This window comes from Microbacterium sp. 4-7 (assembly GCF_014332665.1).
Classification (GTDB): Bacteria; Actinomycetota; Actinomycetes; order Actinomycetales; family Microbacteriaceae; genus Microbacterium.
The window spans coordinates 505460-562443 of the sequence record NZ_MCRH01000004.1 but is presented as its reverse complement, the minus strand read 5'-3'; the positions used below and the strand labels follow the sequence as shown (position 1 = coordinate 562443).

The following is a 56984-nucleotide window of genomic DNA, read 5'->3' as shown; positions in this document are numbered from 1 at the left end:
AGCTGGGTATTCCGCACGTAGTAGCCGAGGACGAGCCAACCTCGGGGCGGCCAATTTCGCAGAAGGTCCGTGACACCATGGAACTGTGCGGCGCGGCCATCTTGATCTTTAGCGCTGACGTCGAGTACTTCGACAAGGACGGTAACCCCGTCTGGAGGCCGAGCGAGAACGTAGACCATGAGCTCGGTGCCGCCGCGGTGATGTACGACGACCGCGTCATCCTTTTCAAGGAGGAATCGATCTCGCTCGCCAGCAACTTCAGCGGCATCGGTTACATCCCTTTCGAGAAGGACAAGCTCGACGCCAAGACCAACGAGCTTCTCCGGGAACTCATCGGCCTCAAGATTCTTAAGGTCTCGGTAGACGACTAGCCCCGATCGCGCGGACGAGAGCGGGCGTCGCGCTCTGCTGCGCGAGGAAGGCGGAAAACGCCGCGCGCTTGGCGCTGTGGTCCCGCTTGCGGAGGTGCGCGTACACCTTGTTCGTAGAACTGGCGGTGACCGGAAGAATCGGCGTCGTCGGCCATGAACAGGAGACGCTCGATGCGGATGCCGAGTTCCCAGTGTCGGCGGACCCGGTCGATTTTGTCCGCACTCATTCGCGCTGCCGATTGTGGGGCTCGCTCGTCGTGGCCCGGAATCCGCGGCGTCACAACTTCACGCACGAGGAGGCGGCCACAGGCATCGGGGCGGGCAGTACGGTGCCCCGACCGGTTCTGGGGTACCTATCGGGACACCTAGCCGGCTTCGCTGGGGAACTCCACCGGCTCGGGGCCGCGTCTGTGTGGCCACGGCCAACGTAACCCCAATGCAGCGCTGTATCTAGGGGTTGCGGATGCGCCTCAGTCCGATCGTGTGGACGGCGATCGGCGGATCTCCGTTCATGCTCAGCGGCATCGAGATCCCGAGGCCCAGCCGCGTTTCGTGCAGAAGAGAGTACGCCCGCGCGCCGTCGTCCACCACGCCATGTGACGTGGCTCCTATCGGGCGTATCCTTCGCTCGAGAGCCTGCCCCGACCACGGTCTGGGGACCCCGGCGGGGCCGCTCCGGTCGAGGGACTCTTCCTTCACATGATCACTCGTGATCCGGAGAGAGAGTCCCTCCGCTGTGCGATCCCTCGTCCTTCCGTCCGATTCCTCCTCACGTCAACCCCCTCCTCGTGTGCGCGGTCGACCGCATACCGTCGCCTCAACCGACAGAGGAGATGCAATGAGCGATCTGCAGAACACGCACGGAACTCCCGGTGGCGACGAAGAGGCGGACACCGCCTCGGGCGGTGCGCCCGACGAGTCGTCGTCGAAGAGCACCGACGAGATCATCGAGGACGAGACCACCGACGAAGACGGTGCGCCCCTCGAGAACCCGTCCGGCGGCTGACCTCGACGACGTCCACACAGAGAAGACCCCCACCGGCACTGAGTCCTGTGGGGGTCTTCGTCGTCGGCGGGTCGCTGCACCTAGGCCGTGCGCACCGTCAGCATGCGCCACCCCTCGGGCACCTTCGCCTCGAGCGACGCCATGTCGTCGGCCTCGATCTCGCGCACGCCGTCGACACGGGTGAACGTGCCCGTGGCCTCCATCTTCGCTTCGCCCTTCAGCATCCGCACGGGCGCCGACGTCAGATAGAAGCCCGGCTTGCGGTGCTGTTCGAGCTCGACGAGCACCTCGGCCAGCGTCGTGCCGATGACGTCTGCAGTGCTGGTCTCGATGGGACGAATCAGAGCGATGAGCATCAGGCCAGCCTATGGCGCGGCCCTTGGGATTCGACGTACCGCTCCGCGCAGCGCATCAACTGACCGTCGTCGCGAGCGGAGGAAGGTGCGGGATCGTGACCGGCGACGTCGATCGGCTCGGCGGGTTGTGGAACCGCTGCAGGTCGCTGAGCACCTCTTCCGCCGACATGTACGAGCTCGCCAGGGGAAGGTTGCGCAGCCAGAGCACGTCGACCTCGACGGCGTCGACCTGATAGATGCAGGCGACAGTCTGGCGCGCATCGTGCGGCTCGTACCTGTGGTCGACGATCAGCCACTCGGTTTCCGTGACCCTTCGGAGCTCGAACCTCGGATCGGGCATCGCGGACATCTCAACACTCCAATCAGTCGTTGTCACCATCGGCTGACAGAGGGAGCGCTCCGCGCCCGGGCGGGAAGACACCACCGCCTGGTCGACGGGCGCCCTCTGCCCGCCAGAGTTCACCAGAATTATAAGAACTCACCGGTATATCGCTCAAGTGAGCCGTGAGGGATGCGGCGGACAGCGCGCCTCAGGCTTCGTGCGCGGTCTTCCCGGCGATCACGGTGCGCAGGACTCGCGCTGTGAGCAGAGACGCGCTGCCCTCCGAGAACGGATCGACGTCGAGAACGGCGAAGTCTGCGACCTGGCCCACCGCGATCCGGCCCCGCCAGTCGCCATCTCCGATCGAGAGCGCCGCGTCACGAGTCGCATGCACGACCGCGCGTTCGAGGGGAAGAGCGAACTGCGGATGCACCGCCGGCACATCCGGGTCGAGAGCGGACGCCCGCGTTGTGGCGACGTACATGTTCGCGAGCGCCGCGTGCGGTGCGGTGGGGGCGTCGGTCGAGAAGGCGAGCAGTGCACCGGCATCCTCATACTCGGGCCACGCGAAGGCCCGATCCGCCCGGTCGTCGCCCAGCTGTGCTGCCCAGTTGGCGAAGATGGCGGGGTCGGCGTGGACCGGCTGCATGGAGGCCGTCACGCCGAGCCGTGCCATGCGCTCGGCCGTGCCGGGTGCTGCGTACTCGAGATGCTCGATCCGGTGGCGACGGGGGCGATCGCCATTGACGGTGATGGCGTGCTCGATGGCATCCAGCGCGAGGGCGCTCGCCTCGTCGCCGATGGCATGCAGCGCGACCTGCAGTCCGGCGGCATCCGCGGCCGCCACCACAGGGAGCAGCCGATCAGCGGGCCAGATCGGCGCGGCGTGGGAGCCATCCGCATACGGTGCGCGCATCGCCGCCGTGCACGCGTCGATCGTGCCGTCGAGCACGAGCTTGATCCCGATCACGCGAACGGTTCCGGAGTCGGCGCCGGCACGCTCGGCCGCCTCGGCGACCTGAGCCAGGTTCTGGGCATCGTCACCCGTGTTGGCGACGAACCAGTGGGCGGCGATCCGCAACGGCAGCGCGCCACGTCGTTCCGCGCGCTCGAGCGCTTCGAGCGCGAGCGCGTCGAACGCCATGTCGACGGCGCCGGTCACACCGGCCGCGAGGTACGCCTCGACGACGCGCTGCACCGCCGCATCCCGCTGCTCGTCGGTGGTGGTGGCATCGCGGTGCGCCCACGCGAACTGCTGCGCGGCCGTCTCGTAGAGCATCCCGGTCGGCTCGCCGTCGGCATCCCTCTCGATCCGACCGCCGATCGGGTCAGGGGTGTCGCGGGTGATGCCGAGCTCGCCGAGCGCCGCGGAGTTCACCCAGCACGAGTGGTAGTCGTTCGCATCGAGGTAGACGGGGACGTCAGCGACGACGGCGTCGATCATCGCCGCCGTCGGCGCGCCGCCGGGGATCGCATCGAAGAGCCATCCGCGTCCGCGGACGACGCCGGAAGAGGTCTCGCGTGCCGCTGTCACTCTGCGCTGGATCTCGTCGAGCGACCCGGCATCGGTGAGACCGATCTGACCGAGCGCCTCGCCCATCATGAGCAGGTGCGTGTGCGCGTCGATGAAGCCGGGAAGGACGACCCGTCCCTCGAGATCGACCACCGAGTCCGAGGAAGGGGCGTCGGATTCGGTCCCCACGAAGACGAACTCCGCGCCGTCGACGACTACTGCGTCGGCCCAGGCGGTGTCGTCGGCCGTGAAGAACCGGGCATTGCGATACAGGGTGCGGGTCATCGGAGCGTCTCCTCGTGGGCGGCGGCACGCTCGAGGCGTGTCGAGAGCAGGGCGATCGCGCTTGCGGGCACGGCGAGAACGAAGCTGGCGATACCCAGTGCGACGGCGAATCCCTCGAAGCCGAGCACGCCGACCAATGCCGCACCGATCACCGGTGTGAGTGCCGAGCCGACGAGGTAGACGGCCAGGAGGGGGCCCGACCAGCGGCCGTCGGCATCGAGGGCGGCTGAGGTCGAGACGAAGTACATGAAGGCGATCGCGTAGACGGTGTTCCACGCGATGAACACGATGATGAACGCGGTCGGATCTGAGGTGAACCCCTCGACGATCTTCAGGACGCCTCCGGCCACCAGCAGCACCGCGAGCGGCAGTGCTCTTCCGAGCCGAGATCCGACGACCATGAGCAGCACAGATCCGATCAAGCCGCCCGCCGTCGCGCCGCTGAGCGCGAGGCCCAGGCCTTCGGGGGTCAGCCCGGTCTGCTCAGCACCCATGATGCCTGCCATGGCCCAGAGCGAGTCCTCACTCGCCGCCCACAGGGCGAACACGACGAGAAGGCCGAAACCGGCGATGGTGACAGTACGCGAGCGCGCGGGGGAGAGCCGCACCGTGCCGGTCGGTGGCACATCGATCGGCATCGCCTCGGCGACCGCGGCGCCGGCCTGCGGGTCGAGCACAGGCGCCGCGGGCAACCAGGCCGAGACGAGCAGGCCCACGATGCTGAAGAGCGCCAGCGCCCCGAAGACATCGATCGGGGCGAGCCCGATGAGGGGGATCACGGCCAGCACGATCGTGATCACGCCGCGATTCGCGAGACCGTTGAATCCGGCGACCCTGTCGGGGTTGCGGAACGCGGCGAGAGCGGCGCCCGAGGCGGCGACGGCCCCACCGGCTCCCGCACCGCCGACGAGCAGCCCCGGAAGGATGAGAGCGGGGACCGCAGCGGCGGTGGCGAAGCCGACCGCGGCGATGGCGAGTCCGGTTCTGGCTACGACCCGCCGGTGACTGCCGGCGCAGAGGGGGGCGATGGCCAGCCCGGTGACAGCCGTGAGCAGAAGAGTCGCGGTGACGAGCCAGCTGGCCGCGAGCACGTCCATGCCGAGACCCGTCTGAGCGGCGGTGATCATGTAGGGCGACAGGTTCACGCCCAGATAGCCGGCGATTCCGATCGCGAACGTGGCGGTGGCGGTGGGCAACCGGAGCGGAACCCGGGTGCTGAGGTCGATGGCGGTCATGGTTCTCCCACTGAGAGGGCACGGCGGTGTGCGCGAGGTGATGACGACGCGCATCGGGTGGGGCGCGGATCTCATAAACGAATGGTGTTCGTCAACGAATGGTGTTCACTATTATGCACAGGAGGGATGCCGGCGGGAAGAGATTTCTTCGTCGCCCGTCACAGAGAGCGAGGATGCGATGCCCAGGCCGTCGAGCCCCCTGCTGTCCCCCGACATCATCGGCGCGGCAGGCCTCGCGCTGTCGAGGGCCGGAGAGCCGTTCGGGGTGAACGCGATCGCGCGCAGGCTCGGTGTCCGGCCCTCTTCGCTGTACAACCATGTCGACGGCATGGACGGCATCATCGAGCTGATGCGCGGCCGTCTGGTCGAGGACTACCGGGTGAGGCCCGAGGAGAAGCAGTGGGACGACTTCCTGGTCGATCTGCTCAGACAGCAGCGCCAGATGTATGCCGATCACCCGCAGCTCGTACCGCTGCTGATCGGCAAGACGATCACTCATCCGGCGGTCATCGCCGCCTACGACGACCTGGCGACCGCTCTCGTCGACGGCGGTTTCCCCGAGGACGAGGTGCTCACGGTGATCGCGATCATCGACGCGTTCGCGATCGGCTTCGGCCTCGATCTGGCATCGCCGGACGAGGTCTGGGAGCCCGGGGAGGGGACGCGGACGCTCGGGCGCGTGATGGAGGGCGCCGAGCGCGGGACAGCCCGCGCGGATCGGACCTTCGAACTCGGCGTCGGGTTGCTGGTCGATTCGCTCCGTGCTCGCCTCACCCGATGACCCGGGAGCCGGTGGAGCGGCGGTGGCTGCTCAGGATCCGGTGCGTGCGGTGACGAGCGCCTGAAGCGCTGCCGCATCGTGCGGTGCGTGCCCGCGCGCGTCGTTGTCGAAGTAGACGTACACGTCGCGCGGTCGGCCGTCGCCGGCGCCCGTGCCGTCCGACCAGGCGCAGAGCAGGTCGGCCCATTCGTCGAGCTCGCGGCGGTGTAGGCGCTGTGATAGAGCATCTGTGCGCCATGAAGCCGGACATAGACGACCTCGCTCGTCAGTGCGTCGAAACGTGGCCATCTGCCGGCGGTGTCGGCGATGACGAGCGAAGCGCCGTGGTGACTGAGGATGCGCAGTGCCTCAGGATCGTCGAATGTCTGCGACCTCGGCTCGATCGCGTAACGGATCGGCTGGTCGCTCTCGAGCTCCGTCCAGGCTCGTCCGTCGAGACGCGAATCGTGCGTCATCGCCAGCTTCTGAGCATCGCCCGTCGTGCGGGGGAGTGAATCGAGGAATCGTTCCAGGACCTCGGCGTCGAACTTCTCACGCTCCGGCAGCTGCCAGAGGATCGGTCCGAGTTGGGTTCCGAGGGCGAGGATGCCGGAGGCGAAGAAGTTGGCGAGTGCCTGTTCCGTGTCGCGGAGCCGCAGCATGTGCGTCACATAGCGGGATCCCTTGATGGCGAAGCTGAAGTCGTCCGGCACCTCGCTGCGCCAGCGACGGTAGCTATCCGGGCGTTGCAGCGAGTAGAACGATCCGTTGAGCTCGACGGTGGGGAAGTGCTGTCCGATGTGCTCGAGCTCCCGGCGTTGAGGCAGACCCCGGGGATAGAAGTCACCGCGCCAGCTCGCGTACCGCCAGCCCGACACGCCTATCCTCACCTGCGCAGCGCGTGCGGCGGTCATCGACTGATCCTCCTCCGCTGCCGCCGTGATTCGGGCGGCGTGAGGCGACGATAGGTGCGATGCCGCAGATGGGGGAGCGGGGTTGACGCCCGTGGGCCACGTTGGTAGCGGCGTGCTCTTTCGCTCGGATGTACGTGAAGACGAGGATCGCGCGTGGTGCGAGGACTGGTTGCCCTCTCGAGTCGTCCAACCCCATTTGGATCACTCGAGAGGGCTCACCGTCCTTCCCGGACGGTAGGGGAGGCGGCGAAGATTTTCGCTGCTCTCTCGACTGATATCCCCAGATGTTCAGCCGGTAGCCCCCGCTACTCCTTGCAGAATATCGCTTAATAGCTCTGTCCGCCATTTGGGGGACAAAGAAATCTACGAATGTTTCTTCCAAGACTGGGGCTTGCCGCGAGAACGTGCACTCATAGAGTGGGTTCATGGACAGAAAGCTCGTGCTGAACGCGCACCTCGCCATCGCCCACGGGCACCGCGTCGAGGTGACGGAGCGCATCGACGAGCTGACCGGAGAGTCGCTGATCCTGTCGGTCAGAGACCTCGACACGGGCATCCGGTATCGCCGCGTCGAAGAGCCGCGGGGTGAGTTCCTCCGGTGGCTCGGCCGTGTCGTCGACTGCACCGTGACCATCGGCGGCCACTCCTCGCAGACGACTCTCACCGTCGACGCCGACAGAGACGGATCAGGGGCGACGAGCGCCAGGGCTGCTCTGAACGGGGCGGATGCGGCGGTCGACGCCGCGAAGGCTGAAGCCGATCGCTGGGGCGGCGGAGACCGCGTCCCCGAGCCCGAGCCCGAACGCTTCTGGTGAGCCGCTCACCGGAAGTCCCTCGAACGATGCGTCACCCCCGTTCGGAGATCTTCGAACGCGTCGGCGAGGACGTTCACGACGCCCTCCGCTGAACGCTCGAGGATGCCGCGGATGATCAGCGCAGGAGAATCGCGCGCCACCCGGTGGTAACGACCCCACACCCCAGTCGAGCAGATGACGTTGACGAGACCGGTCTCATCCTCGAGGTTGAGGAAGGTGACACCGGCTGCGGTCGCCGGACGTTGACGGTGGGTCACAAGACCGGCGACCTCGATGCGTCGCCCCGTCTCGTGGCTCTGCAGATCTGCTGAGGTGAGCACGCCCCGTTCGCGCAGGAGCCCGCGGAAATGCGCCATCGGATGGTCGTCGGTCGAGACGCCGGTCGCCCAGAGATCTGCGGAGAGCCGCTCATAGCTGGACTGATCGCTGAACAGCGGCGGTTGCACGGCGATCGTCGTGCCGGGAAGGAACCGGGATCGGTCTTCAGCGGCTGCCCCGGACAGCCAGATCGCCTCTCTGCGCTGGAGGCCGAGGCACTCGAACGCGCCGGCGGTCGCCAGGGACTCCAGCTGCGCAGCGGTGGCATCCGTGCGCCTCACCAGATCGTTCAGATCGCGGAAAGGTCCGGCTGCCTCGCGCTCGGCGACGATCTTCTCCGCCAGTTGAGTGCCGATGCCGCGCACACCGCTGAGACCCATGCGCACCGCATAGGCGCCATCTCGACGGTGTGCCGCCGACTCGTCCGGAGAGGAGCGATCGAAGCGCGGCACCCGGGGCTGCAGAGGGTCGCTGCAGGTGTCCCGCCCCGTCGGCATCCGCAGCGGTGAGCCCTCGAGGGGTTCGAGAGTCTCGGTGGCTCCCGAGGCGTGCAGATCGGGTCGACGCACCTCGACCCCGTGTCGTCGTGCATCCGCGGTGAGTGTCGACGCGGAGTAGAAGCCCATCGGCTGCGACCGGAGGAGCCCCGCGAGGAACGCCGCGGGATAGTGCAGCTTGAGCCAGGAGCTCGCATAGACCAGGAGCGCGAAGGACAACGAGTGGGACTCTGCGAATCCGAAGTTCGCGAAGGCCTGGATCTGCGCGTAGATGCGATCCGACTGCTCGGCGGAGAGTCCGCGTCTGGTCATCCCCGCGTAGAGCTTGTCTCGCACCTTGTCGATCTTCTCGAGCCCGCGCTTGGACCCCATCGCGCGTCTGAGTAGATCGGCCTCGTCGGCGGTGCAGTCGCCGATGGCCGTCGCCATCTGGATCAGCTGCTCCTGGAAGATCGGGATGCCCAGTGTCCGCTCGAGGATCGGCTTGAGGTCATCGTGCGGATACGGGATCTCGAGCACCACGGGCTCTTCGCCACGGGCGGCTCTGGCGAGATTCTCCTCGTCGAGCGCATCCTTCGCCATCTTGCGGCGGACGAAGGGATGCACGGCCCCGCCCTGGATGGGCCCGGGGCGGATCAGCGCGATCTGGATGGCGAGGTCGTAGAAGGCCCGAGGCTGCAGGCGGGGGAGAAGGCCGATCTGCGCACGGGATTCGACCTGGAACACCCCGATAGAGTCGGCGCGGCAGAGCATGTCGTAGACGGCCGGCTCTTCTTTCGGAAGGGTCTCGAGCGTCCACCGCTCACCCGTGGCGTCGTGGATCAGGTCGAAGCAGTGCTGGAGCGCAGCCAGCATCCCGAGCCCGAGGAGATCGAACTTCACCAGCCCCATCCAGGCCGCGTCGTCCTTGTCCCACTGGATCACCGTGCGGTTCTCCATGCGTGCATGCTCGACGGGAACGACCTCGCCGACAGGGCGCGCGGTGAGCACCATGCCGCCGGAGTGGATGCCGAGATGCCGGGGAGCCTTCAGCAGTTCGCCCGCGTAGTCGAGCACGTTCGCCGGGATGTCGTGCTCGTCGGCCACCTCGAGCCCGGCGCTCCACCCATCGACCTGCCTGGACCAGGCATCCTGCTGTCCCGGAGAGTAGCCGAGAGCTCTCGCCATGTCGCGCACCGCGTTCTTCGGACGGTACTGGATGACGTTCGCCACCTGTGCCGCACGTTCGCGTCCGTACTCGCGGTACACCCACTGGATGATCTCCTCGCGGCGATCGGAGTCGAAATCGACATCGATGTCCGGTTCTTCCTGTCGGGTCGTCGCGAGGAAGCGCTCGAAGGGCAGACGGTAGAGGATCGGGTCGACGGCGGTGATGCCGAGCAGATAGCAGACGGCGCTCGCTGCGGCCGAGCCGCGCCCCTGGCACAGGATGCCGCGACGGCGCGCCTCGGCGACGATGCCGTGCACGATGAGGAAGTAGCCGGGGAAGTCCTTCTCCTCGATCACATCGAGCTCGCGTCCGATCCTGCGACGGCCGTCGGCATCCAGGCGCGGATACTTCGTCGGCACGGCCTCCCACACCAGGTGGCGCAGCCAGCTCATCGGCGTGTGTCCGTCAGGGACCTCCTGCTTCGGGAGGGCAGGTCGTGCACGGCGGAGGGAGAAGGCCGACGCTGCGGCGAGTTCGAGGCCGTAGGAGATCGCACCGGGGTGGCGCCGGAAGCGCGCTGCCATCTCCGCGCCGCTGCGCAGATGCGCTCCTCCGTGAGTCGGAAGCCACCCGTCGAGCTCGTCCATGCTGCGCACGGCGCGCACGGCGGCGACCGCTTCGGCCAGTGATGCACGCTCGGGCGCTGCATAGTGCACGTTGTTCGTCGCCACCACCGGCAGTCGCATCCGTCTGGCGAGATCGGCGAGAGCGTCGTTGCGTCGTGTGTCCAGCGGGTCGCCGTGGTCAAAGAGCTCGACGGCGACGTGATCCTGGCCGAACAGATCCACCAGTCGGCGCAGCGGCGTCTGAGCATCTCCCGCCTCTAGGCCACGGCGGACCCCGCCCTTCCGGCATCCGGTGAGGATCGTCCAGTGCCCGTCTGAGGCGGCTGCCAGCTCCTCGAGGTCGTAGACGGGGCGCCCCTTCTCGCCACCGCGCAGGTGGGCGGCCGTCATCGCGCCGGAGAGACGGTGGTAGCCCTCCAGCCCGTCGGCGAGCACCAGCAGATGGTCGCCGACGGGATCGGGGGCGCCCCGCTGCGGTGCGTCGAGGCCGAGCGAGAGCTCTGCGCCGAACACGGTCTGGACGCTCACATCCATCAGCTCTGCGACCTCGGCGAAGCGGGCAGCACCGTAGAAGCCGTCGTGGTCGGTGAGCGCCAGTGCAGTGAGTCCGAGACGCTCGGCCTCGGCGAGCAGGTCCTCCGGTGAGGAGGCGCCGTCGAGGAAGGAATAGGACGAATGCGCATGCAGCTCGGCGTACGGGACGGCGTCCTCTGGCCTGCTGACGGACGTCGGTGGGTTCCGTGTGCGCTTGGTGCTGACGGGGCCGGGGTCGGGTCGGCTGCCGGGCGGGATGCCTCCCGTCGGGTAGGGCGATTCCTCGCCGCTGAGAGTGCGCTCCAGCTCGTTCCAGGACAGGGGAGGGTTGTGCCAGCCCATCAGCGGTACCTCCCCTCAGCCCACCACCGGCCTCCGGTGCAGAAGACGAGCCAGGCCCGATCATGATCGTCGACGATCTGCAGGCGGTGCCCTCTCTTGCCGCCGGAGTCCTCCCATCGGCGTTCATGGATCGGCCACGGACCGGCCCACGCCTGAACGTCGTCGCCGTCGATGCGAGCGGGCGCCGCCGAGAGCGCACCCCGTTCGTCGACGAGGACTGTCTCGCCGTCAGGGGAGAGCACTCCGATGGGGCGAGGAGGGCGGAACACCTCGGCGGGGAGAGGGTCGGGAAGGCTCCCCGGCCAGGGCTGCGCTGGGTCTCTGGGGGCGACGGCGCGTTCGCCCCACGGAGTGAGCACCTGACGATCGGCGAGCCAGCGCCCGCCGGAGAGGGCAGCGGTGACGACGCCCTCGTGGCCGAGCATCGTCTGCACGCGCGAGATGGCGTGATGCAGGCGTTCATCAGTGCCGGACCCGAAGAGGCCGGGCTGGTGATGGGCGGCATCGTCGACCGCCACGGGGACGATCCGCACCAGAGAGATTCCGCCGAAGGCACGAGCCTCATCGACCGGCTCCTTCGCGGATTCGGCTCCCAGTGCTTCGAGCTGCCAGCGCACCCGGTCGACGAGATCAGCGGCATCGAAGCAGGTGGGATGCAGCCAGGGGCGCGAGAACACCTTGCCGTCGTCGTCGGTGAGGTCGATGCGGACCTCGGTGCACACCACCGAGGCCTCACCGAGGGCGAGCATGACCGCATCGGCCGTCTGCCGCACGGCGAAGGCCACCTGATCGGCTCCGGCGAGTGGCGAGTCGAACTCGATGGAGCGAACGAGCTCGGGGTCAGGAGGTCGTGCCACCACCGCGCGGGAATCGGCGCCGGCGGCGAGGGCGTGCAGACGCGCGCCGCGCTCGCCGAAGCGATCGCGCACCTCGATCTCGTCGAGGGCCGCGAAGTCGCCGAGCGTGCGCACACCGAGCCGGACGAGCAGACCGGTGAGCTGCTCGTCTCTCAGAACGTTCACCGGGAGTGGGGCGAGGAAGTCCTTCGCGAGGCCTGCAGGTACGACGGTGCACGGTGCGCTCCCTCGCGCGGCGAGCTCGGCGGTGAAGGGGCCGTCGGCGATGCCCACGCGCACCTCGGGGAACCCGGCGTCGGTGAGGATGTCGATCAGGGCACGCCCCGCCTCGGCCTCGCCGTCGTGATAGCGCGCGATGCCCCGTGCCCGCACCGCCGCCAGCCCTGGACGCAGCAGTGCCGCACCGGGCGCGTGCTTCTCGATGAGCTGCAGCACGGGGAGGAACGCTCTCTCGTCGCGGGCGGGGTCGTGGGGCATCACGCGCAGTGACGAGATATGGCCCTGAGCGACGCGGCGACGTTGGCCGGCGCGCACGCCGTGCTCCCTCGCCGATGCGGTGCACGCCACGACGGTGTTCGCATGCACCAGAGCGGTCGGCGGATGAGGCGGTGGGCCGCCGAGAGCTGCTCTCAGCGGCCAATCGGGAAGCCACAGGACGAGGACGCGAAGTGGAGCGGCGGTCATCCGGCCACCGCCAGACGCGGGTACTCGAGCGGAGCGGCCTCGCCGCCGCGCAGGCCGGTCAGCCCTGTGATCTCGGCCATGGTCTCGGTGGCGACGTGCTCCGCCGGCAGCTCTTCCACTGCGCCGTGGGAGCCGGGAAGACGCACGCGTACGCTCGACGTCAGCGGACTGTGCCTCGTCCGCGCCGACACCGTCGCCGTGGAGCCTTCGATGAGCCCCCACCCCTCGCCGATGCCGAGCCAGTGCTGGTCGTGCAGCCGGATGGACCCCTCGCTCTGCGGCCAGGCGCCGGACTCCGCGGACTCGGTGACGAGCAGGGTGCTCCCGCGGTCTCGCAGTCGTGCGCTCAGTCGGGACACATCCGCATCGCGGGCCCTCCCTCCGGGCTGCACGGCGATCAGCGGAACCACCTCGGCGAGCGCAGAGGCCACGGCGAGCCAGCGGTCTCCTGGTTCGGGGACGAGGATCAGGCGAGGAAGCGCGATTCCGAACGCCGCTGCGGCTTCGACACCCAGTGTGGGCATGCCCACGACCGCGCACCAGTGGCCCTTGCCCGAGGCCGCGGCGAGCAGTGCGAGGACGAGACTGGGGGAGGGAGAGACGGTGTACGTCGCCCCCGTCTGCAGCCCCTCTTCGGGGAGCAGCGAGGAGAAGGCCGGATCGAGAGGGAGAAGCGGGTGCTCGCTGCGTCTGCGCTGCATGCGGCTGATCTCCCGGCGCAGCCGAAGAACCTCTCCGGCGCGGGAGTCGCCAGCCGGAGAGAGCGCGGTCACCGCATCGAGCCCGATCCCCATGAATCCATCCTCGAAGATATGTACTAATAAAGCAACTGGAGTAGATGACGATAGTTCGAACCTCCGACATCGCGGCGTGACGTTATCCACACGCGGTCATCGCCGCCGTCCGAGTTCTCCTAACCTGCGGGCATGGATCTCCGTACTGTGGCCGTCGTGACCGTTCATCTGGCCCTGTTCGCGATCGCCTGCCGACTCGTCGCCGTCGACATCCGCACGCATCGGCTGCCGAACCGGATCGTGCTCCCCACCCTCGCGGCGCTCATCGTCCTCGGAGTCGTCGACGCCATCACGGTCGGCCAGAGCGCCCCGTTGATCAGGGCCGTATCCGGGTTGCTGATCCTCGGCGGCTTCTACGCGACGCTCCGTCTGCTCAGCCGGGACGGCATGGGCGGAGGCGATGTCAAGCTCGCCGCCGTCATCGGTCTGGTCCTCGGATGGCACAGCTGGCAGGCGCTCGCCGTGGGAGCAGCATCCGCCTTCGTGCTCGGCGCCGTGTTCTCCCTCTCGCTGATGATGCTCCGCAGGGCGGACGGCTCCACGCGGATCGCCTTCGGACCGTGGATGATCATCGGCGCGCTCCTCGGCATCCTGATGGAGTGAGGCGCCGTGCAGGGTGCCGTCGGCGATAGGGTGAGGACATGGCACTCGCACGACTTCACGGCGGCCCGCTCGACGGGCAGATCATTCCTCTCGGCGACGCGGACGACAAGCTGATCGTCCCCTACAGCGAGACCCAGGTGGTGTACAACCGGCGCGGTGACGCGCAGAACACCGGCGACACCGACGGTCCCACCGAGATCGACTACTGGTACGACGAATCCCTCGAGGACATCAGCCCGTCGGATGACTGAGCACCCCAGCGAGTCGCCGTCTGGCTCCGAGCCCTCCAGGGTCGTCGAGGTCGAGCGCAAGTACGACGTCGATGACTCCACGCCCCTTCCGGTGTGGGTGGGGATCCCCGGAGTGGATGCCGTGTCGTCCGGAGAGGTGCGCGAGCTCGACGCTCGCTACTTCGACACCGTCGATGCACGGCTCTCCCGTGCAGGGGTAGCCCTTCGTCGCCGCACCGGCGGCCCCGATGCCGGATGGCACATCAAGGGACCGCGAGAAGGTGACGGGCGCCTCGAGATCGGCTGGCCCCTGGGCGAAGACGACAGCATCCCGGATGCCGTGACCGAGACCATCTCGCGATGGGCGACGGCGCCGCTCACGCCCCTCGCGCGGATCGAGAACACCCGCACGGCGTACCTGCTCACCGGGCCGGCCGGAGTCGTCGCCGAGTTCGTCGATGACCGCGTTCGCGCGACCGATCTCCGACACGACGTGCAGCGGGAATGGCGGGAGTGGGAGTTCGAGCTCGGCCCCGCCGCGCCTGCCGATGCGGCGGGGCGAGCAGCCCTTTTCGACGCCGTGGAGCGGGTCGTCTCCGATGCCGGGGGTCGCGACGCGTCATCCGGCTCGAAGCTCGCGCGTGCTCTGGGTTTCTGACGCCCGATGCAAGCCCCTTCCGTGCTGGCGCGCGGTCATGCTTGAGTGACAGACATGACCCGCGCTGCCGTGCTCCGCTCATTGCGGACGATCGTTCCCGACACCGTCATCGAGCAGCACGAGGTGCGCGACATCTTCGCCTCGCAGCCCGATGTCGGACGCCTCGCCCAGCGGATCATCGGCGCGTCGTTCAACGGCTCGGGCATCGACACCCGCCACACCGTCATCCGAGAGCTCTCGCCCGCGGCCGGCACGGACGACAAGATGTTCTTCGACCGTGAGACGGGCCGCCTGCAGTCGCCGGGCACCGCAGCCCGCAACGACCTCTATACGCGCGAGGCGTCGCGTCTCTTCGTGGAGGTGGCGCGCAGCGCCTTGGACGCAGACCCCGACATCGTCGCCGCAGACGTCACGCACGTCATCACCGCATCCTGCACGGGCTTCCATGCGCCGGGCCCCGAGTACGAGATCGTGCGCGGACTGGGGCTGTCCGACAGCGTGCAGCGCTATCACCTCGGATTCATGGGCTGCTACGCCTCGCTGCCGGCGCTCCGTGCGGCGAGCCAGTTCTGCGCAGCCGACCCCACGGCCGTGGTGCTCGTGGTCAGCGTCGAGCTGTGCACCGTGCACCTTCGCTCGTCGGAGGACCCGGATCTCATCGTCGCCAACTCGCTCTTCGCCGACGGGGCGGCTGCCGGCATCGTCACCGCACGCGACCTCGCCACTCCTGTTCCTGCGGTGCGTCTCGACGGCTTCCACACGGCGATAGCCGCGGAGGGCGAGAAGGACATGGCCTGGACCATCGGCGACCACGGCTTCGAGATGATCCTGTCGACGAAGGTGCCGCAGATCATCGGGGAGACCATCATCGGTGCGATCCGTCCGCTGTACGCGCGCGAGGGCGAGCTCGCAGCCGCGTTCGACGAGGGGCGCGTGGGGGAGCGGGTGGAGCACTGGGCCATCCACCCCGGTGGACGCAGCATCCTCGACCGCGTGCAGGAGCGACTGAATCTCAGCGACGATCAGCTCTTCCCGGCCCGGGAGACGCTGCGCGAGAACGGCAACATGTCGAGCGCCACTGTGCTCTTCGTCATCAAGCGGATCCTCGACGACGGCGCGAGGGACGGGTCGCGCGTCGCCGCGATGGCCTTCGGCCCTGGGCTGACCGCCGAGAGCGCACTGATGACGGTCACCACCGGCATCTCGTGAGACACGACCTCTCGACACGCGCCACCGAGGCGCGCGAGCTCATGGACGACCCGCATGCGGACATCGGGATGCTGGAGCGCACCTACCGGCGCTTCCGTCTCGTGAACGCGCTCGTCTCCCGACCCCGACTGCTCTATCGCCAGGACATCCTGCCGCGCGCCCGCCGCGGCCCGATCCGCATCCTCGACATCGGCGCGGGTGGCGGAGACGTATGCCGGATGATCGCGGCGCGAGCGCGGCGAGCGGGTCTCGAGGTGGAGATCACGGCGCTGGACGCCGACGAGCGGGCGATCCGCTGGGCGGCGGAGCACGATGGAGGAGCCGGCATCGCATATCGCTGCGCCTTCTCGTCAGACCTCGTGGAGGAGGGCGAGCAGTTCGACGTGGTCTTCTCGAATCACGTGCTGCACCACCTCACCAGGGCGGAGCTCGACGGCCTGCTGCGCGACTCCGAGGCGCTCGTCGGCAGCGGCGGTGTCGTGGTGCACCGCGACATCGCCCGCACTCGACTCGCCTACGTGCTGTACGACGTCGCGACGTGGATCCTCGCGGGCACGCTGTTCCGGGGCTCGTTCATCCGAGAGGACGGCCTCATCAGCATCCGTCGCTCGTACACGAGGGGAGAACTCGCCGCGCTCGTGCCGTCCGGGTGGACCGTGCACTTCGGACTCCCCTCCCGGCTGGAGCTGCGCAGGCGAGCCGACGCGGTCTCATGACGCACGAAGGCCCGGCCACGCGTGAGCGTGCCGGGCCTTCGAGTCGATCGCGGTGATCAGAAGTTGATCATGTGACCTGCGAGGCCGTGGAAGCCCTCCTGCAGCGCCTCCGAGAGCGTCGGGTGCGTGTGCACGTTGCGAGCCAGCTCGAGGGCCGTGAGGTCCCACTTCTGGGCCAGCGTCAGCTCGGGCAGGAGTTCCGACACGTCGGGGCCGATCATGTGGGCGCCGATGAGCTCGAGGTGCTCGGCGTCGGCGATCAGCTTGACGAATCCGACGGGTTCGCCGAGTCCGTGCGCCTTGCCGTTGGCCATGAACGGGAACGTCGCGACCTTGATCTCGCGTCCCTCGTCCTTCGCCTGCTGCTCGGTGAGACCGAACGAGGCGACCTGCGGCGAGCAGAACGTCGCGCGCGGCATCATGCGGTAGTCGCCCAGCGTCTGGGTCTCCGCGCCGCCGATGGTCTCTGCGGCCACGACGCCCTGCGCCTCGGCCACATGGGCGAGCTGCAGCTTGGCGGTGACATCGCCGATCGCGTAGATGCCCTCGACGTTCGTGCGCATGTGGTCGTCGATGTCGATCGCGCCGCGCTCGGTGAGCTTCACGCCGGTGGCCTCGAGACCGAAGCCCTCGATGTTGGGGGCGAAGCCGACCGACATGAGCACCTTGTCGGCCTCGATCGAACTCTGCTGACCGTCCTTGCCGGTGTAGGAGACGGTGACGGACGAGCCGTTGTCCACGACGGACTCGACCTTGGTGGAGGTCAGGATGTCGACGCCGTAGTTCTTGTACTGCTTGGCGATCTCCTTCGACACGTCGGCATCCTCGTTCGGGAGGGCACGGTCGAGGAACTCGATGATGGTGACCTTGACGCCGTAGTTCGTCATCACGTACGCGAACTCCATGCCGATGGCGCCGGCGCCCACGATGACGATGGACTTCGGCAGCTCGCGCGAGAGGATCTGCTCTTCGTACGTCACGACGTTGTCGCTGAGCTGGACGCCCGGAAGAAGTCGGACCTTCGAGCCTGTCGCGATGATCGCGTTGTCGAAGGTGACCTCTTCGGTCGAGCCGTCGGACTTCGCGACCGAGATCGCCTTCGGGCCCGTGAAGGTGCCGCGACCGTCGTACTCGGTCACCTTGTTCTTCTTCATCAGGAAGTGGATGCCCTTGACGCGACCGTCGGCGACGACGCGGCTGCGGTCGAACGCCTTGCCGTAGTCGATCGTGAACTCACCCGAGATGCCGAAGAAGTCGGCCTTGTGGTTGAGCGTGTGCGCGAGCTCCGCGTTCTTCAGAAGAGCCTTGGAGGGGATGCAGCCCACGTTGAGGCAGACACCGCCCCAGTACTTCTCTTCGATGATGGCGGTGGACAGACCGAGCTGCGCGCTGCGAACCGCAGCGACGTATCCGCCAGGACCTGCACCGAGGATGACGACATCGTAATGTGGCATGCCTTAAGCCTATCGCCCCGAGGAGAGGTCGGAATCGGCGGATGCCGGGTCGCGACGACCGCGGACGACGAGCCAGACGACGATGCCGACGATCACGAGGACGCCGACGATCGAGAGCACCCAGATCATCGTCGTCGGCGCCGCTGAGTCGTCGCTCTCGGGGGCCGGGGTGGCGTCCGTACCGGGGCCCGCGGTCGCGGCCGGCTCGGGTGCTGCGGTGGCACTGGCAGAGGGCTCGGAGCCGGGCTCCGAGGTGGGCGCGGCCTCCGTGCTGTTCGTGACCGTGAAGTCGAACTCTCCCGAGGTCGGATGGCCGTCGCTCGACACGACCTTCCAGATCACGTGATAGCCGCCGGCTGGGGCCTCGGCGGCGAGCGGCTGAGTGACGATCGCCCCCTCGACCGTGGCGGTTCCGTCGGTGACCGAGTTGCCGGACGGATCCGTCACGACGACCTCGGTCGCGCCGGTCTCGTCGATGAGCTTCGCGCTGAAGGTGAGCGTCAATTCGGTGGGAAGCGTGTCGACCGTGCTGTCGGCCTCGGGGGAGGAGGCGAGCAGGCTGTCGTGGGCCGAGGCGGAGAGAGGTGCGAACAGCACGAGGAATGCGGTCAGGAGGGCGGCCGCAAGGGCGATCGGAGCTGCGGGGAGGCGACGGGCTGTGGTTTTCACGTGATCAGCCTATGAAGTGTCGGTATGCGGTGCCTGATAGTGACGCGAGCTCCCGCGAGCGCCGTCCGATCAGTTAGTCTGGAGGACTAGGAGGGCATAGTGACAGACAGCCAGAATCGATCGGGCGGAGACGCCGCGATCCACCGTCCCGGCGAGCAGAGGCACGACGTGACGCAGACGTTCGGGCATGACTCGGACCTCTCCTTCGTGCCTTTCGGCGTGGAGCTCACCGACGTGGAGCAGGGCGCCATCGCGGCCCTTCCCTCCGGTTCCGCACTGCTTCTCGTGCGCTCCGGAGCTCTCGCGGGGGCCCGCTACCTTCTCGACACCGATGTGACGACCGTGGGCCGCCACCCCGAAGCCGACATCTTCTTCGACGACGTGACCGTCTCGCGCCGCCATGCGGAAGTGACTCGCAACGGATCGACGTTCGAGATCATCGACCAGCGTTCGCTCAACGGCACGTATGTGAACGGTGAGCGCGTCGACCGCAGTCCGCTGGTCGACGGCACCGAGCTTCGCGTCGGCAAGTTCCGGTTGAACTTCTTCGCCTCTCCCGTCGATCGCGTCGCGGCGATCGACTGATGGCGGCTTCCCCCGCCCGCGAACGCTCAGCGTCCGCGGGCCTTCTGAGCATCGGGCAGGTGCTGGCCCGGCTCACGCCCGAGTTTCCCGAGCTCACCTCCAGCAAGCTCCGCTTCCTCGAGGTGCAGGGGATCGTCAGCCCGTCGCGCACGGAGTCCGGCTACCGCAAGTTCTCGCAGGCCGACATCGAGCGGCTGCGTCTCGGTCTCACGCTGCAGCGCGACCACTACCTGCCGCTCAGCATCATCCGCGAGCAGCTCGACGAGGCAGAGGCGAACGGTGAATCCGCGACCCTGGCTCCGCCGCCCTCGATCACGCCCACTCCCCGGCGCTACCGCCGAGGAGAGCTGCTGTCGGCAGCAGGCGCGGGCCCCCAGCTTCTCAACGACGCGATCAGCACCGGCGTGATCGTCGCGCAGGAGAGCTACCCCGAGTCGACCGTCACGCTGCTTCGCGGCCTGGTCGCCCTCGATCGCCACGGTATCGAGCCCCGCCACCTGCGCTCGCTGAGGCAGGGTGCCGAGCGAGAGGTCGCGCTGATCGAGTCTGCGATGTCCTCTCTGCTGCGTCGTACGGACGCCGCGTCGAGGGCGAAGGCGAGTGAGATGGCACCGAGCCTCGCCTCGAAGATCGACGAGGTGCGCTCGCTCTTCGTCAAGGACGCGCTCACCAGGTTGCTTTCGTAACGAACTGATTGCGACACACCTTCGGTGTCCCACGGATGTCATTGCCGGTGCCGGAGGCCTGCTCTAGCGTGGAGGTAACAGCTCCAGGGAGGATTTCAAATGAATGCGGATGAGCGTGCAGGCGACCCGCGGTTCGTGCCGGAACTCCTCTTCACCGACGGTCTGCCGGCGATGGACGACGAGGTCGGCTACCGCGGTGCGGTAGCGGCGCGGGCGGCCGGCATCACCTACCGGCAGCTGGACTACTGGGCTCGCACCGAGCTGGTGGAGCCCACGGTGCGCGGCGCCAGCGGTTCCGGGTCGCAGCGTCTCTACGGCTTCCGCGACATCCTCGTGCTCAAGCTCGTGAAGAGCCTTCTCGACACCGGCATCTCGCTGCAGCAGATCCGCACGGCGGTCGATGAACTCCGCCGCGCCGGCATCCGCGATCTCGCAGGAACGACGCTGATGAGCGACGGAGCCTCCGTCTACCTGTGCACCTCGAACGACGAGGTCATCGACCTGGTCAGTCGCGGTCAGGGAGTGTTCGGCATCGCTGTGGGCAAGGTCCTCCGCGAGGTCGAGTCGACGCTCGTCGAGTTCGATGCGACAGTGCCCGACCCGGTCGACGAGCTGTCGGCACGGCGCTCGAAGCGTTCCGCCTGAGCATTCGCCACCGAAGTCCCGCGAGCAGAGTCGCGCGACACGAAGAAACGGCCACCCTCGCGAGAGGATGGCCGTTCTGCTGTCCGGGGTGAGTCAGGCCTGCACGCCCGAGTCGGCGACCTGGATCCGGCCGGTGCGAATGATCCGGTCGAGCAGCTGATCGAAGTCGGAAGCGAGCTCCTGGGCCGAGTCGCCCGGCCAGATGTGGAGCGGCTTGGCTGCTCCCTGAGCCTGCTGCAGCGAGGTGCGCTCGGGAAGCTGGGGGGAGAGCACGAGCGGACCGAACATGTCGCGCAGCTCCTTGATGCGGAACTGGTGCTCGATCGACTGGGGGCGAACCCGGTTCACGACGATGCCGAGAGGCTGCAGTCGGGGGGAGAGGCCGCGACGGATCTCTTCGATCGCGCGCAGCGCGCGGTCGGCCGCAGCCACGGAGAAGAGCCCGGGCTCTGTGACGACCATCACCCGATCGCTTGCTGCCCACGCGGTGCGGGTGAGGGCGTTCAGCGACGGGGCGCAGTCGATGAGGACGAGGTCGTAATCGGCCTCGACGGCAGCGAGCGCCTCTTCGAGCTTCCAGACGTCGCGCACGCTCGGGTGCGGGCCGTCGAAGTTGATCGCGGACGGACTGCCGATCAGCACGTCGATGGTCCCGGGGTGCACCTTCGCCCAGCCGCTCGAGGTGATCGCCTGACGGACGACCTTCTCCTTCGGGTTCGCCAGGACATCGGCGATGTTGAGCCGACCTGCCACCTGGATGTCCATCCCGGTGGACACATCGGACTGTGGGTCGAGGTCGACGACGAGCGTTCGGACACCACGGGCGAAGGCTGCTGAGGCCAGGCCGAGTGTCACGGTCGTCTTGCCGACGCCTCCCTTGAGAGAGCTGACGCTGAGTACGTGCACGAACACCACGTTACCTTCCCCTAGGCTGGGTGCACACTCAGCCCCGCCCCATGCGCGCCGTATCCCGATGCGTATCGAGCTTCCAGAGGTGTGCATGTTCCAGAAGATCCTTGTGGCGAACCGCGGCGAGATCGCGATCCGTGCCTTCCGTGCGGCTTTCGAAGTCGGGGCCAGGACTGTGGCGGTGTTCCCGCACGAGGACCGTGGTTCGGTCCATCGGCTCAAGGCCGACGAGGCCTACGAGATCGGCGAACGCGGTCATCCGGTGCGCGCCTACCTCGACGTCGATGAGATCATCCGCGTCGCGAAGGATGCCGGGGCAGATGCGATCTACCCCGGATACGGCTTCCTCTCGGAGAACCCGGAGCTGGCCGAGAAGGCCGCCGCCAACGGCATCGTCTTCATCGGGCCCCCTGCGAAGGTCCTCGAGATGGCGGGCAACAAGGTCGAGGCCAAGCGTCATGCCATCGAGGCCGGCGTTCCGGTGCTCCGTTCGACGGAGGCGTCCGATGACATCGATGCACTCGTCGCCCAGGCCGCCGAGATCGGCTTCCCGCTGTTCGCGAAGGCCGTCGCCGGCGGTGGCGGACGCGGCATGCGACGCGTCGAGTCCGCAGGTGAGCTCGCTCCGGCACTCGCAGAGGCCATGCGCGAGGCCGCCAGCGCGTTCGGCGATCCGAGGATGTTCCTCGAGCAGGCTGTCCTTCGTCCCCGGCACATCGAAGTGCAGATCCTCGCCGACAAGACGGGCGAGACCGTGCACCTCTTCGAGCGGGACTGCTCCGTGCAGCGCCGTCACCAGAAGGTGGTGGAGATCGCCCCGGCGCCGAACCTCGACGACGGCATCCGCACCGCGCTGCACGGCTACGCCGTCGCGTTCGCCCGTTCCATCGGATACGAGAACGCGGGAACGGTCGAGTTCCTGCTCGAGACGGCGGGGGAGCGCACCGGCGAGGTCGTCTTCATCGAGATGAATCCGCGCATCCAGGTCGAGCACACGGTCACCGAGGAGGTGACCGACGTCGATCTCGTGCAGAGCCAGATGCGCATCGCGGCCGGACAGACGCTCGCGGAGCTCGGCCTCGAGCAGAAGGATCTCCATGTGCGGGGAGCTGCGCTGCAGTGCCGCATCACGACGGAGGATCCCACTCAGGGGTTCCGTCCGGACACCGGCAAGATCACCACATACCGCTCACCGGGTGGCGCAGGGATCCGGCTCGACGGCGGCACCGTCCATCAAGGCGCGCAGATCAGCCCGCACTTCGACTCGATGCTCGCGAAGCTGACCTGCCGTGGTCGCGACTACCCTGCTGCGGTGGCGCGCGCGCGGCGCGCGCTGGCGGAGTTCCGCATCCGCGGCGTCTCGACGAACATCCCGTTCCTGCAGGCGCTGCTCGAGGATGACGCGTTCATCGCCGGCGACGTGAGCACGTCCTTCATCGACGAGCGTCCCGACCTGCTGCGCGGACGCGAGTCGAAGGATCGCGGTACCCGGATCCTGAACTGGCTGGTGGACGTGACGGTCAACAAGCCCCACGGCATCCACCCCGGCTCGTTGGATCCGCGGGCCAAGCTTCCGGCCGTAGACCTGTCCGCCACCCCGGCATCCGGTTCACGGCAGCGCCTGCTCGAGTTGGGACCGGAGGGCTTCGCGAAGAGCCTCCGCGCGCAGAGTGCCCTCGCCATCACGGACACGACCTTCCGTGATGCGCACCAGTCGCTCCTGGCCACCCGGGTGCGCACGAGGGATCTCGTCGCGGTCGCACCGCACATCGCCAGGCTGACGCCGGAGCTGTTCTCGGTCGAGGCCTGGGGAGGTGCCACCTACGACGTCGCTCTGCGCTTCCTGGGCGAAGACCCCTGGGAGCGTCTCGACAAGCTGCGGGCCGCCCTTCCGAACGTCGCGATCCAGATGCTTCTCCGGGGACGCAACACCGTGGGCTACACGCCCTACCCGACGGCGGTCACCGAAGCGTTCGTGAAGGAGGCGGCGGCGAGCGGGGTCGACATCTTCCGGATCTTCGACGCCCTCAACGACATCGAGCAGATGCGCCCAGCGATCGACGCGGTGCGGAACACGGGTACGGCCATAGCCGAGGTGGCGCTCTGCTACACCGGCGACCTGCTGAACCCGGCCGAGGACCTGTACACCCTCGACTACTACCTGAATCTCGCCGAGCAGATCGTCGGGGCCGGCGCGCACATCCTGGCGATCAAGGACATGGCGGGCCTTCTGCGTCCTGCGGCGGCGGCGAAACTCGTCACCGCGCTGCGCGAGCGCTTCGATCTGCCCGTGCATCTGCACACGCACGACACCCCCGGCGGACAGCTCGCCACCCTGCTCGCCGCCAGCGCGGCGGGTGTGGATGCGGTCGACGCGGCATCCGCTCCGCTGTCCGGCACGACCAGCCAGCCCTCGCTCTCTTCTCTCGTCGCCGCGCTCGCGCACACGGATCGGGACAGCGGCATCTCTCTCGACAGCGTCTCGAACCTCGAGCCGTACTGGGAGGCGGTCCGCCGGATGTACGCGCCGTTCGAATCCGGACTTCCGGGCCCCACAGGCCGGGTCTACCACCACGAGATCCCGGGCGGCCAGCTGTCGAACCTGCGTCAGCAGGCGAAGGCGCTCGGCCTCGCAGAGGACTTCGAGCTGATCGAGGACATGTACGCCGCCGCCGATCGGATCCTCGGCCGGGTTCCCAAGGTGACCCCCTCGTCGAAGGTGGTCGGCGATCTCGCGCTGCACCTGGCAGCGGTGAAGGCGGACCCCGCCGATTTCGAGGCGAATCCCGAGAAGTACGACGTGCCCGACTCCGTCGTCGGGTTCATGGCGGGTGAACTCGGCGACCTCCCGGGCGGATGGCCCGAGCCCTTCCGCACCAAGGTTCTGGCGGGACGGTCGGTGCGCACAGGCATGACGGAGATCTCGGCCGACGATGAGGCGGCCCTCGCAGGTGACGGTGCGACCCGTCGGGCGAGACTGAACACGCTGCTGTTCCCCGCGCCGATGCGCGAGTTCACCGAGCGACGCGACGTGTTCGGCGATCTCTCGGTGCTCGACACGGCCGACTACCTCTACGGTCTCGTCCAGGGGCAGGAGCACGTCGTCGAGATCGATCGCGGCGTCCAGCTGTACGTGGGGCTCGAAGCCATCGGCGATGCGGACGACAAGGGCATGCGCACCGTCATGACGACGCTCAACGGTCAGCTGCGACCGGTGTTCGTGCGCGACAGATCGGTGGCAGTGGACGTGCACGAGATCGAGAAGGCCGACACCTCGGTGCCCGGTCAGGTGGCCGCACCGTTCTCGGGCGTCGTGACGCTCAAATCGGAAGTCGGTGACTCGGTGCGCGCCGGTGAACCGGTCGCATCCATCGAGGCGATGAAGATGGAGGCCGCCATCACGGCCCCCGTCGACGGTGTGGTCGAGCGCCTCGCGATCGGTGCGACGCAACAGGTCGAGGCCGGCGATCTTTTGGTCGTGATCCGCCCGGCGCACTAATCTTGTGCGGGCGAGGCCGCGTTCGACGCAACGCACCCGAGGCCCGCACAAGCTTGGAGTGACACAGTGACCCCGAAGAACGTGGCAGACAACCCGGACGATGAGTCCAGAGGGGTCCTCGACGACGCGACGTCGTTGGACACCTCGGCGATCGGGATCCTCGGCACCGCGCAGGTGAGCGTGGTGTTGCCGACGGACGATGACGACGACCTGGAAGACGACGGCGTCATCGAGGGCGAGGTCGTCGCGGATCTGATCGTCGACGAGCCCGTCGCCGCGGCGAAGGCTGCGGCGGAGATCGCACCGGCACCGCTCGGTGCGGCGCCGATGATCATCGAGCTGCCGCCGGAGCCCGCGAAGGAAGAGATCCAGCGACCCGAAGTCGAGGCGGAAGCAGAGCCCCAGGCGGAGCCTGAGCCTGCGGTAGAGCCTGAGTCTGAGGTCGAGCCTGAGTCCGCAGTCGAGCTTGAGCCTGAGCCTGAGCTCGAAGTTGGGCCTGAGGTCGAGCCTGAGGTCGAGTCTGAGGTCGAGTCTGAGGTCGAGCCTGAGCCTGAGCCTGAGCCTGAGCCTGAGCCTGAGGTCGAGTCTGAGTCTGAGATCGAGCTTGAAATCGAGCCCGAGCCCGCGGTCGCTCCCGCGACCGAATCGCAGTCGGAGACCGAACAGGACGCTCAGCCCGAGCCCCGGCGCACGCGTGAAAGCACTCCGGTGACTGCATCAGCCACGGATGCCGGCGCCGTTCCGTCCGCCAAGCCCGCTGCAGCGCCTGCTGACGCCGTCGCCGCGGAGGAGGCCGCTGCCGCCGCGGCGTTCATCGCGAAGGCGAAGGCGGACTTCGACGCCGCGCCGACCTCGAGGAGAGCGTCGGCGGCATCATCTCTCGCCAAGAAGGAGACTTCGGCAATGGACGCACAGAAGCCCAGGACCGCCGTAGCACCCGCGACTCGATCAACCCGGGCCGACGTGCAGCTCTCGTCGAAGCGTCTGGACGACCTCGGCGACTCCTCTCGCGAGAGCGCCGACCTCCTCACCGCCGACCGACTGCTTGACCCGCACCGTCTCACCAAGCCCGAACCCGAAGGGGCGTGGAGCCACTTCCTCTACGCCATCTCGGGGCGCCGGATCAACATCGGTGACGGACGCCGCGCCCGCGAGCGGAAGGCTCTGAGCGCGCGGATCGCCGCTCCGATCGTCGGGGGAGCCCGGTTCGTCCCCGTGCTGTCGCGGAAGGGCGGAGTCGGCAAGACGACGATCACCGCTCTGCTGGGCATGGCCCTCGCCGACGCCAGGGACGATCGCGTGATCGCGGTCGACGCCAACCCCGACCGCGGCACCCTCGCCGAGCGCGTGGTGCGGCCGCACCACAACAAGTCGGTGCGCGACCTCGTTCGCATCCATGACGAGGTCAGGGGGTATCACGACATCTCTGCGATCGTCGCGCGAGACGCCACCCGCCTCGACGTGCTCGCGTCCGACTCGGATCCTCGGATCGCCGAGGCGTTCAGCGACAGCGACTATCGCGACGTGGCAGGCGTCGCCGCGCACTACTATTCGCTCGTACTCACGGACACCGGAACAGGCATCGTGCACTCGGTCATGTCGGCCACGCTCGATCTGGCCGATCAGATCGTGATCGTGTCGGGGCTGAGCGTCGATGAGGCGCGGCTGGCGTCGGAGACCCTGACATGGCTCGAGAGCAACGGGTACGCCGAGCAGGCCCGCGAGGCGGTCGTGGTGCTGAACCAGTCGACGCCCGGCGCCCCGTTGGTGCGCCTCAACGAGCTCGAAGCGCATTTCGGCACGAGGGCGAAGCATGTGGTGCGGATGCCGTACGACTCGCAGATCGCCGGGGGCGGGACCATCGTCTTCGCCAATCTCCAGCCTGAGACACGGGTGGCGGCACGGGAGCTGGCTGCGCTGCTCGTCGAAGGTCTGCGGGCGAAGGGCGCCTGATGGCGGTCCGTGAGATCCGGGTCTTCGGTGACCCCGTGCTTCGCACCGTCTGCGCACCGATCGACCGTATTGACGAGGGGGTGCGCGCGCTCGTCGCCGATCTGATCGACACCGTCGAGCTGCCTGGCCGTGCCGGTGTCGCGGCTCCGCAGATCGGCGTCGCGCTCCGCGCCTTCAGCTACAACATCGACGGTGACATCGGTTACGTGCTCAATCCCGTCCTGACCGAGGTCCGGGGTGAGCCGGTGCCCACGGGGGAGGGCTGCCTGTCGGTTCCCGGCCTGTGGCACGACGCCCTGCGACACCCGTGGGCCCGCGTCGAGGGCATCGACCTCGACGGCGAGCCGGTGGTGCTCGAAGGAAGCGGTCTGCTGGCGCAGGCGCTTCAGCACGAGACCGATCACCTCGATGGGAAGCTCTACCTCACGAGGCTGGATGCCGAGACCCGCAAGCGTGCGATGCGCGAGGTCAGAGAGAGCGCCTGGTTCTGATCCCCGGACACTGAGAAAGGCCCCGCCGGAGCGGGGCCTTTCTGCTGTCTCGCGAGCCTCAGCCGCCGATCGCGACGTTGGTCGTCGAGACGGGTTCGTCGTAGATGGCAGCGATCTCGTCGGCGAAGTCGCTCATGATCACGTTGCGCTTGATCGACAGCTTCGGAGTGAGGTGACCGGAGGCCTCGGTCCATTCGCTGTCGAGAACGGTGAACTTGCGGATGGACTCCGCGCGCGACACGCGCGCGTTGGCGGCATCGACCGCCTTCTGGATCTCGGCACGGACGGCATCGTTCGTGGCGGCCTCGGCGAGCGACATCTCCTTCGGGAGGCCGGCGTTGCCGAGCCAAGTCGGCAGCATCTCGGGATCCAGCGTGATGAGCGCGGAGATGAACGGACGCTGGTCGCCGACGACGACGACCTGTCCGATGATCGGATTCGCGCGGATCGGGTCTTCCAGCGCGGCCGGCGCGACGTTCTTTCCGCCGGCCGTGACGATGATCTCCTTCTTGCGACCGGTGATGGTCAGGAAGCCCTCGGAGTCGAAGCTGCCGATGTCGCCCGTGTGGAACCAGCCGCCGTCGCTGAACGCCTCTGCGGTCGCCTCGGGGTTGTTCCAGTACTCCTTGAAGACGTTGATGCCGCGGACCTGGATCTCACCGTCGTCCGCGAGTCGCACACCCACACCGGGGAGCGCGGGGCCGACGGTGCCGATCTTCGACTTGTCGGCCAGGTTCACGGTCGCCGGAGCAGTCGTCTCGGTGAGACCGTATCCCTCGAGGATCACGACGCCGAGGCTGTGGAAGAAGTGGCCCAGACGCGAACCGAGGGGAGCGGAGCCCGACACCGCGTAGACGACTCTGCCGCCCATGGCTTCACGCAGCTTGCTGTAGACGAGCTTGTTGAAGAGTGCGAACTTGAGCTTCGTCCCGATCGGGATGCTCTTGCCCTCCTCGACGAGCTTCGAGTGCTGGATGGCGACGTCGGCGGCGGCGCGGAAGATCTTCCCCTTCCCACCGGCCTCGGCCTTCTGCTCGGCGGAGTTGTAGACCTTCTCGAAGACGCGCGGCACGGCGAGAAGGTAGGTCGGCTTGAACGACCCGAGCGCCGGCAGCAGCTGTCGAGTGTCGGGCTGGTGTCCGGTGCGCACGCCGGCGTGGATGTTGAGGATCGAGATGAAGCGCGCGAACACGTGCGCTGTCGTGATGAAGAGCAGCGTGGAGGAACCCGGTGTCTGAACCACTGCGTCGAGTGCCGTCGCGGAATTGCGGCACAGCTCGACGAAGTTGCTGTGTGTGAGGACGCAGCCTTTGGGGCGGCCGGTCGACCCCGAGGTGTAGATGAGGGTGGCGATGTCAGAACCGACGGCGATGTTGCGGAGACGCTCGATCTCGGCATCGGTGACGGATGCGCCCTGGGCGGTCAGCGAATCGATCGCTCCGAGGTGCAGCTGCCACACCTCGCGGAGCAGCGGGAGGTCGCCGCGCACCTCATCGAGCCGAGCGAAGTGCTCCGGCGACTCGACCACGAGGGCGATGGCACCGGAATCCTCGAGGATCCACTGGATCTGCGACGGAGAGCTGGTCTCGTAGATCGGGACCATCACGGCGCCGGCGTAGAACAGCGCGAAGTCGACGAGAGTCCACTCGTAGGTCGTGCGTGCGAGGAAGCCCACCTTCTCACCCGGCTGGATGCCCGCGGCGACGAAGCCCTTGGCCAGCGCGATGACCGCAGTCTCGAAGTCGGCTGCGGTGATGTCGCGCCATCCGTCGCCATCGGGCACTGCGAAGAGGGGGCGATCGGGAGTCGCCTGGACGCGCTTCGCCAGCAGGTCGGCGATGTTCGCGTCTGGGTCGGCGGGGACGACGGCGGGGACTTCAAACTGGACCACGGCAGCTCCTTCGGTACCGGTCGGGCACTGGGTTGCACACGAGTCTAGAGCATGACACTCGGTCGCATATCAGGTGACACTCAGTCGCCGATCGGGTCTCGCGAGACCGCGGCTGTGGCGGATGCCGAGCACGACGCTAGACTTCACCTCGATGTTCTACTGGCTGATGAAGTACGTGGCGATCGGTCCCGTGGTCAAAGCGATATTCCGACCATGGGTGGTCGGGCGCGCGAACATCCCGGCGAACGGCGCGGCGATCCTCGCCAGCAACCACCTCTCCTTCGCCGATTCCATCTTCCTGCCGCTGATGATCGACCGACCGATGTCGTTCCTCGCCAAGAGCGACTACTTCACCGGGCGCGGGATCAAGGGCTGGGCAACCAAGTTCTTCATGAAGGCGACGGGGCAGATCCCGATCGACCGCTCCGGCGGCAAGGCGTCCGAAGCCTCTCTCAACACCGGCCTGCAGGTCCTCGGACGCGGCGACCTGCTCGGCATCTATCCGGAGGGCACGCGGAGCCCCGACGGCCGGCTCTACCGTGGCCGCACGGGCATCGCCCGGATGGCGATGGAGGCGAAGGTCCCGGTGATCCCGGTGATCATGGTCGACACCGACACCGCGATGCCCATCGGGCAGCGCCTGCCGCGCGTGGTGCGGGTCGGGATCGTCATCGGAGAGCCCCTGGACTTCTCCCGCTACGCGGGCATGGAGAACGATCGCTACATCCTCCGCTCGGTCACGGACGAGATCATGGTCGCCCTCCAGCGACTGGGTGAACAGCAGTACGACGACGTGTACGCATCGACCGTGAAGGACCGGCTCCCGGCCCGCGTCACACAGCGCTCCTGAGGCATCCCGGCTTCGTCACGAGCACTAGGCTGGACACATGCTCCAGCACCACATCGACGCGCTTGATGCGTGGCGCTCGCTCCCGATCAAACAGCAGCCTCAGTGGCTCGACGCAGAGCGTGTCTCCGAGGTCTCCACGCAGATCTCGACGCTCCCGCCCCTGGTGTTCGCCGGCGAGGTCGACAACCTCCGCGATCGTCTTGCGCGAGCAGCGTCCGGCAAGGCGTTCCTGCTGCAGGGCGGCGACTGCGCAGAGACCTTCGCGGGTGCCACCGCCGACCAGATCCGCAACAGGATCAAGACGGTCCTGCAGATGGCCGTGGTGCTGACGTACGGCGCATCGATGCCCGTGGTGAAGATGGGTCGCATGGCCGGCCAGTTCGCGAAGCCGCGGTCGAGCGACACCGAGACCCGTGGCGATGTCACGCTTCCCGCCTACCGCGGCGACATCGTGAACGGCTACGACTTCACCGAGGCGTCCCGCCGCGCCGATCCCGGCCGCCTGCTGCAGGGATACCACACGGCCGCGTCGACGCTGAACCTCATCCGCGCGTTCACGCAGGGTGGCTTCGCCGATCTGCGCGAGGTGCACTCGTGGAACAAGGGCTTCGCGCAGAACCCGGCGAACCAGCGCTACGAGCGCATGGCGGCCGAGATCGACCGGGCCATCAAGTTCATGGAGGCGGCCGGCGCCGACTTCGACGAGCTCACCCGCGTCGAGTTCTTCACCGGGCACGAGGGCCTGCTGATGGACTACGAGCGCCCGATGACCCGCATCGACTCCCGCACGGACACGCCGTTCAACACCTCGGCGCACTTCCTGTGGATCGGGGAGCGCACGCGTGAACTCGACGGTGCGCACGTCGACTACTTCTCGAAGATCCGCAACCCCATCGGCGTGAAGCTCGGTCCGACCACGTCGCCCGATACGGCGCTCGCGCTGATCGACAAGCTCGACCCCGACCGCGAGCCGGGCCGTCTGACGTTCATCACGCGCATGGGCGCGGGCAAGATCCGCGACGCGCTGCCGCCGCTGCTCGAGGCCGTCCGCGACTCGGGCGCGCAGCCGCTGTGGGTCACCGACCCCATGCACGGCAACGGCATCACGACGCCCACGGGGTACAAGACGCGTCGCTTCGATGACGTCGTCGACGAGGTCCGCGGCTTCTTCGAGGCACACCGGGCCGTGGGCACGTTCCCCGGCGGCATCCACGTCGAGCTCACCGGTGACGACGTCACCGAGTGCCTGGGCGGATCCGAGCACATCGACGAGGCCGCCCTCGCGACCCGCTACGAGAGCCTGTGCGACCCGCGTCTCAACCACATGCAGTCGCTCGAGCTCGCCTTCCTCGTGGCCGAAGAGCTCGAGAAGCGCTGACCACGATCCATCAGACAGAAGGGTCCTCTCCGTAGTCGGAGAGGACCCTTTCTGTGTGGCGGCGGCGACGGGCGGCCGGCGTGCGGCCGCGGGCGATAAGCGCGGGGACCGCCCGCCTCCTAGAACGCGCTGCTGCGGATCTGGAGGGTGATCTCGGTGCCCTTCGGGCGCTGCGCGCCGGCACCCGGATCGGACCCGCTGACCTCGGTGAAGTCGTTGGGGAACGCGTTCCAGATGCCGTTCCAGGTCGGTTCGAAACCGGCATTCCGGATCACCTGGGCGGCCTCGTCGCGGCTCATCCCCTCGACCTCGGGCACGGGGAACAGTTCGGGTCCCTTCGAGACGATCAGCTGAACGGTATCGCCGGGGCGCCGATTGCCCTCTTCGGCGCGGTCGGTGACGCCGATGACGACATCCTTCGCGACCGAGTCGCTGAAGACGAACTGCGAGTCCGGGTTGACCTCGACGCCCTTGTCGCGCAGCGTGTTCGTCGCCTGATCGACGCTCATTCCCGCGACATCGGGGAACGCGCCGGCGGAGACGTACAGCTCGACCGTGTCGTCCTCGCGCAGCTCGCAGCCCTCGGCGCACGCATAGACCTCGCCGCCGTCGCGAGGCGTCACGAAGGCGTTGATCACGCGCCCGGCCTCGGCGTCGGAGAAGAGCTCCAGGGAGGTCTCTGTGACGTTGATCCTGATGTCCGCGAGGTAGTCGCGAGCTTCCTGCTCGGTCTTGCCGTTGAGGGTCTCCACCGTGTGCGACGCCGGACCCGAGGACACGAAGACGGTGATCTCGGTACCCTTGTCGAGGCGTTCGCCCTCGCCGGGGTCCGTACGGATCGTCTCACCGGCGGCGATGTCGATGGAGCTCTCCTCGCCGCGCACCGGCACGAAGCCCTCTGCGGTCAACGCCGATGCGGCGTCATCGTACGACAGACCGGCCACCCCCGGGACGGCGACGAGAGAACCAGGACCGGATCCGAACCACCAGCCGACACCACCGGCGACGGTCGCGAGAAGCAGCACCAGCGTCAGAAGGAACGCTCCGCGTGCGCGACGTCGTGATGAGCGGCGACGCAGGAGCGTCGCGTTGTCGACGGCAGCCGTGACCGGGGCGGTCGGGTCGGCGATGACCATCGTGCTCGGCATGACCTTGGTGAGGTCCGCGGAGTCGGCCTGCGAGCGCTGCGACGTCGTCGCAGCGGCGACGGCGGGTGCGATCCCGAGCCCGCGCTCGATCTCGCGCAGTCGCTCCAGCATCTGCTGCGCATCGTCGGGACGCTCATCCGGCGATTTCTCCGTGGCCCAGAGCACGAGTTCGTCGAGCTCCTCCGGCACGCCGGGATTGCGCACGCTCGGGCGCGGCACGGACTCGGTGGCGTGCTGGAAGGCGATCTGCATGGGCTGCTCGCCCTTGTACGGCTGTTCGCCGACGAGCATCTCGTACAGCATGATGCCCAGCGCGTAGATGTCGCTCCTGGCGTCGGCAGTGCCGCGAGTGACGAGCTCAGGTGCGAGATAGGCGATGGTTCCGAGCAGCTGCTGTCCGGTGGCCGTGTTCGCGGTGGTCGCACGGGCGAGACCGAAGTCGCCGATCTTGATGCGTCCGTCTTCGGCCAGCAGCACGTTCTCGGGCTTCACGTCACGGTGCACGATCCCGGCGCGGTGCGCTGCGGAGAGGCCGGCGAGGACGGCATCCATGATGGTGATCGTCTGCGGGATCGTGAGCCGCTTCTGCTCGCGCAGCAGTTCGCGCAGCGTGATGCCGGGAAGGTACTCCATCACCAGGTATGCGAGTTCGCCGTCCTGGCCCTGGTCGAACACATTGACGACGTGGGGATCGGCCAGCCGCGCGGCAGCTCGTGCCTCTTGGATGAACCGGCTCTGGAAGGCGGAGTCGTCGCTCAGGTGCGCGTGCATGACCTTCAGAGCGATGCGCCGCTCGAGGCGGAGATCGGTGGCGACATACACGGTCGCCATGCCTCCACGGGCGATTCGGGCGCGCACGCGGTACCGACCGTCGACAAGCCGCCCGATGAGGGGGTCGGCCTGCTGATTGGTCGTCACGTCAAGATTCTATGGAGAACTGCCTGAAAGCCCCGGGAGCGGCTCGCCCCTTGCACCTGCGGGTTTGCCCGGAAGCGCGTCACCCGTGGACACCGAGCCACTGGTGGGCCTGGGTCTCCCACTGGCCGTAACGATCGGGGTACGCGGAGATCTGGACGGCCTGCGCGGCATCCGTGAACGACATGCTCTCCCAGCCTGAGATGTCGAAGAGTCCCCGCGAGGCCTGCCCGTTCGGATCCGACGAGCCGCCGAAGAAGACACGGGTGCTCCGGTCGGCGTCGACCGCCTGCTCGGGCGAACCCCAGCCCATGCTGGGGCGCTGCTGGAAGAGGCCGAGGGAGTCGCGGTCACCCCACGACAGATTGCGCATGCTGGATTCGACCATGGCGGTGGCGAGAGCGATCGCGATGGCGCGGTCGGGCGCGCCGAGCTCGCGTCCCACGCGGATGATGAGCGAGGCGTTCGCCGCCTGTTCGGCGTCGAGGTTCGCGAACAGCTGGGGAGGGGGCGTGGCCGCCGCCGGGGCGGGCGTCGGAGCCGGAGCCGGAGTGGCCGCGACGGTCAGCGACTGGCCGGGGTAGATGATGGCTCCGGAACCCAGGCCGTTCAGCGCGAGGAGCTGCGCGACCGTCGTGCCGTACTTCTTCGCGATGGCGAACAAGGTGTCTCCTGCGGCGACAGCGTGCGCCTGGCCACCGGTCGCGGTCGGAGCGGGGGCGGCTGTCTGCGCGGGGGTTGCCGGTGGTGCGGCCGACGGAGCTGACTCGCCGCTGAGCGCGAGCTGCTGGCCGGGGTAGATCACGGACGACCGGTCGAGGCCGTTCGCGGCGAGAACAGCGTCGACGCTCGTCCCGTGCTTCTGCGCGATGCCGAACACGGTCTCGCCGGCGACGACGGTGTGCGTCGCCGTCGGAGCCGCCTGAACCGGGGCCGGGGCCGGCGAGGGGACACTCGCTCCTGCCAACGACAGCGTCTGCCCCGGGTAGATCACCGAACGCCAACTGAGTCCGTTCCAAGCCAGGACCTCGACGGTGCGCAGACCGAACCGGTTCGCGATCGACGAGATCGTGTCGCCCGGCCGCACCGTGTACACGGCAGGAGGCGCCACGGTCGGCGCGATCCGCGTCGGCGTCGCCTGCAGTCGTTCGATCGGAGACGAGACCGCGTCGGCGGATGCGGGGGTGGCAGCGATCCCCGCAGACAGTGTGCCCAAGAGGGCGGCGGGCACCCCGAGCTGAAGAGTGCGCGTTCGTCGCGCGACGGCAGGCGTTCTCACGGGGATCCCCCTTGTTCGGCGTCCGCCCACGCTGACACGGATGTAAACGGATGTCAACAGGAGTGACGGATGGTGCGGATGGTGCCGATGTGAACCCGAGCCCCGATGCGGAAAGTGCGATCAGCGCTCAGAGGTGAGATAGTTGCAACGTGTCTGTGCCGTCTGAAAGCAACCCGTCTGAAACCTCGCAGCCCGAGGCTGCGTCCGCGAACGCCGTGAGCGCCGCCGGCGTCACCGCCACCGAGTGGCTCACGATGCCCGACCTCGTGGAGGTCCTCGACGAGGCCCTGGGACGTGTGCGCAGGCTCATCGACGAGCACTACCTCGTCGGCTCGCGCCGCTCCGGCGTGTTCGCGGTTCCGTCGGTGTTCATCGTCGACAACCACCCGCTGCCCTCGCTGCGCGGCACGATCATCGTGCTGCAGGATGCGGGCTTCTCGGACGACGAGGTCATCGACTGGCTCCTCGCTCCCGAGGAGGAACTGGGTCGCTCGCCGATCGACGCGCTTCTGGCCGGACACAAGAGTGCTGTCCGCAGGGTCGCCCGCACCCTCGCCTGAACCGAGCTCTCTGGAGCGGTTCGCGCTCAGGCCGAGCGCACCGTCGCAGCGCGTGCGAGATCGCGCAGGTCTCCGACAGCGGTGGTGTCGAGCCGCGCTCCGGAGAGAGCGCGATCGGCTTCCCGCGCATAGTCGTCGATCATCCGCTCCACGCGGTCCAGGGCGCCGGAGGCCGTGATCGTCGCCTGGAGGAATGCGACCTGCTCGCTGGTGAGGTCGGGATCGCCGAGCATCTCATCGAACAGGGCGCGAGCGGACGCGTCGAGAGTCTGCCTCGTCAGAGCGACCAGCACAGTGCGCTTGCCCTCGCGCAGGTCGTCACCGGCAGGTTTGCCGGTCACGGCGGCGTCGCCGTAGACGCCGAGCAGGTCGTCGCGCAGCTGGAAGGCCATCCCGACCGGATGGCCGAACTCGCGAAGCGCCAGAAGCTGGTCCTCGTCGGCATCCGCGATCGCTGCTCCGAGCACGAGGGGCTGCTCGATGCTGTACCTCGCGGATTTGAGGGAGACGACGCGAAGCGCACGCTCGACGTGCGAGTCCGTGGCGTGGACGCTCCAGGCGGACTCCTCCGCGATGTCGAGGAATTGGCCCACGGTGACGTCCCGGCGCATCCGTCCGTATTCGCGGCGGACCGCCGAGGCGTGGGGGAGCGGCTCGATCGCCTCCTCGAGGAGGTCGTCGCTCCAGGCCACCAGCAGGTCACCGAGCAAGATCGCCGACGAGCGGCCGAAGGCGGCGGGGTCGCCTCGCCATCCGGCTGCGACGTGCGCGCCTTCGAGTGCGCGGTGGGCCGCCGGACGTCCCCGCCTCGTGTCGGAGTTGTCGATCAGGTCGTCGTGCACCAGTGCGGCCGACTGGAAGATCTCCAGAGCCGCACAGACGTCCCAGAGGCCCGTCGATTCCTCGGCGTCGCGGTCGCGGAAACGTGCGACCGACTGCCATCCCGCGTGGCAGAAACGGGCCCGCAGGCGCTTGCCACCCACCAGGGTGTCGGCTGCCGAGTCGATCAAGCCTTCGGCATCCGGGCCGTATTCGGCCGACTCGCCTCGCATCCGGTCGAGGAAGAGGCGCAGGCGTGCGGCGACGGCGTCGGAGACAAATGAGGGGGACGGCACGACTCCCAGCATACGTAAAGCCAACGGAGGCCCTTGAAGCTAGCCCGCAGCGGCATACCGCGCGTAGAATGGACGGACGAATACCCGAGGGGGACGAAATGCCACTCTCCGAACAGGAGCAGCGTCTGCTCGACGAGATGGAACGCCATCTCCTCCACAACGACGCCGATGTCGTCACTGCGCCGTCTGGTGACCGCGCTCTCAGCTACCGCAACCTCGTGTACGGAGCCCTTCTGCTCCTCGCCGGTGTGGGCGGGCTGATCGTCGGAGTCGTCCTCGGGGACGTCTGGGGAGTCGTGGTCGGAGTGATCGGATTCGCCGCCATGCTCGGCGGCGTCATGATCGCTGTGACCCCCGTCCGCAAGCCCCTCTCCGCTGCACCCCGCGAACGCGCGGCGAAGCAGCAGAGCTCAGCGTCCTTCATGGATCGCATGAACGATCGATGGGACCGCCGCCAAGACGGCAACTGACCCACACACCTTCACGAAGGCCCGGATGCTCTGAGCATCCGGGCCTTCGTGCGTTCGGACCCGTATGCCGGCCCGGGGCTGCGTCGTGATGCCGGGCTCCGTCCTCCACTCGCGCTCCACCATCCTCCACCGCCCTTGAGCCGCGGAAATCCGCGGCTCATTGTCGTACGCGCACTCACAGGAGCGGTCTGGACAGGGATTGACCGTAGGTTTGTGGAGGAAAGTGGAGTAAAGTGGGGCGCACCTCGAGTTGGCCGGACGGAGAGGGGGTGATGGCTGATGTTGCTGGGAACGCATTCTCCGAAGTTGGACGACAAAGGACGGGTCATCCTTCCTGCGAAGTTCCGCGAAGACCTCGGTGGCGGCATCGTCGTCACCCGAGGGCAGGAACGCTGCCTCTACGTCTTCAGCACGGCCGAGTTCGAGACGATGCACGAGCGGATCCGCCAGGCGCCGCTCGCGAACAAGCAGGCGCGTGACTTCATGCGCCTGTTCCTCTCCGGTGCGAGTGCGGAGATGCCCGACAGTCAGAACCGCATCACCATCCCCGTGCACCTCCGTCAATACGCGGGGCTGCAGAAGGAGCTCATCGTCACCGGAGTCGGCGCCCACGCCGAGATCTGGGATGCGGAGAGCTGGAACACCTACCTCGCAGCAGGCGAGGAGACCTACGCAGATCTCGAGCAGGAGGTGATTCCGGGCCTCTTCTGACCACGGCTGTGATGCCCCGCCGCTCCTGCCCCGACACACTTCCCCGGTGCCGGGTCGTGAAGCGGAGGGGGATCAGGGCCCTGGTCACCGAGATACAGAGATCACCCGAGAAAGATCATGAACCTCCGCGACATCCACACCCCCGTACTCCTCGAACGCTGCGTCGAGCTTCTCGCCCCTGCGCTGCAGGCGGACGGAGCGGTGCTCGTCGATGCCACCCTCGGCATGGGCGGTCACTCCGAAGCGCTGCTCGAGCGGTTCCCGAACATCCGCCTCGTCGGCCTCGATCGGGACACCGACGCTCTGCGCATCGCGGGGGAGCGTCTCGCTCGTTTCCGTGACCGGGTGACGCTGGTGCACACGGTCTATGACGAGATCGGACTGCACGCTCAGGGCGCCTCGGGCATCCTCTTCGACCTGGGCGTCTCGTCGCTGCAGCTCGATGAAGCCGAACGCGGCTTCGCCTACTCGAAAGATGCGCCGCTGGACATGCGGATGGATCAGACGAAGGGCGTGACGGCCGCCGAGGTGATCGCGACCTACACCGAAGGCAACCTGCGTCGCATCTTCGAGCGCTATGGCGAGGAGAAGCTCGCGGGACGCTATGCGCGCTTCATCATCGCCGCACGCGAGAAGAAGCCGATCACGCGCTCCGGCGAACTCGTCGAGATCCTTCAGGCGGCGACGCCCGCAGCTGCTCAGCGGGCCGGGCACCCGGCCAAGCGCGTCTTCCAGGCGCTGCGGATCGAAGTGAACACCGAGCTCAACGTACTCGCGGATGCGATTCCCGCAGCCATGGATGCGCTCGCGGTCGGCGGACGCATCGTGGTGATGTCATACCAGTCTCTCGAGGACCGACTCGTGAAGCAGGCCTTCGCCGCCGGTGCAGCCTCCACCGCACCGCGGGGACTCCCCGTCGAGCTGCCGGAGCACGCGCCGCGGTTCCGCATCATCACCAAGGGTGCGGAGCTCGCCGACGACGCCGAACGGGCTCGCAACCCCCGCGCCATCCCCGTCCGACTGCGTGCCGCAGAGAAAGTGCGTGAGAGCTCATGAGTCTGAACGTCGCAGCGCCGAGACCGAGGGCGCTCCCCGAGGCACCCGAACGCGCACCTCGTCGGCGTCTCGAGCCGGTGACGGGAACCCCCGTCCGCCGCAAGCCGAAGCTCGCCTACGCGCTGGTGGCGCTCGCAGGAGCCATGGCCATCGGAGGCGTGCAGATCGGCCTCTCGCTGGCGATCACCCAGGACTCCTTCGTGCTGGCAGGGCTCACGTCGCAGCAGCACGAACTGGATCTGCGGACGAACGCCCTGCAGGAGGATCTCACCGGGATGAGCTCACCCCAGTCGCTCGCCGCCAGTGCCGCATCCCTGGGCATGGTCGTGGCAGGGGCCCCGTCCTACCTCCGCCTGAGCGATGGAGCCGTCTTCGGCCAGGGAACCGGCGCGACCGGCTCGTCGACCATCGATCCGAACGGCGCCGGCGCGGTGAGCAACTCCCTGCTGAACGACGTGCCGGTGAACGCCTCCACGGCAGACGACCCCGCGCCCGACGGAGCGGCCGGGCAGTCTGCGCAGGAGCTTCCGCCGGCGATCACCGACGGACTCCCGAGCCCCAGCACTCGCTAGACGACCACACCCACCATCGAGACCTGACGGAGAGAGTCCATGACGACACGAGCCACCCGGACACCCCGGCGACGCACGGTCGTCGCTCTCGCGGTGATCCTGGCGATCCTGGCCGCCTTCGTCGTGCGGCTCGTCGACATCCAGGTGGTGAAGGCCGACGAGCACGTCGCACAGTCGCTCGAGTTCATCGCGCACCGCACCGCGATTCCCGGTGAACGCGGCTCGGTGGTCGACAGCGACGGATCCGTGCTGGCCGAGAGCGTCATGGTCTACGACGCGCAGCTCAGCCCCCAGGTCATCCGCCTCCTGGAGGAGGACGAGAAGAACCCGCCGCCACTGCCCTGGGCTGAGGCGTCGACGCGCATCGCCGAGATCATGGGGCTGGATGCGGACGAGCTGCGTGCCGATGTCGCCGCTGCCCTCGCCGAGAACCCCGATTCGCAGTACCTGCCGCTGGTCAAGGGCCTCAGCACCGAGAAGTACATCGAGCTGCGCGACCTCAAGGTCGGCTCGTATCTCGTGATGAAGCCGCGCGAGGTCAGGGTCTACCCGAACGGCGCCGTGGCGGGAAACCTGCTCGGATACCTCGACGGGACCGGCACTGCGCAGGCCGGCATCGAGAAGATGGACGAGAAGTGCCTCGCCCCCACGGACGGCGAGGAGTCGTACCGCACCGGCAAGAACTCCGTCGTCATCCCCGGCAGTGAGAGCAGGGTGGACGCGGTCGACGGCGGCACCGTGCAGCTCACGATCAACAGCGACCTGCAGTGGTACATGCAGCAGATGATCGCCGAAGAGGCGCAGGCCCAGGGCGCCAAGGGCGGCACCGTCACCGTCGTCGAGGTGGGCACCGGAAAGATCCGCGCCGCGGCCGAATGGCCCACCATGGACCCGAACGATCTCGACGCCTCAGCGCCCGAGACGTGGGTGAGCAAGCTCTTCACCTACCCGTTCGAGCCGGGATCGACGTTCAAGGCCGTGACGGCCGCTGCGGTGATGGAGAACGGCGGTGTGACGATGACGAGTCCCACGGTGTCGGCCTCCTCGCACGAGAAGTTCGACAATGGCGCCGTGATCAACGACGCGTTCGTGCACCCGACCTTCCAGTACACCCTCGCCGGCGCGCTCATCGATTCATCGAACGTCGCGCTGTCGAAGTTCGGCACGATGGTGAGCCCGGACGTCCGTCACGACTACCTCGAGCGCTTCGGCGTCGGCGAGACGACGATCGGCTTCCCCAGCGAGACCTCGGGGGAGATCCACCCCACGAGCGAGTGGGACAACCAGTCGCTCTACACCACCACGTTCGGTCAGTACTTCACGGTCACGGCGCCGCAGCTCGCCGGTGCCTACCAGGCGATCGCCAACGGCGGCGAGAAGATCGGTCTCTCGCTGATCGAGTCCTGCACGGCCGCTGACGGCACGGTGGTCACGCCGGGTGCTCCCGAGTCCGAGCAGATCATCAAGCCCCAGACCGCGGCCGACCTCACGCGGATGCTCGAGAACGTGGCCGTCCAGGGCGGCAATGCCGACCGCATCCAGGTTCCCGGCTACCGGGTGACCAGCAAGACGGGTACCGCGCAGATCCCGGACGGCAAGGGCGGCTACAAGTCGGGCGTGTATTACACGAGCATGGTGGGCTTCGCGCCGGTCGACGATCCGCAGTACGTCGTGGTGGTGACTCTCGACGAGCCGACTAGAGTTACATCGTCTGCTGCTACCGCTTCTGCCTTCCAGAAGGCGATGACCCAGACCATGAAGACCTACCGCGTGATGCCGTCCTCCAGCCCGATGGACGCACTGCTTCCGAAGTTCGAATAGACGGCGCCCCGCCGCGCCTGGAGACGTCATGATCGCCCTGTCGCTTGCTGAGATCGCCGCCGTCCTCGGGGGTGATCTCCGCCTCGCCGGTTCTGCCACCGCCGACACCGTCATCGACGGTGTCGTGGACACGGACTCGCGCACCATGGCCCCCGGCTCCGTGTTCGTCGCGAAGCCGGGCGCAGAGACGGACGGACACCGGTTCGTCGGCTCTGCGCTCGCTGCGGGGGCAGCGCTCGCGATCGTCGAGCACCCGGTCGACGAGGAGATCACCCAGATCGTCGTCCCTGACGTCATCGTCGCCCTCGCCGATCTCGCCCGCGAGGTCGTCGCCCGCGTTCGTGCAGCCGGAGACCTCAAGATCGTCGGGATCACGGGGTCGAACGGCAAGACGACGACGAAGAACTTCCTCGCCCGCATCCTCTCCGACGAAGGCGAGACGGTCGCCCCCATCAACTCGTACAACAACGAGGTGGGCGCGCCCGTCACCATGCTGCGCATCACGTACGGCACGCGGTTCCTCGTCAGCGAGTTCGGAGCCGACGGGCCCGGCAGCATCGCCCGCCTCGCCGGACTCGTCGAGCCGGACGTCGCTGTGGTGCTGATGGTCGGCATGGCGCACGCGGGTGGCTTCGGCGGCATCGAGGCGACGGCCAAGGCCAAGTCCGAGCTCGTCGCCGCCGCGAGGCCCACGGGTACGGCGGTGCTCAACGTCGACGACTCACGCGTCGCGGCGATGGGCGCGCTCGCGACGTCCCGCGGGATGCGGGTCGCCGGCTTCGGTCAGAGCGACGCGGCCGATGTCCAGGCGCACGACCTCGAGGTCACGGCATCCGGCACCTCGTGTGTCATCCAAGCGGCGGGGGAGCGTCTTCCGCTCCGCCTGCAGGTGCTCGGCGCCCACCACGTCGGCAACGCCCTGGCGGCCATCGCCGCCGCGGGCGTTCTCGGGGTGTCGACGGCCGACGCGATCGACCGTCTCGAGACGGTCGAGATCGCGGAGCGCTGGCGTATGCAGCCCATGGGCAGCGACCGCGTGCGCATCATCAACGACGCCTACAACGCCAGCCCGGACTCGATGGCCGCAGCGCTGCGGACTCTCGCGCAGATCACCGGTCCCGGCGAGCGGACGGTCGCCGTGCTCGGCGCCATGAGCGAGCTCGGCGAGACCGCGGGCGAGGAGCACGACCGGATCGGTCTGCTCGCCGTGCGTCTGAACATCCAGCGCATCGTCGTCGTCGGCCCCGAGGCCCGCCGCCTCTTCATCTCCGCGATCGGCGAAGGGTCCTGGGACAGCGAGGCCGTGTTCTTCGCTGACCAGGATGCCGCGTTCGAGTACCTGCGCTCCGAACTCCGCGACGGCGACCGGGTGCTCGTGAAGTCCTCCAATTCCGTAGGGCTCCGGCACCTCGGCGATCGTCTGGGAGAATTGTTCTCGTGAGATCTCTCATCATGGCGGCGGCCATATCGCTCGCCTTCACTCTTTTTCTTACTCCCGTCTTCCTCCGGCTCTTCCGGAAGTGGGGCTGGGGCCAGGTCATCCGCACCCCGGAGGCCATCGAGAACCCGAACCACGAAGCCAAACGCGGCACGCCGACCATGGGCGGCGTCATCTTCATCGTCGGCACGATGGTGGGCTACTTCACGGCCACGTACGTCGGAGGCGGAACCCCCGCGCTGTCCGCGCTTCTCGTGATCTGGCTCATGGTCGGTTTCGGCGCAGTGGGCTTCATCGACGACTACATGAAGGTGCGCAGTCAGCGCAGCCTCGGGCTCTCGGGGTGGCGCAAGATCATCGGGCAGCTCGTCGTGATGATCCCGTTCGGCATCGTCGCGCTGAACTTCCCGAACGCCTTCGATCAGACTCCGGCATCCGGCTCGATCTCGCTCTTCCGCGACATCCCGTGGTTGAACCTGTTCGCGTTCACCGCGATCCTCGGCTGGGCGCTCTATCTGCTGTGGATCTCGATCATCGGCGTCGCGACCTCGAACAGCGTCAACCTCACCGACGGGCTCGACGGTCTCGCAGCCGGCGCCGGGGTCATCGTCGTGGGGGCGTACAGCCTCATCGCGTTCTGGCAGTTCAAGCAGTCGTGCGTGGGCGAGGGTGTCGAGACCGCCGCGCTCGGCGGATGCTACGAGGTCCGCGACCCGTTCAGCCTGGCGATCATCGCGGCCTCCTTCGCCTCGAGCCTGATCGGCTTCCTGTGGTGGAACGCTCCCAAGGCGAAGGTCTTCATGGGCGATGTCGGCTCGATGGCGATCGGAGGCGTCATCACCGCGATGGCGATCCTCACCCGCACCGAGCTGCTGCTGTTCGTGATCGCCGGCGTCTTCGTCCTGGCCTCCGGATCGGTGATCCTGCAGCGCGCCTACTTCAAGATCACGCGCGGAAAGCGACTCTTCCTGATGAGTCCGTTCCACCATCATCTCGAGATGCGCGGATGGTCCGAGGTCACGATCGTGGTCCGCATGTGGATCATCGCGGGCCTGCTCGCGATCTCGGCAGTCGGACTCTTCTACGTGGAGTGGCTGACTCGTGTCGACTGACGAGAGGCTCGCGACGCTGACGAGCTGGAACGCCGACTGGTCGGGCCTGCGCGTCGCCGTTCTCGGGCTGTCCATGACCGGCTTCTCGGTGGCGGACACGCTCACCGAACTCGGTGCGGACGTCCTGGTGCTGACCGAGTCGGCGGAGGAGGAGTATGCCAAGCTCCTGCCCGTGATCGGTGCTCGTCTGGAGCTGGGAACGCTGGACCGGGTCCCTGAAGCTCTGACCGCATTCGCGCCGGAGGTCATCATCGCCTCGCCGGGATTCCCTCCCTCGCACACCGTGATCCGCTGGGCGCGAGATGCCGGCATCGCGCTCTGGGGCGATGTCGAACTCGCCTGGCGCCTGCGCGACAAGGTGGCCCGCGCCGACGGCTCCCCGGCTGACTGGGTGCTCATCACGGGCACCAACGGCAAGACGACGACGACGCAGCTGACCGCGTCGCTCCTCGTCGAGGGAGGTCTGCGTGCGGCGCCGTGCGGCAACATCGGCGTGCCCGTTCTCGATGCGGTCCGCGATCCCGCCGGTTTCGACGTGCTCGTCGTCGAGCTCTCCAGCCACCAGCTCTGGTACCTCGGACTCTCCGAGACCGAAGGCGAGCTGTATCCGCACGCCTCGGTGTGCCTGAACCTCGCGGACGACCACCTGGTGTGGCACGGCAGTGCGCAGGCGTACCGCGATGCGAAGGCCCTGGTGTACCGCAACACGAGAGTCGCCTGCGTCTACAACAAGGCCGACGAGGCGACCAGGCTCATGGTCGAGGACGCCGAGGTGGTCGAGGGTGCCCGCGCGATCGGATTCGATCTCGGCATCCCCGGCCCCAGCGATGTCGGCGTGGTGGAGGGGCTGCTCGTCGATCGTGCGTTCTTGGACGACCGGGCCAGCAGCGCACTCGAGCTCACGACCGTCGCCGACCTGCGAGACGCCGGCCTGGCCGCCCCGCACATCGTGCAGAACATCCTGGCGGCGAGTGCGCTCGCTCGTTCTCTCGGCGTCGAGCCGCGCGCCATCCACTCGGCTCTGCAGTCGTTCCGTCTCGACGAGCATCGGATCCAGGTCATCGCCCGCCATCGCGGCATCACCTGGGTCGACGACTCCAAGGCCACCAACCCCCACGCTGCCGCGTCATCGCTCCGCGCATACCCCGGTGCGGTCTGGGTGGTCGGCGGCGACCTGAAGGGCGTCGACATCGGCGAGCTGGTCGCCACGGCCGGGACCACCGCCCGGGCGGCAGTCGTCATCGGAGTCCAGCGCTCAGCCGTCGTCGCCGCATTCGAGCGACACGCGCCGGGGGTTCCGGTGTTCGAGGTGGATGCTGGCGAGACTGGTCAGGTCATGAATCGCGTCGTGGAGATCGCCGCGGGAATCGTCGATGGCGAGGGAACAGTCCTGCTGGCCCCCGCCGCCGCGTCCTTCGATCAGTTCTCCAGTTACGCGGATCGAGGACACCGCTTCGCCGAAGCGGTGCGGGACTGGATAGACCGGGGGAGCACCGATGACGCAGGTCGAACGCCCCCCGCGCTCTGATCCCGGCAGCACCGGCTCCCGCGGTCTCGCGGCGAGAGTGTCGCTCGGGCGTCGTTTCACCCCTGTGTCGACCGAGTTCCTGATGATCGCATCGGCTGCGCTGATGCTGACGATCTTCGGCCTCGTGATGGTGCTCTCGGCGACGAGCGCGACCGCGGTCTCGAAGGGCGAGAATCCGATGGACGGCGCGCTTCGGCAGGGCATCTTCGCCGTGCTCGGCGTGCCGCTGATGTTCCTGATCTCCCGACTCCCGATCACGTTCCTCAAGCGCATGGCGTGGCCGGCACTGTTCGGTTCCATCGCGCTCCAGCTGCTGGTCTTCACCCCGCTCGGCATCGAGGACGGTGGAAACCGCAACTGGATCATGATCGCCGGGTTCACCCTGCAGCCGTCGGAGTTCCTCAAGCTCGCCCTCGCGCTGTGGATCGGCTACGTCCTGATGCGCAAGCAGACCATGCTCGGCACCTGGCATCAGGTCTTCATCCCCGTGGTGCCCGTGGGAGCCCTGGCGATCGGGACGGTGATCGCAGGCAAGGACCTCGGCACCGCGATGGTGCTGGTCATCATCCTGCTCGGCTGCCTCTTCTTCTCGGGGGTGAAGCTCCGGCTGTTCATCCTGCCGGTGCTGCTCGGCGTCGTCGCCGTCATCGCGCTGGCCGTCACGAGCCCTGACCGCATGCGTCGCATCACGGCGACGTGCTCCGACATGTCGGCGTACACCGGCGACTGCTACCAGTCGATCCACGGGATCTGGGGAATGGCGTCGGGAGGAATCTTCGGCGTGGGTCTCGGCAACTCGCAGGAGAAGTACGGCTGGCTGCCCGCCGCCGGCAACGACTTCATCTTCGCCATCGTCGGCGAAGAGCTCGGCCTGATCGGCTGCATCGTCGTGCTGGCCCTCTTCACGCTGTTCACCATCGGTGCCTTCCACATCATCCGCAAGACCGCCGATCCGTTCATCCGGGTCGCGGCCGGCGGGATCACCGTCTGGATCACCGGTCAGGCCGTGTTCAACATCGGCGTCGTGATCGGACTGTTCCCCGTCATGGGAGTGCCGCTGCCGTTCATGTCGCAGGGAGGAACGGCTCTCCTCGCCGTCCTCATCGCGTGCGGAGTGCTGCTGTCGTTCGCGCGCACCATCCCCGTCGCCGAGGGTCGTTCGGTGGCACGGACTCCTTCAGCAGGGCGGGGTAAGGTCACACGGTGACCACGTACCTTCTCGCCGGCGGTGGAACCGCCGGTCACGTCAACCCCCTGCTCGCCGTCGCCGATGCGCTGCGCGCCAGGGACGCCGATGCCTCGATCCTGGTGCTCGGAACGGCCGAGGGACTCGAGTCCCGACTCGTGCCGGCTCGAGGGTATGAACTCCTCATCGTCGACAAGGTGCCGTTCCCGCGGCGGCCCGACAAGCAGGCCGCGTTGTTCCCCGCCAGGTTCCGCCGCGCCGTCGCCCAGGTGCGCGATCACATCCGCGCTCACCGCGTCGACGTCGTCGTGGGCTTCGGCGGCTATGCCTCCGCCCCGGCCTACGTGGCGGCAGGCCGCGAGCGCGTGCCGTTCGTCGTGCACGAGGCCAACGCGAAGCCGGGCCTCGCGAACGTGCTGGGTGCTCGACGTGCCGCCGCCACGGGAGTCGCATTCGCCGGAACCCCTCTGCGCGGCGGCGAGGTGGTCGGCATGCCGCTGCGTCGAGAGGTCATCGAGCTCGACCGTGCGGCCTCTCGCGATGAGGCCGCCGCGCACTTCGGGCTCGACCCGGCGCGCCCGGTCCTTCTCGTCTTCGGCGGGTCGCTGGGTGCCCAGAGGCTGAACGAGGCCATCGCAGACTCCTGGGGCGACATCCTGGCCGCCGACTGGCAGCTGCTGCACGTCACGGGCGAACGCAGTGATCTGGCCGACCCCGAGGTGCCGGGATACACCATGCGCCGATACGTCGACCGGATGGACCTCGCCTTCGCGCTCGCCGACCTCATCGTGTCCCGTTCCGGCGCAGCCACCGTGAGCGAGATCAGCGCCCTGGGGATCCCCGCGCTGTACGTGCCGTACTCCGTCGGCAACGGGGAGCAGCGGCTGAACGCGGCGTCCGCCGTGGCAGCCGGGGCCGCTCGTCTTCTCGACGACGCCACCTTCGACGGCGACGCGGTGCGCCGCCTCGTGATCCCCGTCATGAACGATTCGCAGCAGCTCACGGCCATGCAGTCCGCCGCCGAGCAGGTGGGCACCCGCACCGGCACGGAGAACGTCGTCGCACTCGTGGATCGCGCCCTCCGGTCCTCCTGATCTCACCGTCGACACGGCTCCTCGACGCCGAATCGTCCTCACCGAAAAGTAGACTGAAACCGACATGATCAGACCTGACCTCTCCCTCCCGATCCCCGAGTCGATCTCCTCCGCGCACTTCATCGGCATCGGCGGATCCGGCATGAGCGGCCTCGCCAAGATGTTCCTCGACGCGGGGATCCGCGTCTCGGGAAGCGATCGAGCCGACAGCGACAACATGCGCGCACTCGCGGCCGCCGGAGCAGATGTGCACGTCGGGCACGACGCGGCGCATCTCGGCGATGCCGACACGGTCGTCCACACCGGAGCGATCTGGCCGGAGAACCCCGAGTTCGTCACGGCGAAGCAGCGCGGGCTGCACGTGATCCACCGCTCGCAGGCCTTGCACTGGCTGATCGGATCGCGTCGACTGGTCTCCGTGGCCGGCGCGCACGGCAAGACGACGTCGACGGGCATGATCGTGACCGCGCTGCAGCAGCTCGGAGCCGACCCGAACTTCGTCAACGGCGGCGTGATCGAGCAGCTCGGCGTCTCGAGCGCCACCGGATCGGGTGAGCTCTTCGTGATCGAGGCGGATGAGTCCGACGGCACGTTCCTGCTCTACGACACGGCTGTCGCGCTGATCACCAATGTCGACCCCGATCACCTCGACCACTACGGGTCCGACGAAGCGTTCCACGACGCGTTCGTGCGGTTCGCCGACGCGGCCACGGAGGCGGTCGTGATCTCCAGCGACGACGCCGGCGCCCTGCGAGTGCGAGCGGGGCTCTCGCACCCGAACGTCGTGACGTTCGGGCAGGCGGAGGATGCCGATGTCAGGGTGACCGACATCGTGGCGGCCGGGCCCGTCTCGGCCACCGTCAGCTCCGGAGCCGAGAGCGTGCGCCTCCAGCTCGCCGTGCCCGGCGTGCACAACGCCATCAACGCGGCAGGCGCCATCGCGGTCCTCCTCTCGGTGGGCTTCGGCCTGACCGAGTCCGCCAAGGCCGTCGAGGGCTTCGCCGGCACGGTCCGCCGCCTCCAGCAGCACGGCGTCGAGCGCGGCGTCACCGTCTACGACGACTACTCCCACCACCCGACCGAGGTACGGGCGGCTCTCGAGGCGATGCGATCGATCGCCGGCACGGGCAGGATCATCGCGATCCAGCAGCCCCACACCTACTCGCGAACGCAGCACATGTTCCGCGAGTTCGCGGACGTGCTGGAGACGTATGCAGACCACACGGTCGTGCTCGACGTCTACGGTGCTCGCGAGGATCCGGTCCCGGGCGTCACGGGAGAGCTCGTGAGCGGGGCGTTCCACGACCCGTCGCACGTCCACTTCGTCGCCGACTGGCAGCAGGCAGCCGATTACACGGCGTCCGTCGCTCGCGACGGCGATTTCGTCGTCACGCTCGGCTGCGGCAACGTCTACCAGATCATCCCGCAGGTGCTCGAGTCTCTGCGGACCACCGAGGTCTGACGCATGCGTCGTCCGCCTCCGCTTCCCACGCCTCCCGCGGGCACCGCGGAGGACACGCCCAGGCGACGGGAGGGTCCGGCGACGCGAGGGCGCGCGCGGGACGTCGAGCAGGACGAACGCACAGGTCCGCAGGCCGCGGCGGTCGGCCTCGACTCCGACGTCCGTGCGGACATCGACGGGGATGCCGGGGTGCGGCCGACATCGACGCGGGACGTCTGGCGGGCGGCGCGAGCGAGACGCAAGGCGCTGCGGGCCGAGATCCGACGGTTCACGCAGCGCTCCCGACGGCGTCGCATCATCTGGCTGAGCGCGGTCGGTGCTGTCGTCCTGCTGATCGGTGGCACCACCGCCGCGGCGTACAGCCCGCTGTTCGCCGTGGAGAAGATCACGGTCGTGGGCGCGACGACGCTGGATGCCGCGGCGGTGGAGGCCGCCCTCGGCGAGCAGGTGGGCACCCCCTTGGCGCTGGTCGACTCGAGCGAGGTCAAGGCCGCGCTGCTGGGATTCCCGCTGATCGAGACCTATGCGCTCGAGGCGAAGCCGCCGCACGATCTCACGGTGCGGATCGTCGAGCGCACGCCGGTCGGCGTGATCCGCTCGGATGCGGGCTATACGCTCGTCGACGCCGCGGGCGTCGCGCTGGCGACGACCTCCGATCAGCCGGCGGGACAGCCGGTGCTCGACATCGACGGCGGCACCGACTCGGTCGCGTTCGAGAGTGCGGGTCTCGTGGTGCGCTCGGTGCCCGCTGATCTGCGCGCGCTGCTGACCGGAGTGCAGGCCACGACAGCTGATGACGTGACGTTGACGCTCAGCAGCGGGCTGACGGTCGTCTGGGGCAGCTCGGATGACTCCCCGATGAAGAGCGAAGTGCTCACGAAGACGCTGCTCAGCAATCCTGAGGCGTCGACGATCGATGTCACATCGCCGCATGCGGTGGTCGTGGGCTGAGGTTTCGACGGCAAACGGGCGACACGCCCGTGTCGCTGCCTGTGCGCGGGGACGTGACGCTTACCTTCGAACAAGAGAAACCAATACCGGGAAATACTTTACACCTCTAGTTGAGGTTTAAGGTTCGGCCCGCGGAATCTCACCCCAGACAGGCTCGACTATTCGGAGGCCGGCCATGAGCCAGAACCAGAACTACCTCGCCGTGATCAAGGTCGTCGGCGTCGGCGGTGGCGGCGTCAACGCCGTCAACCGCATGATCGATCTCGGGCTCCGCGGAGTCGAGTTCATCGCAGTGAACACCGACGCGCAGGCGCTGCTCATGAGCGATGCCGACGTCAAGCTCGATGTCGGTCGCGAGCTCACTCGCGGACTCGGCGCCGGCGCTGACCCCGAGGTCGGCCGTCGCGCCGCCGAGGATCACGCCGAGGAGATCGAGCAGGCGCTCACCGGTGCCGACATGGTCTTCGTGACCGCAGGCGAGGGCGGTGGAACGGGAACGGGTGGAGCCCCCGTCGTCGCGCGCATCGCGAAGTCGATCGGCGCACTGACCATCGGCGTCGTGACGAAGCCCTTCTCGTTCGAAGGCCGTCGTCGTCAGAGCCAGGCTGAAGCCGGTGTGGTGAAGCTGAAGGAAGAAGTCGACACCCTCATCGTGGTGCCGAACGACCGTCTGCTCGAGATCAGCGATCGCGGCATCTCGATGATCGAGGCCTTCGCGACCGCGGACCAGGTGCTCCTCGCCGGTGTCCAGGGCATCACCGACCTCATCACGACTCCCGGTCTCATCAACCTCGACTTCGCCGACGTCAAGTCGGTCATGCAGGGCGCCGGTTCGGCACTGATGGGAATCGGATCGGCACGCGGTGCCGACCGTGCCATCAAGGCCGCCGAACTCGCGGTCGAGTCGCCGCTCCTCGAGGCCAGCATCGAGGGTGCTCACGGAGTCCTGCTCTCGATCCAGGGTGGTTCGAACCTCGGCATCTTCGAGATCCACGACGCTGCGGATCTCGTGAAGGAAGCCGCGCACCCCGAGGCCAATATCATCTTCGGTACGGTCATCGACGACACGCTCGGCGACGAGGTGCGTGTCACCGTGATCGCGGCCGGCTTCGACAGTGGTGAGCCTTCGCTGCGCCTCGACCCCATGGTCGTCTCGCGGCCCGCCGCGGCCAGCACGCTGCCCGAGGTGGCGCTCTCGAACGACGAGGAGAGCAAGCCCGCTGCCGAGGCGCCCGCGCCCGAGAAGCCGCAGCAGCGCGTCCCGGCGACGAGCATCGAGCCTGCTTTCGCGGACGACGACATCGACATCCCCGAATTCCTGAAGTGACGCAGGCGCAGGGCCAGGCCGGGTCCGGTCTGGCAGCGCGGCTGTCGGCGATCGATCATCGGATCGCCGACGCTGCGCGCCTGGCCGGCAGGGACCCGGCGCAGATCTCCCGCATCGTCGTGACCAAGTTCCACCCGTCGTCGCTCGTTCGCGAGCTGCACGCGCTGGGTGTGCGCGACGTGGGGGAGAACCGCCAGCAGGAGCTCTCGTCGAAGACCGCCGAGCTGACGGACCTCGACCTCCGGTGGCACTTCATCGGGCAGGCGCAGACCAATAAGGCCGGTGCGATCCGCCGCAGCGCGGATGCCGTGCACTCGGTAGACCGCGACCGGCTGGCCGACGCACTGCATCGGGCGGCCGACGGGGATGACCTTCTCGACGTGCTCGTGCAGGTCAATCTCACCGATGATCACGGACGCGGCGGCGTCGCGCCCGCCGAGGCGGCCTCTCTCGCCGAGCACATCATGACGCTGCCCTCGCTGCGGCTTCGCGGTGTGATGGCGGTCGCGCCGCTCGATGAGGAACCCGCTTCCGCGTTCGCGCGCCTGCACTCGATCGCAGAGAGCGTGCGCGCCGTCGAGCCGTCGGCGACCTGGATGTCCGCAGGGATGACGGGCGATTTCGTCGAGGCCATCGAGGCCGGCGCGACACACCTGCGGATCGGCTCCGCAATCACGGGACCCCGCCCCGACCGGGGTTAACCTGTGAACAGACCAACCCGACACGTTCGAACCGGAGGACACGATGGGTAACCCGCTGAAGAAGACCATGGTGTATCTCGGCCTCGCTGACGAGGAAGAGGTCTACGAGGAGGAGCCGACCCCGGCCCGCTCGCACCGCGAGCGCGAACGCGAGGAGCCCGCTCCCGCGCCCGTGACCCCGCTACGGCGCCCCGTCGCCGTGCGCCAGCCCGCAGGAGGGGCAGTGAACGAGATCCTCACCGTGCACCCGAAGCAGTATCGCGATGCTCAGCTCATCGCGGAGAGCTTCCGCGAAGGTGTGCCGGTCATCATCAATCTCTCGCAGATGAGCGACGCAGACGCCCGCCGTCTGATCGATTTCGCCTCCGGACTCTCGCTCGGCCTGTACGGCCGCATCGAGCGGGTCACGTCGAAGGTCTTCCTCCTGTCGCCGGAGAACATCGCGGTCTCGGGTCACGGGGGAATCGCGCACGCGGACGCCGAGTCCGCGGGCTTCGACCAGTCGTAGACCGTGGGGTTCGTCGTCTCCATCGTCGCCAGCATCGTACATCTGGCTCTGCTGCTGTACCTACTGGTGCTCTTCGCCCGACTCATTCTCAGCTACATCCCGATGTTCAATCGGGAGTGGCGACCGAAGGGCGCCGGACTCGTCGCGGCTGAGCTCGTCTACACGGTGACCGATCCGCCCGTCCGGTTCTTCCGGCGGATCATCCCTCCTCTGCGAATCGGCTCGCTCTCTCTGGATTTCGGCTTCTCGATCACCATCCTGATCGTGCTGATCCTGATGAGTGTCGTCCGAAGCTTCATCTGAGACCCCTGGGACTTCGGCGCTCTGGAGTGTCGCGGGATCGCGACTGACAGGCTCGGGGACTATGCTTGGCTCCCAGGTGCGCGCCCCGGGTTCGCGCCGAATCTCGACCACGCCATTCCAAACTGGCAACCGAACTCATCGAAGGAGCCACCATGGCACTTACCCCGGATGACGTCGTCACCAAGCAGTTCCAGCACGTCCGCTTCAAGGACGGCTTCGACCCGGACGAGGTCGACGACTTCCTCGACGAGATCGTCATCGAGTGGCGCAAGGCCCTCGAAGAGAACGTCGAACTCAAGGCCAAGCTGGCCGCGTACGAGTCCGGCGATGCACCGGCCGCTCCCGCAGCCGCTGCAGAGGCACCCGCCGCCGTGGTCGAAGAGGCTCCTGCGCCTGCTGCTGCCGCTCCCGCGGAGCCCGCTCCGTCGGGTTCGGCGACTGCGACCGCCGGCATCATCGAGCTCGCTCAGCGCCTTCACGACGAGCACGTCGCCGAGGGTGAGGCCAAGCGCGCCCAGCTCATCGCCGAGGCCGAAGGCGAGGTCAACCGCATCCGCACGGAGGCCGAGGCCAAGCAGCGCGAAGAGTCGGCTCGTCTCGAGCGCGAGCGCAACGCCCTCGAGGCCCGGATCACCGAGCTCCGCAACTTCGAGCGCGATTACCGCTCGCAGCTGCGCGGCTACATCGAGGGTCAGCTCCGCGATCTCGACGAGAAGTCGGCGTCGACGGACTCGACTCCGGTTTCCGCGATCGGACTGTAGGTCGTCCTTTTGCCAGGACGCCGTCCCCTTCGTCGGTCGGCGGCCGGCGCGATAGTTGCGGTTCTCGCAGCGATCGTGCTGGCCGCCGATCAGTTTGTGAAGTACCTCACGACCGAGAACCTGCCGCTCCAGCAGCCGGTGCCGGTGCTCGGTGAGTTCCTTCAGCTGTACTACGTGCGCAACCCCGGCGCAGCGTTCTCGCTCGGATCCGATGTCACATGGATCTTCACCATCGCTCTGGCGGTGGTGGCCGGTGTGATCGTGTGGAAGGCCCTGGGTCTTCAGTCACGCCTCTGGGCCGTCGTCCTGGGCTGCCTGCTCGGTGGAGTGCTCGGAAACCTCACCGATCGTCTCTTCCGCGATCCTGGTTTCCCCATGGGGCACGTGGTCGACATGATCTCGATGCCGTGGATGATGCCGGCGATCTTCAACGTCGCCGACATCTTCATCGTCACCGGGATGATCTCGGTCGCGCTGCTCGTCGTGCTGGGACTCCGCTTCGACGGCACCCGGGAGCGTGACCACGCTCCTGTGGAGACCGATGACGAAGCCGAGGCTGCCGCGTTGGCCGAGGAGACCGGAGGCGAGACCTCTCGCCCGGGTACCGCCTCTCCGGATGCCGCCGCCGCGGACGGACGCTGAGCATGGAATTCCGCACCCTCCCCGTTCCTGACGGGCTGGACGGGACGCGCGTCGACGCGGCACTCGCGAAGATGCTGGGCTTCTCGCGCACCTTCGCCGCCGAGGTCGCCTCGGCGGGCGGCGTGCGCGTCGACGGGGTGACGCTCGACAAGTCCGATCGCCTGCGCGGCGGAGGGTGGCTCGAGGTGGAGTGGCAGCCGAAGGAGGAGCCGCGGATCATCCCGATCGCGGTTCCGGAACTCGGAATCGTCTACGACGATGACGACATCGTCGTGGTCGACAAGCCCACGGGCGTCGCCGCTCATCCCTCGCTCGGATGGGAGGGGCCGACCGTCGTCGGCGCTCTCGCAGCGGCGGGGTTCCGGGTCGCCACGAGTGGCGCTCCGGAGCGGCAGGGGATCGTGCATCGTCTGGATGTCGGCACCAGCGGGCTCATGGTCGTCGCGAAGAGCGAGACGGCGTACTCGTCGCTGAAGCACGCGTTCAAGGAGCGCACGGTGGAGAAGATCTATCACGCCGTCGTCCAGGGGCACCCCGACCCGCTGACGGGGACGATCGATGCTCCGATCGGCCGGCATCCGAATCACTCCTGGAAGTTCGCCGTCGTTCCCGACGGCAAACCGTCGGTGACCCACTATGAGACCCTCGAGGCCTTCCCGGGAGCCTCGCTGCTCGAGATCCATCTCGAGACCGGACGCACGCACCAGATCCGCGTGCACATGGCGGCCCTGCGGCACCCGTGCGCGGGCGACCCGCTCTACGGAGCAGATCCGACGCTGTCGGCACGGCTCGGACTCACCCGACAGTGGCTGCACGCGCACAAGCTCGCCTTCACCCACCCGGCGACGGGGGAGTGGGTGCAGTTCGAGTCGGGGTACCCCGCGGATTTCGAACGTGCCCTGGAGATCCTGCGCGGCGAGTGAATCGACGCCGTCGATGTCGGCGGTGTGGGTCAGACTGAGCCCATGAGCATCGAGGTGCGACCCGCTACCGACTTCGACGACGTGGCCGCTCTCGTCGGCCCCAAGAAGCCGACGTCGAACGTGTGCTTCTGCCTGAGCTACCGCATCGGCAGCGCCGAGAACAGGGCGCTGCGAGGCGAGAAGCGAGCGGAGCGCGTGCGTGAGCTCTGCCACCAGGATCCGCCTCCAGGCGTGATCGCGTACCTCGACGACGAACCCGTGGGCTGGGCGGCGGTGCATCCGCGCAGGGAGACGAGCTTCGCGCGCAACAGACTGATCCCGCATGTCGACGATCTCGATGTGTGGTCGCTCTGGTGCATCCGCGTCCGTCCCGGCCATCGGAAACAGGGCATCTCGCACGCTCTGATCGACGGAGCGGTGGCTCATGCGAAGAAGAGCGGCGCCCCCGCGATCGAGGGGTATCCGGTCGACAACCGTGGCGAGACGGTGAATCTCACAATGGCCTACGTCGGCACGATGGGGCTCTTCGAGAGTGCCGGATTCGCGAAGGCGGCCGACACCGGCTCGACGCTCGACGGCTTCCCGCGGGTGCTCATGCGACTCGATCTGCGAGATCCGCGGAAGAGAGCGAAGAAAGCGTGAACCCGACTGCACGTCAGAGGCAATACATAGTGTGAGCACAGACAGTGAGATCATCCGGCGGTCGCTGAGTCGGCCTGAGGCGTTCGCCGAGCTGTTCGACCGACATGCACGTGCGGTGAACGCGTTCGCGACATATCGGGTGGGTGCCCATGCCGCCGAGGACGTGCTCAGCGAGACCTTTCTCGTTGCCTTCCGCCGTCGAGGGGACTTCGACCTGAGCAAGCACTCAGCCTCTCCCTGGCTGCTCGGAATCGCCTCGCGGCTCATCCGTCGGCACAGAGCCGTCGAGGCACGGCATTGGCGCTCGTTCGCCGCGGTCGTCGGGGAGGACCATACGTCGCTCGGTGGACTCGATGACGCGATGCGGCGCGTGGACGCCGAGCGCGAAGTGCGTGCCCTGCGGCAGAAGATCGCGGCGTTGTCGCCCAAGGATCGGGAGACGCTTCTGCTCTACGCCTGGCAGGGGCTGAGCTACGAAGACATCGCGGAGACTCTCGGTGTGCCTGTGGGCACCGTGCGCTCCCGGTTGAATCGCGTTCGCACGCGACTCGATCCGGCGCGAAAGGCCCGTTCGTTCGAGATGCAGCAGGAAGGAGAAGTCCGTGGACGTGTTTGAGAAGGTTCAGAAGACCAAGCCGGATGTCGATGGTGTGGACTCGCATCTCGACTCGGCCCGCGCTCGACTGATGAGCGAGATCGCCGCGGGGAAGACCCCGGTGTCCGCTCGCCCTGCCGCACCGAAGCGGCTCGTGGCCGGCGTGCTCGTGGGCACCGCACTGGCGGCCACGGCGGGCGTGCTGGTGATCACGGGACTCACCGAACAGCCGAAGCCCGTGATCGAGGCCGTTCCGACGCGGGAGCCAGGACAGACGCTGAAGCCGTCGCCGACGCCCGCGCCGACACAGGAGCCGATGACGGCTGCGGGGGCCTTCGGCGCCGCCGCGACTGCGGCTC

Annotated in this window: 54 protein-coding genes and 1 pseudogene (2 of these 55 running past the window's edge); 40 read left to right on the top strand and 15 right to left on the bottom strand. The window is 67.9% G+C overall.

Annotation, left to right across the window (positions count from 1 at the left end; all coding sequences use genetic code 11):
• Both BEP68_RS09850 and BEP68_RS09845 read left to right on the top strand, forming a co-directional pair.
• Positions 1-371, top strand: the end of a protein-coding gene (locus BEP68_RS09850) for a TIR domain-containing protein (protein WP_187249838.1). It extends 709 nt beyond the left edge of the window; 371 of the gene's 1080 nt are visible here — the last part of the coding sequence; the start codon falls outside the window, past its left edge; it ends in the stop codon at positions 369-371.
• Between the two features lie 838 nt (positions 372-1209).
• Positions 1210-1377: a hypothetical protein gene (locus BEP68_RS09845; RefSeq protein WP_171821924.1), complete on the top strand. Its 168-nt coding sequence runs from the start codon at positions 1210-1212 to the stop codon at positions 1375-1377.
• Between the two features lie 80 nt (positions 1378-1457).
• Here the strand turns inward: BEP68_RS09845 and BEP68_RS09840 are convergent, their stop codons facing one another.
• The 4 genes from BEP68_RS09840 to BEP68_RS09825 form a co-directional block, all read right to left on the bottom strand.
• On the bottom strand, positions 1458-1733 hold the full coding sequence (locus BEP68_RS09840) for a hypothetical protein (protein WP_053096828.1): 276 nt from the start codon (positions 1731-1733) through the stop codon (positions 1458-1460).
• 55 nt (positions 1734-1788) lie between these two features.
• Positions 1789-2073, bottom strand: coding sequence for a hypothetical protein (locus BEP68_RS09835; RefSeq protein ID WP_232224452.1), 285 nt, complete (start codon positions 2071-2073; stop codon positions 1789-1791).
• Positions 2074-2263: 190 nt separating this feature from the next.
• Positions 2264-3853 carry an amidohydrolase gene (locus BEP68_RS09830; protein ID WP_187249837.1) on the bottom strand — a complete coding sequence of 530 codons (1590 nt, stop codon included), beginning with the start codon at positions 3851-3853 and terminating at the stop codon, positions 2264-2266.
• Positions 3850-5088 (bottom strand): MFS transporter, encoded by a 1239-nt coding sequence (locus BEP68_RS09825; RefSeq protein ID WP_187249836.1) that lies wholly within the window; start codon positions 5086-5088, stop codon positions 3850-3852. The genes BEP68_RS09830 and BEP68_RS09825 overlap by 4 nt, the downstream gene beginning before the upstream one ends.
• Positions 5089-5266: 178 nt before the next feature.
• Here BEP68_RS09825 and BEP68_RS09820 point away from each other — a divergent pair, with 178 nt between their 5' ends.
• On the top strand, positions 5267-5869 hold the full coding sequence (locus tag BEP68_RS09820) for a TetR/AcrR family transcriptional regulator (RefSeq protein ID WP_072591474.1): 603 nt from the start codon (positions 5267-5269) through the stop codon (positions 5867-5869).
• Between the two features lie 30 nt (positions 5870-5899).
• Here BEP68_RS09820 and BEP68_RS18430 read toward each other — a convergent pair.
• Positions 5900-6762 (bottom strand): annotated as a pseudogene (locus BEP68_RS18430) (DUF72 domain-containing protein).
• Between the two features lie 425 nt (positions 6763-7187).
• Here BEP68_RS18430 and BEP68_RS09810 point away from each other — a divergent pair.
• Positions 7188-7577, top strand: a complete 390-nt coding sequence (locus tag BEP68_RS09810) for a hypothetical protein (protein WP_053096818.1) — start codon at positions 7188-7190, stop codon at positions 7575-7577.
• Positions 7578-7582: 5 nt separating this feature from the next.
• On the opposite strand, the gene BEP68_RS09805 is transcribed toward BEP68_RS09810, so the two are convergent.
• The 3 genes from BEP68_RS09805 to BEP68_RS09795 are packed head-to-tail and all read right to left on the bottom strand — an operon-like array spanning position 7583 to position 13379.
• Positions 7583-11044, bottom strand: coding sequence for an error-prone DNA polymerase (locus BEP68_RS09805; RefSeq protein ID WP_053096815.1), 3462 nt, complete (start codon positions 11042-11044; stop codon positions 7583-7585).
• Entirely contained in the window at positions 11044-12585 is a 1542-nt protein-coding gene (locus BEP68_RS09800) for a DNA polymerase Y family protein (protein ID WP_187249835.1), read from the bottom strand. Before BEP68_RS09800 ends, BEP68_RS09805 begins: the two co-directional genes overlap by 1 nt.
• Positions 12582-13379, bottom strand: coding sequence for a hypothetical protein (locus BEP68_RS09795; RefSeq protein WP_056278977.1), 798 nt, complete (start codon positions 13377-13379; stop codon positions 12582-12584). Before BEP68_RS09795 ends, BEP68_RS09800 begins: the two co-directional genes overlap by 4 nt.
• A gap of 132 nt (positions 13380-13511) precedes the next feature.
• Between BEP68_RS09795 and BEP68_RS09790 the strand changes: the two genes are divergently transcribed.
• From BEP68_RS09790 to BEP68_RS09770, 5 genes are read left to right on the top strand one after another with little or no spacing between them, the layout of a single operon-like run.
• Positions 13512-13982 carry a prepilin peptidase gene (locus tag BEP68_RS09790; protein WP_187249834.1) on the top strand — a complete coding sequence of 157 codons (471 nt, stop codon included), beginning with the start codon at positions 13512-13514 and terminating at the stop codon, positions 13980-13982.
• A 38-nt stretch (positions 13983-14020) separates the two neighbouring features.
• Positions 14021-14233, top strand: a complete 213-nt coding sequence (locus tag BEP68_RS09785; RefSeq protein WP_042538484.1) for a hypothetical protein — start codon at positions 14021-14023, stop codon at positions 14231-14233.
• Positions 14226-14870, top strand: coding sequence for a CYTH domain-containing protein (locus tag BEP68_RS09780; RefSeq protein ID WP_187249833.1), 645 nt, complete (start codon positions 14226-14228; stop codon positions 14868-14870). Before BEP68_RS09785 ends, BEP68_RS09780 begins: the two co-directional genes overlap by 8 nt.
• Before the next feature lie 54 nt (positions 14871-14924).
• Complete coding sequence (locus tag BEP68_RS09775; protein ID WP_222839260.1) at positions 14925-16079, top strand: type III polyketide synthase; 1155 nt, start codon at positions 14925-14927, stop codon at positions 16077-16079.
• Entirely contained in the window at positions 16076-16795 is a 720-nt protein-coding gene (locus BEP68_RS09770) for a methyltransferase domain-containing protein (protein WP_187249832.1), read from the top strand. Before BEP68_RS09775 ends, BEP68_RS09770 begins: the two co-directional genes overlap by 4 nt.
• A 56-nt stretch (positions 16796-16851) precedes the next feature.
• On the opposite strand, the gene lpdA is transcribed toward BEP68_RS09770, so the two are convergent.
• Both lpdA and BEP68_RS09760 read right to left on the bottom strand, forming a co-directional pair.
• A complete protein-coding gene (gene lpdA / locus BEP68_RS09765) occupies positions 16852-18249 on the bottom strand; it encodes a dihydrolipoyl dehydrogenase (RefSeq protein ID WP_053096802.1) in 1398 nt (465 codons plus the stop codon).
• Between the two features lie 9 nt (positions 18250-18258).
• The gene (locus tag BEP68_RS09760) at positions 18259-18918 is read right to left on the bottom strand and encodes a copper resistance protein CopC (RefSeq protein ID WP_187249831.1); all 660 of its coding nucleotides are present in this window, start codon (positions 18916-18918) and stop codon (positions 18259-18261) included.
• 99 nt (positions 18919-19017) lie between these two features.
• On the opposite strand from BEP68_RS09760, the gene BEP68_RS09755 reads away from it, so the two are divergent.
• The 3 genes from BEP68_RS09755 to BEP68_RS09745 all read left to right on the top strand — a co-directional run bounded on the left by BEP68_RS09755 (position 19018) and on the right by BEP68_RS09745 (position 20834).
• The gene (locus BEP68_RS09755) at positions 19018-19503 is read left to right on the top strand and encodes an FHA domain-containing protein (RefSeq protein WP_150115087.1); all 486 of its coding nucleotides are present in this window, start codon (positions 19018-19020) and stop codon (positions 19501-19503) included.
• Positions 19503-20189: a MerR family transcriptional regulator gene (locus BEP68_RS09750; RefSeq protein ID WP_187249830.1), complete on the top strand. Its 687-nt coding sequence runs from the start codon at positions 19503-19505 to the stop codon at positions 20187-20189. Before BEP68_RS09755 ends, BEP68_RS09750 begins: the two co-directional genes overlap by 1 nt.
• A gap of 99 nt (positions 20190-20288) precedes the next feature.
• On the top strand, positions 20289-20834 hold the full coding sequence (locus tag BEP68_RS09745) for a MerR family transcriptional regulator (RefSeq protein ID WP_053096796.1): 546 nt from the start codon (positions 20289-20291) through the stop codon (positions 20832-20834).
• A gap of 93 nt (positions 20835-20927) precedes the next feature.
• On the opposite strand, the gene BEP68_RS09740 is transcribed toward BEP68_RS09745, so the two are convergent.
• The gene (locus BEP68_RS09740) at positions 20928-21740 is read right to left on the bottom strand and encodes a ParA family protein (protein ID WP_053099164.1); all 813 of its coding nucleotides are present in this window, start codon (positions 21738-21740) and stop codon (positions 20928-20930) included.
• A 94-nt stretch (positions 21741-21834) separates the two neighbouring features.
• Between BEP68_RS09740 and BEP68_RS09735 the strand changes: the two genes are divergently transcribed.
• The 3 genes from BEP68_RS09735 to def all read left to right on the top strand — a co-directional run bounded on the left by BEP68_RS09735 (position 21835) and on the right by def (position 27686).
• Positions 21835-25242, top strand: coding sequence for a pyruvate carboxylase (locus BEP68_RS09735; RefSeq protein ID WP_072591466.1), 3408 nt, complete (start codon positions 21835-21837; stop codon positions 25240-25242).
• Between the two features lie 66 nt (positions 25243-25308).
• Positions 25309-27195, top strand: coding sequence for a MinD/ParA family protein (locus BEP68_RS18375; RefSeq protein ID WP_315985296.1), 1887 nt, complete (start codon positions 25309-25311; stop codon positions 27193-27195).
• Positions 27195-27686: a peptide deformylase gene (def, locus tag BEP68_RS09725; RefSeq protein ID WP_072591465.1), complete on the top strand. Its 492-nt coding sequence runs from the start codon at positions 27195-27197 to the stop codon at positions 27684-27686. Before BEP68_RS18375 ends, def begins: the two co-directional genes overlap by 1 nt.
• A gap of 58 nt (positions 27687-27744) precedes the next feature.
• Here def and BEP68_RS09720 read toward each other — a convergent pair whose 3' ends face one another.
• Positions 27745-29577, bottom strand: a complete 1833-nt coding sequence (locus BEP68_RS09720) for an AMP-dependent synthetase/ligase (RefSeq protein ID WP_056278967.1) — start codon at positions 29575-29577, stop codon at positions 27745-27747.
• 151 nt (positions 29578-29728) lie between these two features.
• Here BEP68_RS09720 and BEP68_RS09715 point away from each other — a divergent pair, with 151 nt between their 5' ends.
• Entirely contained in the window at positions 29729-30427 is a 699-nt protein-coding gene (locus BEP68_RS09715; protein WP_053099163.1) for a lysophospholipid acyltransferase family protein, read from the top strand.
• A 37-nt stretch (positions 30428-30464) separates the two neighbouring features.
• Positions 30465-31805: a class II 3-deoxy-7-phosphoheptulonate synthase gene (locus BEP68_RS09710; RefSeq protein ID WP_053096786.1), complete on the top strand. Its 1341-nt coding sequence runs from the start codon at positions 30465-30467 to the stop codon at positions 31803-31805.
• A 119-nt stretch (positions 31806-31924) separates the two neighbouring features.
• On the opposite strand, the gene pknB is transcribed toward BEP68_RS09710, so the two are convergent.
• Positions 31925-33871: a Stk1 family PASTA domain-containing Ser/Thr kinase gene (gene pknB / locus BEP68_RS09705; RefSeq protein WP_187249829.1), complete on the bottom strand. Its 1947-nt coding sequence runs from the start codon at positions 33869-33871 to the stop codon at positions 31925-31927.
• 79 nt (positions 33872-33950) lie between these two features.
• Positions 33951-35147, bottom strand: coding sequence for a LysM peptidoglycan-binding domain-containing protein (locus BEP68_RS09700; RefSeq protein ID WP_187249828.1), 1197 nt, complete (start codon positions 35145-35147; stop codon positions 33951-33953).
• A 215-nt stretch (positions 35148-35362) separates the two neighbouring features.
• Between BEP68_RS09700 and BEP68_RS09695 the strand changes: the two genes are divergently transcribed.
• Positions 35363-35707: an Rv2175c family DNA-binding protein gene (locus BEP68_RS09695; protein ID WP_332257703.1), complete on the top strand. Its 345-nt coding sequence runs from the start codon at positions 35363-35365 to the stop codon at positions 35705-35707.
• A gap of 26 nt (positions 35708-35733) precedes the next feature.
• Here BEP68_RS09695 and BEP68_RS09690 read toward each other — a convergent pair whose 3' ends face one another.
• Positions 35734-36834, bottom strand: a complete 1101-nt coding sequence (locus BEP68_RS09690; RefSeq protein ID WP_187249827.1) for a polyprenyl synthetase family protein — start codon at positions 36832-36834, stop codon at positions 35734-35736.
• A gap of 86 nt (positions 36835-36920) precedes the next feature.
• On the opposite strand from BEP68_RS09690, the gene BEP68_RS09685 reads away from it, so the two are divergent.
• From BEP68_RS09685 to BEP68_RS09580, 22 genes are all read left to right on the top strand, one after another.
• On the top strand, positions 36921-37292 hold the full coding sequence (locus tag BEP68_RS09685) for a DUF3040 domain-containing protein (protein WP_053096778.1): 372 nt from the start codon (positions 36921-36923) through the stop codon (positions 37290-37292).
• 279 nt (positions 37293-37571) lie between these two features.
• Positions 37572-38003: a division/cell wall cluster transcriptional repressor MraZ gene (mraZ, locus tag BEP68_RS09680; RefSeq protein ID WP_053096776.1), complete on the top strand. Its 432-nt coding sequence runs from the start codon at positions 37572-37574 to the stop codon at positions 38001-38003.
• Positions 38004-38120: 117 nt separating this feature from the next.
• Positions 38121-39059, top strand: a complete 939-nt coding sequence (gene rsmH, locus BEP68_RS09675; protein WP_053096775.1) for a 16S rRNA (cytosine(1402)-N(4))-methyltransferase RsmH — start codon at positions 38121-38123, stop codon at positions 39057-39059.
• Positions 39056-39631 carry a hypothetical protein gene (locus tag BEP68_RS09670; RefSeq protein ID WP_072591461.1) on the top strand — a complete coding sequence of 192 codons (576 nt, stop codon included), beginning with the start codon at positions 39056-39058 and terminating at the stop codon, positions 39629-39631. Before rsmH ends, BEP68_RS09670 begins: the two co-directional genes overlap by 4 nt.
• A gap of 39 nt (positions 39632-39670) precedes the next feature.
• Positions 39671-41452 carry a peptidoglycan D,D-transpeptidase FtsI family protein gene (locus BEP68_RS09665; protein WP_056278962.1) on the top strand — a complete coding sequence of 594 codons (1782 nt, stop codon included), beginning with the start codon at positions 39671-39673 and terminating at the stop codon, positions 41450-41452.
• A 28-nt stretch (positions 41453-41480) separates the two neighbouring features.
• Positions 41481-42893, top strand: coding sequence for a UDP-N-acetylmuramoyl-tripeptide--D-alanyl-D-alanine ligase (gene murF / locus BEP68_RS09660; RefSeq protein ID WP_187249826.1), 1413 nt, complete (start codon positions 41481-41483; stop codon positions 42891-42893).
• Entirely contained in the window at positions 42890-44002 is a 1113-nt protein-coding gene (mraY, locus tag BEP68_RS09655) for a phospho-N-acetylmuramoyl-pentapeptide-transferase (protein WP_053096767.1), read from the top strand. The genes murF and mraY overlap by 4 nt, the downstream gene beginning before the upstream one ends.
• The gene (gene murD, locus BEP68_RS09650; protein ID WP_187249825.1) at positions 43992-45530 is read left to right on the top strand and encodes a UDP-N-acetylmuramoyl-L-alanine--D-glutamate ligase; all 1539 of its coding nucleotides are present in this window, start codon (positions 43992-43994) and stop codon (positions 45528-45530) included. The genes mraY and murD overlap by 11 nt, the downstream gene beginning before the upstream one ends.
• Positions 45499-46737, top strand: coding sequence for a putative lipid II flippase FtsW (ftsW, locus tag BEP68_RS09645; protein WP_056278959.1), 1239 nt, complete (start codon positions 45499-45501; stop codon positions 46735-46737). The genes murD and ftsW overlap by 32 nt, the downstream gene beginning before the upstream one ends.
• A complete protein-coding gene (locus BEP68_RS09640) occupies positions 46734-47810 on the top strand; it encodes a UDP-N-acetylglucosamine--N-acetylmuramyl-(pentapeptide) pyrophosphoryl-undecaprenol N-acetylglucosamine transferase (protein ID WP_056278958.1) in 1077 nt (358 codons plus the stop codon). Before ftsW ends, BEP68_RS09640 begins: the two co-directional genes overlap by 4 nt.
• 64 nt (positions 47811-47874) lie before the next feature.
• Positions 47875-49272, top strand: a complete 1398-nt coding sequence (gene murC / locus BEP68_RS09635; protein WP_187249824.1) for a UDP-N-acetylmuramate--L-alanine ligase — start codon at positions 47875-47877, stop codon at positions 49270-49272.
• Positions 49273-49275: 3 nt separating this feature from the next.
• A complete protein-coding gene (locus BEP68_RS09630) occupies positions 49276-50223 on the top strand; it encodes an FtsQ-type POTRA domain-containing protein (protein ID WP_056278957.1) in 948 nt (315 codons plus the stop codon).
• A gap of 175 nt (positions 50224-50398) precedes the next feature.
• On the top strand, positions 50399-51550 hold the full coding sequence (gene ftsZ / locus BEP68_RS09625) for a cell division protein FtsZ (RefSeq protein WP_053096755.1): 1152 nt from the start codon (positions 50399-50401) through the stop codon (positions 51548-51550).
• A complete protein-coding gene (locus BEP68_RS09620) occupies positions 51547-52251 on the top strand; it encodes a YggS family pyridoxal phosphate-dependent enzyme (RefSeq protein ID WP_187249823.1) in 705 nt (234 codons plus the stop codon). The genes ftsZ and BEP68_RS09620 overlap by 4 nt, the downstream gene beginning before the upstream one ends.
• A 43-nt stretch (positions 52252-52294) precedes the next feature.
• Complete coding sequence (locus tag BEP68_RS09615; RefSeq protein WP_053096751.1) at positions 52295-52759, top strand: cell division protein SepF; 465 nt, start codon at positions 52295-52297, stop codon at positions 52757-52759.
• 3 nt (positions 52760-52762) lie between these two features.
• Positions 52763-53062 (top strand): YggT family protein, encoded by a 300-nt coding sequence (locus BEP68_RS09610; RefSeq protein ID WP_053096749.1) that lies wholly within the window; start codon positions 52763-52765, stop codon positions 53060-53062.
• A gap of 152 nt (positions 53063-53214) precedes the next feature.
• Positions 53215-53823, top strand: a complete 609-nt coding sequence (locus tag BEP68_RS09605; protein ID WP_053096747.1) for a DivIVA domain-containing protein — start codon at positions 53215-53217, stop codon at positions 53821-53823.
• Positions 53824-53874: 51 nt separating this feature from the next.
• On the top strand, positions 53875-54465 hold the full coding sequence (gene lspA, locus BEP68_RS09600) for a signal peptidase II (protein ID WP_072592313.1): 591 nt from the start codon (positions 53875-53877) through the stop codon (positions 54463-54465).
• Between the two features lie 2 nt (positions 54466-54467).
• Positions 54468-55388 (top strand): RluA family pseudouridine synthase, encoded by a 921-nt coding sequence (locus BEP68_RS09595; protein WP_053096743.1) that lies wholly within the window; start codon positions 54468-54470, stop codon positions 55386-55388.
• A gap of 42 nt (positions 55389-55430) precedes the next feature.
• Positions 55431-56030, top strand: coding sequence for a GNAT family N-acetyltransferase (locus tag BEP68_RS09590; RefSeq protein WP_187249822.1), 600 nt, complete (start codon positions 55431-55433; stop codon positions 56028-56030).
• Between the two features lie 31 nt (positions 56031-56061).
• On the top strand, positions 56062-56646 hold the full coding sequence (locus tag BEP68_RS09585; protein ID WP_072591451.1) for an RNA polymerase sigma factor: 585 nt from the start codon (positions 56062-56064) through the stop codon (positions 56644-56646).
• A protein-coding gene (locus BEP68_RS09580; protein ID WP_187249821.1) for a hypothetical protein crosses the window boundary here: on the top strand, positions 56633-56984 show its 5' portion. The gene runs 770 nt beyond the window's last position; only the first 352 of its 1122 coding nucleotides appear in the window; it begins with the start codon at positions 56633-56635; the stop codon falls past the right edge of the window. Before BEP68_RS09585 ends, BEP68_RS09580 begins: the two co-directional genes overlap by 14 nt.

Excerpts from the sequence above, each read along its gene's own strand:
- BEP68_RS09845 (WP_171821924.1), top strand. The coding sequence starts at position 1,210 with ATGAGCGATCTGCAGAACACGCACGGAACTCCCGGTGGCGACGAAGAG.
- BEP68_RS09840 (WP_053096828.1), bottom strand. The coding sequence starts at position 1,733 with ATGCTCATCGCTCTGATTCGTCCCATCGAGACCAGCACTGCAGACGTC.
- BEP68_RS09835 (WP_232224452.1), bottom strand. The coding sequence starts at position 2,073 with ATGCCCGATCCGAGGTTCGAGCTCCGAAGGGTCACGGAAACCGAGTGG.
- BEP68_RS09830 (WP_187249837.1), bottom strand. The coding sequence starts at position 3,853 with ATGACCCGCACCCTGTATCGCAATGCCCGGTTCTTCACGGCCGACGAC.
- BEP68_RS09825 (WP_187249836.1), bottom strand. The coding sequence starts at position 5,088 with ATGACCGCCATCGACCTCAGCACCCGGGTTCCGCTCCGGTTGCCCACC.
- BEP68_RS09820 (WP_072591474.1), top strand. The coding sequence starts at position 5,267 with ATGCCCAGGCCGTCGAGCCCCCTGCTGTCCCCCGACATCATCGGCGCG.
- BEP68_RS09810 (WP_053096818.1), top strand. The coding sequence starts at position 7,188 with ATGGACAGAAAGCTCGTGCTGAACGCGCACCTCGCCATCGCCCACGGG.
- BEP68_RS09805 (WP_053096815.1), bottom strand. The coding sequence starts at position 11,044 with ATGGGCTGGCACAACCCTCCCCTGTCCTGGAACGAGCTGGAGCGCACT.
- BEP68_RS09800 (WP_187249835.1), bottom strand. The coding sequence starts at position 12,585 with ATGACCGCCGCTCCACTTCGCGTCCTCGTCCTGTGGCTTCCCGATTGG.
- BEP68_RS09795 (WP_056278977.1), bottom strand. The coding sequence starts at position 13,379 with ATGGGGATCGGGCTCGATGCGGTGACCGCGCTCTCTCCGGCTGGCGAC.
- BEP68_RS09790 (WP_187249834.1), top strand. The coding sequence starts at position 13,512 with ATGGATCTCCGTACTGTGGCCGTCGTGACCGTTCATCTGGCCCTGTTC.
- BEP68_RS09785 (WP_042538484.1), top strand. The coding sequence starts at position 14,021 with ATGGCACTCGCACGACTTCACGGCGGCCCGCTCGACGGGCAGATCATT.
- BEP68_RS09780 (WP_187249833.1), top strand. The coding sequence starts at position 14,226 with ATGACTGAGCACCCCAGCGAGTCGCCGTCTGGCTCCGAGCCCTCCAGG.
- BEP68_RS09775 (WP_222839260.1), top strand. The coding sequence starts at position 14,925 with ATGACCCGCGCTGCCGTGCTCCGCTCATTGCGGACGATCGTTCCCGAC.
- lpdA (WP_053096802.1), bottom strand. The coding sequence starts at position 18,249 with ATGCCACATTACGATGTCGTCATCCTCGGTGCAGGTCCTGGCGGATAC.
- BEP68_RS09750 (WP_187249830.1), top strand. The coding sequence starts at position 19,503 with ATGGCGGCTTCCCCCGCCCGCGAACGCTCAGCGTCCGCGGGCCTTCTG.
- BEP68_RS09745 (WP_053096796.1), top strand. The coding sequence starts at position 20,289 with ATGAATGCGGATGAGCGTGCAGGCGACCCGCGGTTCGTGCCGGAACTC.
- BEP68_RS09735 (WP_072591466.1), top strand. The coding sequence starts at position 21,835 with ATGTTCCAGAAGATCCTTGTGGCGAACCGCGGCGAGATCGCGATCCGT.
- def (WP_072591465.1), top strand. The coding sequence starts at position 27,195 with ATGGCGGTCCGTGAGATCCGGGTCTTCGGTGACCCCGTGCTTCGCACC.
- BEP68_RS09715 (WP_053099163.1), top strand. The coding sequence starts at position 29,729 with ATGTTCTACTGGCTGATGAAGTACGTGGCGATCGGTCCCGTGGTCAAA.
- BEP68_RS09710 (WP_053096786.1), top strand. The coding sequence starts at position 30,465 with ATGCTCCAGCACCACATCGACGCGCTTGATGCGTGGCGCTCGCTCCCG.
- BEP68_RS09690 (WP_187249827.1), bottom strand. The coding sequence starts at position 36,834 with ATGCTGGGAGTCGTGCCGTCCCCCTCATTTGTCTCCGACGCCGTCGCC.
- BEP68_RS09685 (WP_053096778.1), top strand. The coding sequence starts at position 36,921 with ATGCCACTCTCCGAACAGGAGCAGCGTCTGCTCGACGAGATGGAACGC.
- mraZ (WP_053096776.1), top strand. The coding sequence starts at position 37,572 with ATGTTGCTGGGAACGCATTCTCCGAAGTTGGACGACAAAGGACGGGTC.
- rsmH (WP_053096775.1), top strand. The coding sequence starts at position 38,121 with ATGAACCTCCGCGACATCCACACCCCCGTACTCCTCGAACGCTGCGTC.
- BEP68_RS09670 (WP_072591461.1), top strand. The coding sequence starts at position 39,056 with ATGAGTCTGAACGTCGCAGCGCCGAGACCGAGGGCGCTCCCCGAGGCA.
- BEP68_RS09665 (WP_056278962.1), top strand. The coding sequence starts at position 39,671 with ATGACGACACGAGCCACCCGGACACCCCGGCGACGCACGGTCGTCGCT.
- murF (WP_187249826.1), top strand. The coding sequence starts at position 41,481 with ATGATCGCCCTGTCGCTTGCTGAGATCGCCGCCGTCCTCGGGGGTGAT.
- ftsW (WP_056278959.1), top strand. The coding sequence starts at position 45,499 with ATGACGCAGGTCGAACGCCCCCCGCGCTCTGATCCCGGCAGCACCGGC.
- murC (WP_187249824.1), top strand. The coding sequence starts at position 47,875 with ATGATCAGACCTGACCTCTCCCTCCCGATCCCCGAGTCGATCTCCTCC.
- BEP68_RS09630 (WP_056278957.1), top strand. The coding sequence starts at position 49,276 with ATGCGTCGTCCGCCTCCGCTTCCCACGCCTCCCGCGGGCACCGCGGAG.
- ftsZ (WP_053096755.1), top strand. The coding sequence starts at position 50,399 with ATGAGCCAGAACCAGAACTACCTCGCCGTGATCAAGGTCGTCGGCGTC.
- BEP68_RS09615 (WP_053096751.1), top strand. The coding sequence starts at position 52,295 with ATGGGTAACCCGCTGAAGAAGACCATGGTGTATCTCGGCCTCGCTGAC.
- BEP68_RS09605 (WP_053096747.1), top strand. The coding sequence starts at position 53,215 with ATGGCACTTACCCCGGATGACGTCGTCACCAAGCAGTTCCAGCACGTC.
- BEP68_RS09595 (WP_053096743.1), top strand. The coding sequence starts at position 54,468 with ATGGAATTCCGCACCCTCCCCGTTCCTGACGGGCTGGACGGGACGCGC.
- BEP68_RS09590 (WP_187249822.1), top strand. The coding sequence starts at position 55,431 with ATGAGCATCGAGGTGCGACCCGCTACCGACTTCGACGACGTGGCCGCT.